Origin of the sequence: Undibacterium sp. Rencai35W (assembly GCF_049340185.1) — a bacterium.
GTDB lineage: Bacteria > Pseudomonadota > Gammaproteobacteria > Burkholderiales > Burkholderiaceae_D > Undibacterium.
The window spans coordinates 1-57,671 of record NZ_JBMPPC010000009.1 but is presented as its reverse complement, the minus strand read 5'-3'; the positions used below and the strand labels follow the sequence as shown (position 1 = coordinate 57,671).

General features: G+C 49.0%; 48 protein-coding genes (1 of these 48 running past the window's edge). 24 read left to right on the top strand and 24 right to left on the bottom strand.

Annotation, left to right across the window (positions count from 1 at the left end):
- The 6 genes from ACO0K3_RS17570 to ACO0K3_RS17545 form a co-directional block, all read right to left on the bottom strand.
- Nucleotides 1–757, bottom strand: the 5' portion of a protein-coding gene (locus ACO0K3_RS17570) for an ABC transporter ATP-binding protein (RefSeq protein ID WP_422986991.1). 56 nt of this gene lie to the left of the window's left edge; 757 of the gene's 813 nt are visible here — the first part of the coding sequence; its start codon is at nucleotides 755–757; its stop codon lies off the left edge, out of view.
- 275 nt (nucleotides 758–1,032) lie between these two features.
- Nucleotides 1,033–2,343: an ABC transporter substrate-binding protein gene (locus ACO0K3_RS17565; protein WP_422986841.1), complete on the bottom strand. Its 1,311-nt coding sequence runs from the start codon at nucleotides 2,341–2,343 to the stop codon at nucleotides 1,033–1,035.
- Between the two features lie 131 nt (nucleotides 2,344–2,474).
- Nucleotides 2,475–3,533: a branched-chain amino acid ABC transporter permease gene (locus tag ACO0K3_RS17560; protein ID WP_422986839.1), complete on the bottom strand. Its 1,059-nt coding sequence runs from the start codon at nucleotides 3,531–3,533 to the stop codon at nucleotides 2,475–2,477.
- 234 nt (nucleotides 3,534–3,767) lie between these two features.
- Complete coding sequence (locus tag ACO0K3_RS17555; protein ID WP_422957945.1) at nucleotides 3,768–4,664, bottom strand: branched-chain amino acid ABC transporter permease; 897 nt, start codon at nucleotides 4,662–4,664, stop codon at nucleotides 3,768–3,770.
- 216 nt (nucleotides 4,665–4,880) lie between these two features.
- Nucleotides 4,881–5,708: an ABC transporter ATP-binding protein gene (locus ACO0K3_RS17550; protein WP_422986837.1), complete on the bottom strand. Its 828-nt coding sequence runs from the start codon at nucleotides 5,706–5,708 to the stop codon at nucleotides 4,881–4,883.
- Nucleotides 5,705–7,708, bottom strand: coding sequence for an AMP-dependent synthetase/ligase (locus ACO0K3_RS17545; RefSeq protein ID WP_422986835.1), 2,004 nt, complete (start codon nucleotides 7,706–7,708; stop codon nucleotides 5,705–5,707). Before ACO0K3_RS17545 ends, ACO0K3_RS17550 begins: the two co-directional genes overlap by 4 nt.
- A 507-nt stretch (nucleotides 7,709–8,215) precedes the next feature.
- Between ACO0K3_RS17545 and ACO0K3_RS17540 the strand changes: the two genes are divergently transcribed.
- Together ACO0K3_RS17540 and ACO0K3_RS17535 are read left to right on the top strand one after the other, a co-directional pair.
- The gene (locus tag ACO0K3_RS17540) at nucleotides 8,216–8,935 is read left to right on the top strand and encodes a Crp/Fnr family transcriptional regulator (protein WP_422957863.1); all 720 of its coding nucleotides are present in this window, start codon (nucleotides 8,216–8,218) and stop codon (nucleotides 8,933–8,935) included.
- 5 nt (nucleotides 8,936–8,940) lie between these two features.
- Complete coding sequence (locus ACO0K3_RS17535) at nucleotides 8,941–9,783, top strand: Rossmann-like and DUF2520 domain-containing protein (protein ID WP_422986833.1); 843 nt, start codon at nucleotides 8,941–8,943, stop codon at nucleotides 9,781–9,783.
- 281 nt (nucleotides 9,784–10,064) lie between these two features.
- Here ACO0K3_RS17535 and ACO0K3_RS17530 read toward each other — a convergent pair whose 3' ends face one another.
- Together ACO0K3_RS17530 and ACO0K3_RS17525 are read right to left on the bottom strand one after the other, a co-directional pair.
- The gene (locus tag ACO0K3_RS17530; RefSeq protein WP_422986831.1) at nucleotides 10,065–11,534 is read right to left on the bottom strand and encodes a sensor domain-containing diguanylate cyclase; all 1,470 of its coding nucleotides are present in this window, start codon (nucleotides 11,532–11,534) and stop codon (nucleotides 10,065–10,067) included.
- Nucleotides 11,535–11,747: 213 nt separating this feature from the next.
- Nucleotides 11,748–12,293, bottom strand: a complete 546-nt coding sequence (locus ACO0K3_RS17525) for a glycine zipper 2TM domain-containing protein (RefSeq protein WP_422958786.1) — start codon at nucleotides 12,291–12,293, stop codon at nucleotides 11,748–11,750.
- A gap of 216 nt (nucleotides 12,294–12,509) precedes the next feature.
- Here ACO0K3_RS17525 and ACO0K3_RS17520 point away from each other — a divergent pair, with 216 nt between their 5' ends.
- From ACO0K3_RS17520 to ACO0K3_RS17450, 15 genes are all read left to right on the top strand, one after another.
- Complete coding sequence (locus tag ACO0K3_RS17520) at nucleotides 12,510–12,890, top strand: MAPEG family protein (protein WP_422986828.1); 381 nt, start codon at nucleotides 12,510–12,512, stop codon at nucleotides 12,888–12,890.
- 85 nt (nucleotides 12,891–12,975) lie between these two features.
- Nucleotides 12,976–13,989 (top strand): AI-2E family transporter, encoded by a 1,014-nt coding sequence (locus tag ACO0K3_RS17515; RefSeq protein WP_422986826.1) that lies wholly within the window; start codon nucleotides 12,976–12,978, stop codon nucleotides 13,987–13,989.
- Nucleotides 13,990–14,054: 65 nt separating this feature from the next.
- A complete protein-coding gene (locus ACO0K3_RS17510) occupies nucleotides 14,055–14,354 on the top strand; it encodes an antibiotic biosynthesis monooxygenase family protein (protein ID WP_422958789.1) in 300 nt (99 codons plus the stop codon).
- A 225-nt stretch (nucleotides 14,355–14,579) separates the two neighbouring features.
- Complete coding sequence (gshA, locus tag ACO0K3_RS17505; RefSeq protein ID WP_422986824.1) at nucleotides 14,580–15,878, top strand: glutamate--cysteine ligase; 1,299 nt, start codon at nucleotides 14,580–14,582, stop codon at nucleotides 15,876–15,878.
- A gap of 21 nt (nucleotides 15,879–15,899) precedes the next feature.
- Nucleotides 15,900–16,136: a hypothetical protein gene (locus ACO0K3_RS17500; RefSeq protein WP_422986822.1), complete on the top strand. Its 237-nt coding sequence runs from the start codon at nucleotides 15,900–15,902 to the stop codon at nucleotides 16,134–16,136.
- An 85-nt stretch (nucleotides 16,137–16,221) separates the two neighbouring features.
- A complete protein-coding gene (gene gshB / locus ACO0K3_RS17495; RefSeq protein WP_422986989.1) occupies nucleotides 16,222–17,169 on the top strand; it encodes a glutathione synthase in 948 nt (315 codons plus the stop codon).
- Between the two features lie 166 nt (nucleotides 17,170–17,335).
- Nucleotides 17,336–17,743 (top strand): PTS sugar transporter subunit IIA, encoded by a 408-nt coding sequence (locus tag ACO0K3_RS17490; protein WP_422957854.1) that lies wholly within the window; start codon nucleotides 17,336–17,338, stop codon nucleotides 17,741–17,743.
- A gap of 44 nt (nucleotides 17,744–17,787) precedes the next feature.
- Nucleotides 17,788–18,057, top strand: coding sequence for an HPr family phosphocarrier protein (locus ACO0K3_RS17485; protein WP_422958792.1), 270 nt, complete (start codon nucleotides 17,788–17,790; stop codon nucleotides 18,055–18,057).
- 92 nt (nucleotides 18,058–18,149) lie between these two features.
- Complete coding sequence (gene ptsP / locus ACO0K3_RS17480) at nucleotides 18,150–19,901, top strand: phosphoenolpyruvate--protein phosphotransferase (RefSeq protein WP_422986820.1); 1,752 nt, start codon at nucleotides 18,150–18,152, stop codon at nucleotides 19,899–19,901.
- Between the two features lie 318 nt (nucleotides 19,902–20,219).
- Complete coding sequence (gene metX, locus ACO0K3_RS17475) at nucleotides 20,220–21,383, top strand: homoserine O-succinyltransferase MetX (RefSeq protein ID WP_422986818.1); 1,164 nt, start codon at nucleotides 20,220–20,222, stop codon at nucleotides 21,381–21,383.
- On the top strand, nucleotides 21,380–21,982 hold the full coding sequence (metW, locus tag ACO0K3_RS17470) for a methionine biosynthesis protein MetW (RefSeq protein WP_422986816.1): 603 nt from the start codon (nucleotides 21,380–21,382) through the stop codon (nucleotides 21,980–21,982). The genes metX and metW overlap by 4 nt, the downstream gene beginning before the upstream one ends.
- 141 nt (nucleotides 21,983–22,123) lie before the next feature.
- Nucleotides 22,124–23,431: an AmpG family muropeptide MFS transporter gene (locus ACO0K3_RS17465; protein WP_422986814.1), complete on the top strand. Its 1,308-nt coding sequence runs from the start codon at nucleotides 22,124–22,126 to the stop codon at nucleotides 23,429–23,431.
- A 75-nt stretch (nucleotides 23,432–23,506) separates the two neighbouring features.
- Nucleotides 23,507–24,388 carry a M48 family metallopeptidase gene (locus ACO0K3_RS17460; protein WP_422986812.1) on the top strand — a complete coding sequence of 294 codons (882 nt, stop codon included), beginning with the start codon at nucleotides 23,507–23,509 and terminating at the stop codon, nucleotides 24,386–24,388.
- Between the two features lie 673 nt (nucleotides 24,389–25,061).
- On the top strand, nucleotides 25,062–27,437 hold the full coding sequence (locus ACO0K3_RS17455) for a TonB-dependent receptor (protein ID WP_422986810.1): 2,376 nt from the start codon (nucleotides 25,062–25,064) through the stop codon (nucleotides 27,435–27,437).
- Nucleotides 27,438–27,565: 128 nt separating this feature from the next.
- A complete protein-coding gene (locus ACO0K3_RS17450; RefSeq protein ID WP_422986808.1) occupies nucleotides 27,566–29,275 on the top strand; it encodes a bifunctional metallophosphatase/5'-nucleotidase in 1,710 nt (569 codons plus the stop codon).
- A gap of 207 nt (nucleotides 29,276–29,482) precedes the next feature.
- Here the strand turns inward: ACO0K3_RS17450 and ACO0K3_RS17445 are convergent, their stop codons facing one another.
- On the bottom strand, nucleotides 29,483–30,256 hold the full coding sequence (locus ACO0K3_RS17445; protein WP_422986806.1) for an exodeoxyribonuclease III: 774 nt from the start codon (nucleotides 30,254–30,256) through the stop codon (nucleotides 29,483–29,485).
- A 245-nt stretch (nucleotides 30,257–30,501) separates the two neighbouring features.
- Here ACO0K3_RS17445 and pyrE point away from each other — a divergent pair, with 245 nt between their 5' ends.
- The 5 genes from pyrE (at nucleotide 30,502) to ACO0K3_RS17420 (ending at nucleotide 35,640) form a co-directional block, all read left to right on the top strand.
- Nucleotides 30,502–31,167 carry an orotate phosphoribosyltransferase gene (pyrE, locus tag ACO0K3_RS17440; protein WP_422986804.1) on the top strand — a complete coding sequence of 222 codons (666 nt, stop codon included), beginning with the start codon at nucleotides 30,502–30,504 and terminating at the stop codon, nucleotides 31,165–31,167.
- Between the two features lie 203 nt (nucleotides 31,168–31,370).
- Nucleotides 31,371–32,408 carry a GDP-mannose 4,6-dehydratase gene (gene gmd / locus ACO0K3_RS17435; protein WP_422986802.1) on the top strand — a complete coding sequence of 346 codons (1,038 nt, stop codon included), beginning with the start codon at nucleotides 31,371–31,373 and terminating at the stop codon, nucleotides 32,406–32,408.
- The gene (locus tag ACO0K3_RS17430; RefSeq protein WP_422986800.1) at nucleotides 32,386–33,318 is read left to right on the top strand and encodes a GDP-mannose 4,6-dehydratase; all 933 of its coding nucleotides are present in this window, start codon (nucleotides 32,386–32,388) and stop codon (nucleotides 33,316–33,318) included. The genes gmd and ACO0K3_RS17430 overlap by 23 nt, the downstream gene beginning before the upstream one ends.
- The gene (locus ACO0K3_RS17425) at nucleotides 33,315–34,511 is read left to right on the top strand and encodes a glycosyltransferase family 4 protein (protein ID WP_422986798.1); all 1,197 of its coding nucleotides are present in this window, start codon (nucleotides 33,315–33,317) and stop codon (nucleotides 34,509–34,511) included. Before ACO0K3_RS17430 ends, ACO0K3_RS17425 begins: the two co-directional genes overlap by 4 nt.
- A 13-nt stretch (nucleotides 34,512–34,524) precedes the next feature.
- Nucleotides 34,525–35,640 (top strand): glycosyltransferase family 4 protein, encoded by a 1,116-nt coding sequence (locus ACO0K3_RS17420; RefSeq protein ID WP_422986796.1) that lies wholly within the window; start codon nucleotides 34,525–34,527, stop codon nucleotides 35,638–35,640.
- Between the two features lie 21 nt (nucleotides 35,641–35,661).
- Here ACO0K3_RS17420 and ACO0K3_RS17415 read toward each other — a convergent pair whose 3' ends face one another.
- From ACO0K3_RS17415 to ACO0K3_RS17345, 15 genes are all read right to left on the bottom strand, one after another.
- Nucleotides 35,662–37,605: a DUF7024 domain-containing protein gene (locus ACO0K3_RS17415; protein WP_422986794.1), complete on the bottom strand. Its 1,944-nt coding sequence runs from the start codon at nucleotides 37,603–37,605 to the stop codon at nucleotides 35,662–35,664.
- 39 nt (nucleotides 37,606–37,644) lie between these two features.
- Complete coding sequence (locus ACO0K3_RS17410) at nucleotides 37,645–38,967, bottom strand: NAD(P)/FAD-dependent oxidoreductase (RefSeq protein WP_422986792.1); 1,323 nt, start codon at nucleotides 38,965–38,967, stop codon at nucleotides 37,645–37,647.
- Nucleotides 38,964–39,377: a GtrA family protein gene (locus ACO0K3_RS17405; RefSeq protein WP_422986790.1), complete on the bottom strand. Its 414-nt coding sequence runs from the start codon at nucleotides 39,375–39,377 to the stop codon at nucleotides 38,964–38,966. Before ACO0K3_RS17405 ends, ACO0K3_RS17410 begins: the two co-directional genes overlap by 4 nt.
- On the bottom strand, nucleotides 39,377–40,372 hold the full coding sequence (locus ACO0K3_RS17400; RefSeq protein WP_422986788.1) for a glycosyltransferase family 2 protein: 996 nt from the start codon (nucleotides 40,370–40,372) through the stop codon (nucleotides 39,377–39,379). Before ACO0K3_RS17400 ends, ACO0K3_RS17405 begins: the two co-directional genes overlap by 1 nt.
- A complete protein-coding gene (locus tag ACO0K3_RS17395) occupies nucleotides 40,365–41,045 on the bottom strand; it encodes an NAD-dependent epimerase/dehydratase family protein (RefSeq protein ID WP_422986786.1) in 681 nt (226 codons plus the stop codon). Before ACO0K3_RS17395 ends, ACO0K3_RS17400 begins: the two co-directional genes overlap by 8 nt.
- 133 nt (nucleotides 41,046–41,178) lie before the next feature.
- Nucleotides 41,179–44,316, bottom strand: a complete 3,138-nt coding sequence (locus ACO0K3_RS17390) for a glycosyltransferase (protein ID WP_422986784.1) — start codon at nucleotides 44,314–44,316, stop codon at nucleotides 41,179–41,181.
- Nucleotides 44,317–44,318: 2 nt separating this feature from the next.
- On the bottom strand, nucleotides 44,319–45,503 hold the full coding sequence (locus tag ACO0K3_RS17385; RefSeq protein ID WP_422986782.1) for an FkbM family methyltransferase: 1,185 nt from the start codon (nucleotides 45,501–45,503) through the stop codon (nucleotides 44,319–44,321).
- A 13-nt stretch (nucleotides 45,504–45,516) separates the two neighbouring features.
- The gene (locus tag ACO0K3_RS17380) at nucleotides 45,517–46,581 is read right to left on the bottom strand and encodes an FkbM family methyltransferase (protein ID WP_422986780.1); all 1,065 of its coding nucleotides are present in this window, start codon (nucleotides 46,579–46,581) and stop codon (nucleotides 45,517–45,519) included.
- Nucleotides 46,582–46,597: 16 nt separating this feature from the next.
- Nucleotides 46,598–47,893 (bottom strand): ABC transporter ATP-binding protein, encoded by a 1,296-nt coding sequence (locus ACO0K3_RS17375; RefSeq protein ID WP_422986778.1) that lies wholly within the window; start codon nucleotides 47,891–47,893, stop codon nucleotides 46,598–46,600.
- The gene (locus ACO0K3_RS17370; protein WP_422986776.1) at nucleotides 47,893–48,693 is read right to left on the bottom strand and encodes an ABC transporter permease; all 801 of its coding nucleotides are present in this window, start codon (nucleotides 48,691–48,693) and stop codon (nucleotides 47,893–47,895) included. The genes ACO0K3_RS17375 and ACO0K3_RS17370 overlap by 1 nt, the downstream gene beginning before the upstream one ends.
- Nucleotides 48,694–48,893: 200 nt before the next feature.
- A complete protein-coding gene (locus ACO0K3_RS17365; RefSeq protein WP_422986774.1) occupies nucleotides 48,894–50,348 on the bottom strand; it encodes a mannose-1-phosphate guanylyltransferase/mannose-6-phosphate isomerase in 1,455 nt (484 codons plus the stop codon).
- 295 nt (nucleotides 50,349–50,643) lie between these two features.
- On the bottom strand, nucleotides 50,644–51,450 hold the full coding sequence (locus ACO0K3_RS17360) for a Crp/Fnr family transcriptional regulator (protein ID WP_422986772.1): 807 nt from the start codon (nucleotides 51,448–51,450) through the stop codon (nucleotides 50,644–50,646).
- A gap of 11 nt (nucleotides 51,451–51,461) precedes the next feature.
- Nucleotides 51,462–51,803: a VanZ family protein gene (locus ACO0K3_RS17355; RefSeq protein WP_422986770.1), complete on the bottom strand. Its 342-nt coding sequence runs from the start codon at nucleotides 51,801–51,803 to the stop codon at nucleotides 51,462–51,464.
- A gap of 81 nt (nucleotides 51,804–51,884) precedes the next feature.
- Nucleotides 51,885–53,138, bottom strand: coding sequence for a tetratricopeptide repeat protein (locus ACO0K3_RS17350; protein WP_422986768.1), 1,254 nt, complete (start codon nucleotides 53,136–53,138; stop codon nucleotides 51,885–51,887).
- Nucleotides 53,135–55,003, bottom strand: coding sequence for a CHASE2 domain-containing protein (locus tag ACO0K3_RS17345; protein WP_422986766.1), 1,869 nt, complete (start codon nucleotides 55,001–55,003; stop codon nucleotides 53,135–53,137). The genes ACO0K3_RS17350 and ACO0K3_RS17345 overlap by 4 nt, the downstream gene beginning before the upstream one ends.
- 516 nt (nucleotides 55,004–55,519) lie before the next feature.
- Here ACO0K3_RS17345 and ACO0K3_RS17340 point away from each other — a divergent pair.
- On the top strand, nucleotides 55,520–55,681 hold the full coding sequence (locus ACO0K3_RS17340; RefSeq protein WP_422986764.1) for a hypothetical protein: 162 nt from the start codon (nucleotides 55,520–55,522) through the stop codon (nucleotides 55,679–55,681).
- A 125-nt stretch (nucleotides 55,682–55,806) separates the two neighbouring features.
- Nucleotides 55,807–57,147, top strand: a complete 1,341-nt coding sequence (locus tag ACO0K3_RS17335; protein WP_422986762.1) for a FecR family protein — start codon at nucleotides 55,807–55,809, stop codon at nucleotides 57,145–57,147.
- Nucleotides 57,148–57,671: the final 524 nt, after the last annotated feature.

Genomic DNA, 57,671 nt, shown 5'->3' with positions numbered 1-57,671 from the left:
GACCGGCACCGGAGACACCGAGATAAAATTCTTTTACGTCTTCGTTGGTGGCCAGATCTTTGGCATCACCTTCCATCACCACCCGCCCGTTTTCCAGGATGTAGCCGAAGTCGGCGTAACGCAAAGCGACATTGGTGTTTTGTTCAGCCAGCAAGAAGGACACATTCTCTTTGGTATTCAGGCTTTTAACGATTTCAAAAATCTCTTCGACCAGTTGCGGTGCGATTCCCATTGATGGTTCGTCGAGCAAAATCATTGATGGCTTTGCCATCAGCGCGCGTCCGATTGCGCACATCTGCTGCTCGCCACCGGAGGTATAGCCCGCCAGTGAACTGCGACGCTGACGTAAGCGCGGGAAGTAGTGATACACCATCTCCAGCGACGCTTTTAATTCGCTGCGCGAGATGCTGCGGGTATAGGCGCCGGTCAGTAAATTTTCTTCTATGCTCAGATGCGCAAAGCAGTGGCGTCCCTCCATGACTTGCGACAGGCCGCGCTTGACAAGCTCGTTTGGGGTCAGGTGATCGACACGCTGTCCTTTAAAGCAAATATCCCCTTTGGTAATATCGCCGCGCTCATTGCGTAGCAGAGTCGAAATGGCTTTTAGCGTGGTCGATTTACCCGCGCCGTTGGCACCGAGCAGGGCGACGATTTTTCCTTGCGGGACTTGCAGCGAAATACCTTTGAGCACCAGGATCACATGGTCGTATATGACCTCAATATTGTTCACACTGAGATAGGCAGGATTTTGATCCATCACACTGGCGTCACTGTTGCCGCTATTGCCATATCCCGCATTGGTATTGCTGATCGTGTGTATCGTCATGGTGTTCTCATTCATCTCAGACAGGTTGTGCCGGGTTGCGCGCGCCTGCGGCAATCACGGTCATTTTGTACTGATGGCAGATCGGACTTCATCTACCCTAATTCATCACACTAAAAGAACCCACTCCTGCTTTGTGTCCCCACGAATGAGGCGGCAGGAGCGGGAAATCCACTAAGGAAGCTGTTGCATCTTGATAGTGCGGCGATTTACTTCAGGCAAGCCGGAGTAATTTTTTTCTCTGCTGCATATTTGTTGGAAGATTCTTCCAGCAATGCGCGTGTCAGTGCCTTATCACCCGTCATCCAGTTTGGTGTGATGGCTTTCCATTTGTCGCCTGTCCATTGCTGGACTTTGACGGCGCCTGAACCTTCATGGTCTTCGCACGAGGTTTTAACTGGCGGGAACATGCCGAGAGCGCCCAACGCTTTCTGACGTGCTTCATCGACATTCAGGTTTTCAAAGCCCCAGCGAATTTGTTCTGACGTGACAGTTTTACCCTTGCCGTATTTGTCCTGCGCTTTCAGAATCGCTTCTGCCCACAGCATCGCAGCGGTTACACCACGCATGTGATACACCGATCCGACCCGGCTCTTGTCGCCCAGATTGCCTTTGCCGGCGGCATACACCTTGCTACGGATTTCATCGAGTACCGGATAGTTGCCTGGTGTATTGAAGGTCATCGTGGTGTAACCTTTGGCCGCATCACCTGCCGGAATCGCATCTTCCTCGGAACCTGCCCACCAGACGCCGAGCATTTTTTCACGCGGGAAACCATTGCGTTGTGCGGTCTTGATCGCGACGGCATTCATGACGCCCCAGCCCCACAGAATCACGTAATCAGGATTGGCCTGACGGATTTGCAGCCACTGTGATTGCTGCTCATTACCCGGATGCGCCACCGGGATCTTAATCAGTTCAAAACCGTATTGTTTGGCCTGCGCCTCCAGTACCGGTAGAGGTTCTTTGCCAAATGCAGAGTCGTGATACAGATGGACGATTTTTTTTCCTTTGAGCTTGTCCATGCCACCGGATTTATCGCCCAGATATTTTGTCATTGCCGCTGCCTGGTTCCAGTAGCTCGTGATCAGGGGAAAAATATACGGAAACACTTTACCGTTCGCGGCGTCAGAGCGACCATATCCCAGTGTCGTCATCGGGATTTTGTCGTCGGCGACCCGGTCCAGGATGCCGTAGGCAATACCGGTAGAGAGTGGCTCGACCAGCGATGCGCCACCATTCGATTTTTTCAGGCGTTCGTAGCATTCAATACCGCGAGAGGCGTTGTATTCGGTTTCGCATTCTTCCCATGAAATCTTGACGCCGTTCAAGCCGCCTTTGGCATTGATCAGATTAAAGTAATCAATCGCACCGCCATAAAACCCGGAGCCACCGGCGGCATAAGGGCCGACCCGGTACGACAGCAAGGGAATGAATTGTTCATCCGCCTGCGCGATGCTGGCAGCGCCGATGGCACTTGCAAAGGCGGTGCCTAACAATATTGATTTGAGTAATTTCATGATGTCTCCTTCGTGGTTGGATAAGGTAAAGCCCGATGCTTGATGTGCACACCTTGAGTACCATCGCATCTTTTATCAGGACTGCCGGGATATTTTTCCGTCAGCTCTATTATTTTCGTTGTTCACAGACCCTAATACGGGAATGGCCACAAGCGTAATTTTTCTTTCGCGATCTGCCACAGTCTTGCCAGACCATGCGGTTCTACAATCAGGAAAAAAATGATCAGTGCGCCGAACACCATCAGCTCCAGATTCGATGCCACATTGGTCGGTAAAGACAGGCTATGCGCAATCAGATTCAAGACAATCGGCAGCAAAATGATGAAAGCAGAACCAAGAAAAGAGCCGAGTATGGAGCCGACGCCACCGATGATGATCATGAATAAGATCCGGAACGATAGATCGAGATTGTAGGCTTCAGGCTCCACCGTACCGAGATAGGCATACGCATATAAAGCGCCTGCCACACCGCAATAGAACGAGGACACGGCAAAGGCCAGCAACTTGGTCCGCATCAGCCGAAAGCCGATCACTTCGGCGGCGACGTCCATGTCCCGCACCGCCATCCATGAACGACCCACATTCGACCGCACCATGTTTTTTGCCAGTAGCGCCAGTACACAAACGATACACAGAGTCAGCAGATATTTTTTGACGGGCGTAGTAAAGCTCACCCCGAGGATCACCATCTCTTGCGCTGTGATGACACCGGAAGAACTGTAATTCGTGAACCACTGTACTTTAGTCAGGCACCAGACCACAAAGAACTGTGTTGCCAGAGTTGCCGCCGCCAGATAGAAGCCGCGGATACGCAGCGACGGCAAGCCAAAGGCGATTCCCACCAGTGCCGCACACAGGCCGCCCAGGATAAAGGCCAGCAATACCGGAATACCAGGAATCCGCAGCACAAAGTTGTATGAGGCAAATGCTCCTACTGCCATAAACGCGGCTGACCCCAGAGACAACTGACCTGCATAGCCGGTCAGAATATTTAGTCCCAGTGCCGCCAGCGAGAAGATCAGAAACGGAATCAAAATCGCAGAAAATGCGTAAGGCGTCGCGATCAGCGGTACGACCACAAAGGCCAGCACCAGAATAATCGCGAACCCTATCCTGTCCTGACGAATAGGAAAAATCTGATTGTCCGCAGCGTAACTGGGTTTGAATTGACCTGCTTCACGGTAGAACATGGAATTTCCTTATTTTCAATTTCAAATGCGTAATATTCATGCGGGTTTTCACGTGTTTATGCTTGGGAAGGCGCATGGATATTGCGCATTCAGTTTCGGTAACGTCCAAAAACCTTTTAATCGACATGTCATAGAACTGCTTACTTCTATCTTTTTTCGTATCTCCGTATCTCCGTGTTCTCATGTCTCTGCGGTAAGAGGTCTGGGTTTGACATCAGTCCTATACGAAGCACATCAGATACGCCGGATAATTTTCTCGCCAAACAAACCTTCAGGCCGCACCAGTAGGAACAGCAGCGCCAGAACATACGGAAACCAGCCTTCGATACCACCACCGACCATAGGGCCGATGTAGACCTCGGCGAGTTTTTCCGACGCGCCGATAATCAGGCCGCCGACAATTGCTCCCGGCACCGAAGTAAAGCCGCCCAGGATCAGTACCGGCAAAGCTTTTAACGCGACAAAGGTCAGCGCAAACTGTACGCCGTTACGGGCGCCCCACAACAGACCCGCAACCAACGCGACGAAACCTGCAACGGCCCACACCACGCCCCAGATCTGTTGTAAGGGAATGCCGACAGCCAGCGCTGCCTGATGATCGTCAGCGACCGCTCGCAGCGCACGGCCTATTTTTGTTTTTGAGAATAACAATGCCAGACCCGTGACCAGCAGGGCGCAAATCAGCGCAGCAATGACGTCGAATTGCGATACGATGATGTTAAATTTTTCCATCAGTATGTCGATAGGTACGTCATCAATCGGCAGGTTCAGGCGGTGTGGTTGAGAGCCCCACAATAACTGGGCCAGACCTTCGATAAAAAACGTCAGGCCAATTGTCGCCATGAACAAGGTGATTTCCGGCTGATTGACCAAAGGACGCAGAACGATGCGTTCAATTGCCAGACCAAGCGCGACCATCACGATCATGGTCAGCGGGATCGCCAGCCAGAGCGAGAGATTGAATTGCTCGGTCAGTCCGACGCAAGTCAGCGCGGCAAAAAATACCATTGCCCCCTGAGCGAAGTTGAACACGCCGGAGGCTTTGTAGATCAGTACAAAGCCCAGGGCAACCAGCGCATACATGACGCCTGAGAGCAGGCCACCGATCAGGACTTCAAAGAAAAAATTGATATTCATTTCTAGCTTTCAGCTTACATGACGCAAATATTAGGCAAACATGCATTGTTGGCAGAAGACCTCTCAACATAGAGACACGGAGATACAGGTGTACGGAGGACAACATGAGAAAGATTGTTCATATTCAGCACCTGATTTTTCTGTGCTTCCTTTGTGCTTTTCTCTGTGTTTCCGTGCCTCTATGTTGAGCGCTTTTAAGATTTTCTATCATCAATGGGCTACGCCAAGATAAGCGTTAATCACTTCCTGATTCGCCAGCACTTCTGCGGGTGTGCCGTCGCCAATTTTTTTGCCATAGTCGAGTACTACCACTCTGTCGGAGATATCCATCACGACGCCCATATCGTGTTCGATCAGCACAATGGTAGTGCCGAGCTGATCGTTGACGTCGAGGATGAAGCGGCTCATGTCTTGTTTTTCTTCGACGTTCATACCGGCCATCGGCTCATCGAGCAAGAGTATCTCCGGCTCTGCCGCCAGTGCCCGGCCAAGTTCGACGCGCTTTTGCAGACCATACGACAAGCGGCCTACCGGGGTTTTGCGAATGTGCTGAATTTCGAGAAAGTCGATAATCTCTTCGACCTTCTGGCGATGGGCGATTTCTTCTCTTTGTGCCGGGCCCCAATACAAGGCCTGCATCAGAAAATTGCTTTTCATCTTCAGGTTACGTCCCGTCATGATGTTGTCGAGCACGCTCATGCCCTTAAACAAGGCAATGTTCTGAAAGGTGCGGGCGATGCCGCTTTTTGCCGCGGCATAGGTATTCATTCCGCGCCGCTGCTGACCCCGGTAGGTGATATTGCCTTCTTGCGGGTGGTATACGCCATTGATGACATTTAGCATGGAACTTTTACCCGCGCCGTTGGGACCGATGATGGCGCGAATCTCGTGTTCTCTGACGTTGAAAGAGATATTCGTCAATGCTTTCACACCACCAAAAGACAGCGAGATGCCTTGTAAATCCAGGATCACTTCACCGATTTTTCTACCCGTGCCTGTCATGTTTGTTGTAGTTGTTACGTCCGTTATCTCCGTCATGCTGTCCTCACGCTGCCTTTTGTTATTTTTGTTGTTTTTGTCGTAGTGGGCTGATTGACAGCGATGACTTTGACATCGCTGATGTGCAGGTCGGCACTGACTTTACCTTGGCGACCGTCTTCAAACTTCACCTGTGTTTCGATATGCTGGGAGCGTTTTCCTGAGTACAGCGCGTCGATCAGCACCGCATATTTTTGCGCGACAAAACCACGGCGCACCTTGCGTGTGCGGGTCAGTTCATCGTCATCGGGATCAAGTTCTTTATGCAGTATCAGGAAGCGATGGATTTGCGTGTTCGCCATCAAGGCTTCGCTGGCGAGGTCGGCGTTAACTTTTTCGACGCAGGACATAATGAGCTGATAGGTCTCCGCCTTGCCCGCCAGATCGGTGTAGCCGGCATACGCGATGCCGCGCCGCTCTGACCAGTTGCCAACGGCTTCCATATCAATATTGATGAAAGCGCAGACGGTATCGCGGTCATGGCCGAAGGCGACGGCTTCTTTGATAAACGGAAAGAACTTGAGTTTGTTCTCGATATAGTTCGGTGCAAAGATATCGCCATTGCTCAGCTTGCCAACGTCGGCAGCGCGGTCAATAATTTTCAGATGACCTTCGCTGTCAAAGATACCCGCATCGCCGGTATGAAAGTAGCCGTCTGCATCCATGACTTCGGCAGTGGCATCGGGGCGTTTGTAATAGCCCTTCAACATTGAGACCGATTTGACCAGCACTTCTCCGTTGTCGTCGAGTTTGACTTCGACTCCCGGTGCGGCAAGTCCGACGCTGTCGAATTTGATGTGACCGTCAGGTTGCAGGCAAACATAAGCGCAGGTCTCGGTTGAGCCGTATAATTGTTTCAGGTTCACACCGATAGAACGGTAAAAGCGGAACAGGTCAGGACCAATCGCTGCACCCGCCGTGTAAGCGACGCGTACGCGAGACAGACCGAGAACGTTTTTTAAGGGGCCATAGACAAAGAAATTGCCCAGGGCATAGTTCAGTTTGTCCCACAGGGAGACGGGTTTGCGGTCGAGAATATCTGATCCGACTTGACGCGCTACTTCCATGTAGTGATGGAACAATGTGCGCTTGATTGCGCCAGCATCTTCCATACGTATCATCACGGTGGTGAGCATATTTTCAAATACGCGCGGCGGTGCAAAATAGTAGGTGGGGCCGACTTCGCGCAGATCGGTGAGTACAGTTTCGCCTGACTCCGGACAATTCACCGTAAAGCCTGCCGCCATTGCCTGTGCATAGGAAAATAAATGATCGCCGACCCATGCCATCGGCAGGTAAGACAAGATGTCTTCACGTTCAGTCAGATGATCGAAACTCGCACCGCCATGTGCAGCATTCATAAATGAGCGATGCGTCTGGCAGACACCTTTCGGCTTGCCCGTGGTGCCAGAGGTGTACAGCATGACGGCAGTGTCATCCGCCTGTCCTGACTCAAGTTGTTGCATGAAAAATTCGGGATGAGCCTGATCAAAGGCACGTCCGATTTCTTGCAGCCGGGCATACGATGTGAGTTCCGGCTGGTGATAATGACGCATGCCGCGATCATCATCGAACGCAATATGCCGGATCCCCGCGTACTGCTGTTTGATTTCCAGCAGTTTATCGACTTGCTCCTGATCTTCGACGATGGCGAATTGAATTTCGGCATTCTCCAGCACATAGGCCATGTCCGCTGCGGGAGCATCCTGATACAGCGGTACTGCGATCCCCCCCAGACACTGCGCTGCTGCCATGGCCCAGTAGAGGCGCGGACGGTTGTCACCGACAATCGCCAGATTCATCCCGCGTTGAAAGCCTTGTGCCGCTAGCCCGCAGGCGAGCGCGCGGACTTCTGCACTGACCTCAGCCCAGCTCCAGGTTTGCCAGATGCCTAAATCTTTTTCGCGGAACGCGGGCCGATCCGCACGCATGTGCGCATTGCGCAGCAAGAGCCTGGGAAAGGTCGTGTCAGTCGTGATTGCAGTATTCGTGTAGGTCATTATCTCCGCCAGCTACTTAATTCGACTTGCACAAAATGGATCGCCATGGATCGTAATCAATCGCCATAGATCACCTTAGTTCTGATGATGTGGGTGAGTTTCCTCACACTCCCTTACGGCATACTTACTGTTCTGTGAGAGTTTTTTCAAAACCTCACAGGCAGATAGAACTTGTGTCATTGGTCCCGATGCAGGAGCAGACATGGTGTAGCAGCGTGGATGTTGCACGAGTGCACAAGATGTTCCTTGTGGCTCTGTTCGCTTATACAATGTCTCCAGATTTTCTCGTTTATATTTGTTAAGAGGATAGTAGACAGGTCAAACGCAACAGGCTGTCATCTGCCCGACAATCTCATTTAAACCACAGACTATCGTTGGTGCGTCGCAGCATTCATCGATAGCCGATATGATCTGACATCATCTAATTCCATCGAGCGCCTTCACATTTATGAATCTTATTGTGTGCCTACCTGTACGCTGCCTCAATCAGGATGCAGACCACTAATCATGTCAGACAATCCGTTGGCGGCAAGCACGCATCAATCTCAAGCGGAGAGCAAATTTGCACGGACGATCTGGGCAAGCATGCTGGCACCCGAACATATGCAAAAAGTGGAGGCCGAAGTCATCGAGCGTTTTGTCCCCGCCGGTGGTTACGTATGTCGTAAAGGCGATACCGTCGATTTTTGGATGGGCGTAATTCAGGGATTTTTAAAAATGAGCAGTATTTCGCCAGAAGGCAAGACAGTGACCTTCAGTTGTATGCTGGCAGGCGGCTGGTTTGGCGAAGGTTCTTTGCTGAAGACAGAGCCGCGTAAATACGATGTCGTTGCTTTGCGCGACACGCGGGTTGCCTACATGCCGCGCAGTACCTTCAACTGGTTGCTGGATAACAGTATTCCGTTTAACCGCTTCTTGCTTCAACAGTTGAATGAGCGATTGGGACTATTTATTTCTTTGGTCGAGTATGACCGCATGCTGGACACCGACACAAGGGTAGCGCGTTGCCTGGCAGCGATGTTTCATCCGTATCTGAATCCCGGTAGTAGCATGCAACTACAAATTTCTCAGGAAGAGATCGGTTATATCTCCAGCGTGTCGCGGCAACGGGCGAATCAGGCTTTGCAGGTTTTAGAAAAGAAAAAATTACTCAGTGTCGATTACGGCGGTATCACGATCCTTGATCTGGATGGTCTGCGCGGATTTATGGGTGAGCCGGGAAAATGAGTGTCATGGATAAGAAAACCCTGAGCATCATCGGTGCGGGTAAGGTCGGTCAAGTATTGGGCCATCAATTTGTACAGCATCAGGTTTTTTCTATCCTCGATGTTTGTAACCGGTCGTTCGATAGCGCAGAGCGTGCGGCAGCCATGATAGGAGCAGGACGGGCTGCTGGTATTGCTAACGATCTTGCCGGGGCGCAGTTACGCATTCCAGATGTGTTGATGCTGACGGTGCAGGACGACCAGATTGCGACGACTTGTCAGGATCTGGTCGACGCCGGAATTATTCACGCTGCCAGCCTCGTGTTTCATTGTAGCGGCGCGAAAGCATCGATAGAGTTGCGGGCGGCGATTGCCGTTGGTGCGAAAGTCGCGAGCGTGCATCCGGTGTGTAGCTTTGCGAATGTCGCGCATCTTGCTGCGCATTTTTCCGGCACGATTTGTAGTCTGGAGGGTGACGATGCTGCACTCGCGGTCCTATTGCCTGCGATGCAGAGCATCGGTGCCCGTACCGTCGAGATCAGTGCCGAGAATAAATTGCTGTATCACGCCGGTTCGGTATTCGCGAGTAATTATCTGGTCAGCCTGATGGAACTGGCACTGGAGGCGTATCAAGCCGCGGGTATTCCGGCGGAGATGGCAATGGCGATGGCACAGCCGCTGGCGCAGCAGAGTTTAAGCAATGTGTTTCAGATGGGGCCAGCACAAGCCCTGACGGGGCCGATTGCACGCGGCGATATGGCAACAGTCCTGAAGCAGCAATTACAAGTAGCGCAATGGAATGAACAGGCGGGAGCTGTGTATCAGGCGTTTATCGCGCCTACCGTCGGTCTGGCAGCGAAAAAGCGATAAATTTTTTGGACTTATTCAAGAGAATAATCAGAAAATAATCAGAAAATAATTAAAAAATTATCTGAAATCCGGCTTTACACAACACGACAAACTATCACTATACAAATTGAACCTGCATGCTAGATGCGGCTTCCAGAGGCATTTTGTGCCAACAGGCGCATGCTGTTTGCGGGTTCATTTTGATATTGATATTTCATGGAACCGTACACTCCTGTTTTTTTCTGTGTTTCCGTGCCTCTGCGGTGAGAGGTTTTAGTTTTTGCGCAAGTCCTACTGAAAAATTACTCAGAGAAATAGACGCTATTACGACCGTTTTCTTTTGCCTGATATAAGGCGACATCCGCACGTTCAAATACGCTGTCTTCGCTTTCATTATCCTTGTATTGGGCAACCCCCATGCTCACGGTAATACTGAGCCTGCCTTTTGCTAAATCGGTAGTGCGCGAAAAATCATTCGCTGCAATAGTGCTGCGCAGGTTTTCGGAAATGGACGTGGCTTTTTCGAGAGTACAGTTTTTTAATAAAATCAAAAACTCTTCACCGCCCCAGCGACAGATGATATCGCTCTCGCGTAACGACCGTTTTGCGATCAGGGCAATTTCTTTGAGTACATGATCACCGACCAGATGACCATGTTTGTCATTCACTTTTTTGAAAAAATCGATATCGACCAGCGCCACGCATAAGGGTTGGCGTGAGCGTTCGCTATCGAGCAGCGCCTGTTGAAATACGAAGTCAAATGCCTGGCGGTTGAGCAGTGAGGTCAGCTGATCGGTTGCGGCAGATTTCTCTATGCGGGCTTGATAGCGTTTTACCGACAGCACCAGCAGGATCAGGACAATCAGCGTGATTGCCGCACTGATCGCGATGTTGATGAAGGCGATATCTTGTAAAGGTTTCAGGTCGCCGTTGAGTTCTTGCTCTACCAGCAGATGCCAGCCCAGTTCGGGGATAAAGCGCGAATTGACGAGAATGTGATCGTTATCGAGCTTGTATTCCAGATGCAGTGAATCACTTTTTTTATTCGCTAGAATCTGCGTGGCGATGTCGCTGATCCCCGGTGTGCTTTGTAGCGAACTACGGGATTTTTTGATATTACTGCCAGCCAGAACAATCGTCCCTTTTTGATCGACGAAATAGATATTCCGGTGGAAGCGAGTCTGATAACTGTCGATCAGGCGTTTCATGGTATCGAGGGTCATGCCGATGCCGGTTGCGCCGATAAATTTGCCGCTGTAATCGAGAATTTTATAGTTGATAAAAATCGTCATGCTGTCACGATTTGCCATGTCCACATCGACATTGGTTTCGTAAGCAGGTTTCATGGCGGCGACCCGGTAAAACCATTGGTCACGTGCTTCGGTCGGGCTGACGGATTTCAGGACGCCGCTGGCGTGATAGTACTGGTGCGTGAGATTAGACACCATGAAACTGGAAATCGCATTGTTCTTGGTTTTGATTTCTTTCAGGTAGCGGACGATTTGCTCCGGCTCTTGTTCACCGTTGATGATCCAGTCGCGCAAGAAGGTGTCATGCGCCATTTGCGATGAGACAAAGACCGGACGCAATATATCTTTCTGGATTTCAGAGTACACATTGTCACTCGTGATCGGCAGCGTCTGCTCGGACAAGCTCTGATGAATCGCATCGCGCGACACCATGAATCCAGCCAGATTGGTGAAAACGAAACCAGCAATCAGAACCAGCGATAGCCAGATCAACAAACCGTATTGTTTTAATATTTTTCGCATGTGATGGTGATCAAAACGCGGTCAATTTTTGATGCCGTGTGGTCGCATGACACGGATCACTGTTTGCAGTGTTGCGGCAAGATCATACTATAAAGATGGCAGATTTCCTGCTAAATTGCGCGAAAATTAATTCCGCATGGAAATATTTTGCATGAAAAAAATGCCGCAATTTGCGGCATTTTTTTCACATGGCAGCCTGCGTTACAGGCTGCATTATGGACGTGGCGTTAATGAGACATGCAGTTTCAAACGTGAACCCGGATCGTACGGCATGACGCTGGTGTAGGTACGGTTGTGATATTCATAGGTCACTGCGTAGCCGTTATTGCGGGTTTCCCAACGGTCGACATTAGCGCAGCGACGTACTGGCTGGCTCTCATACGTGCTTTGCCCACGATTATTGTCGTTGTTACCATTGTCGACGCGATCGCCGACGATCGCACCGGTCAATGCTCCGGCTGCTGCGGCGGCGATACGGCCATTGCCGCCACCGACTTGGCTGCCCAGCAGGCCACCGGCGATACCGCCGATGATAGAGCCGCCAGCACTACGTTCGCGTTGTGGTTGCTGACGTTGGACGTTTTCGTATTCAGTACGGCACTCCTGGCGTGGCACATTAACTTGCTCTACTTGAGGCGTGACGCTGATGACCCGGGCAAAATCTTCAAAATCTGCCGCACTTGCTGCGGACATGCCTGCCAGGCCCAATAAGGCTGTCGTGGCGGAGAGAATGGCTGTTTTTTTCAGATTGATGCGCATTTTGTACCTCGTTTTATTAATCACAGTCCTCATATAACGACGAACACCCCAAAAAGGAAGACACAGGAAGACACGCAAAATGTAAAAGTCTGTATCAATTATTTCCTGATGTGCAATATGATACTTGTCTCATTATTAAAACTCGTTTCTGTTGATGCAACAAGTTGTAGCAAGCGCTCTGGAATTTCCCTTAATCTGTTTGTGATCGGACCGAAGATGCAAATGCAATGGACAAGCTGGGCAACGATAGCGGCACTGGCCGTGTATGTCTGGACTGCTGTCAATGTCAGTCGGGCACGCAGCCGTTATGGCGTCAAAGCCCCCGCCGTTGACGGGCCTCCTGAGTTTTTGCGTGCCATGCGGGTGCAGCTCAATACGGTAGAGCAAATCATCTTGTTTTTACCTTGTCTGTGGCTATGCGCGCTGTGGTTTGGTGATCACGCTGCGGCTATCGGTGGTGCTGTGTGGGTCGTGGGCCGGATCTGGTATGCGCTGGCTTATTATCGGGATGCCAGTAGGCGTGCTAAAGGTTTTGTACTGACAATCACGGCGTCGCTGAGCCTATTGTTGCTCGCAGTGATCGGCTTGTTGCGTTGATGTTGGACCGCTCTTGGTTGTATCTTGACTATGTTTTGATTGCATATGATTGGTGCCACCGACTACTTTTACGGAATGACTCCCTATGACCCAAACCACTAAATTCAATATGCCGCTATGGGCGTCTTATGTATTGGCGATGCTGGCTTTGTTGCTGGTACTGAAGGCCGGTTTGCTGGCGGCTCTGTTCTCCGGCTTACTGGTATATTCGCTGATTCATTTGCTGGCTCCGACGATAGAGAAAAAATTCAGCGGTCAGCGTGCGCGCATGATTGCCGTCATTTTTTTATCGGTACTGATCGTCACCGCGATCACTCTGATGATCTGGGCGCTGTATGCCTATCTTCGCAGTGATGGTGGCAATGTGCATGTGTTACTGCAAAAACTCGCCGATATTATCGAGGCCTCACGTAATCAGATGCCGGAATGGGTCAGCGCTAATTTGCCAGGCGATGTGGACGACTTGAGGGAGATGCTGAGCACTTCTTTGCGTGAACATGCGGGAGAGGCCAAGATCCTGGGCCAGGAAGCTTTTCATGTGATTGTGCATCTCTTGCTGGGGATGGTGATCGGTAGCATGGTTGCTTTGCAGGACACCATAGAGCAGGCGAACTATCGCCCGTTTGCTGCGGCCTTGCATCAGCGCGTTGCTAATCTGGGATTGATGTTTCAGAAAATCGTATTTGCTCAGGTGCGGATTTCGCTGATCAATACTGTATTTACCGCTATTTATCTGATGATTGTATTGCCACTGGCAGGAATCCATTTACCTCTGACCAAGAGCATGATTGCGATTACTTTTATCGCCGGTCTGATTCCGGTCGTCGGAAATATCGTATCTAACGCAGTGATTGTGATCGTTGGCCTGTCGCATTCTCTCAACACTGCCGGTGCATCCCTGATATTCATGATCGTGATCCATAAACTAGAATACTTCTTAAACGCCCGTATCATCGGCGCGCAGGTCAACGCCCGCTCATGGGAATTGCTGACGGCAATCCTGGTGATGGAGACCGTATTTGGTCTGCCCGGCGTGGTTGCCGCCCCCGTGTTTTATGCGTATCTCAAAAAAGAGCTAACCGATCAGGGACTGGTGTGAAGAGGACTGACATAGAATTCAAAAAACTTATTACCGACTGAAATACTGACTAAAAAGGACGCACCATGATTTTAGAACTCGCCGATATCCGGATCCAACCGGGCAAGCAGGCAGAATTTGATCTTGCTATTCAACGTGGTTTGACAGAGGTGATCTCGCACGCAAAGGGTTTTCGCGGATATAAAGTGAACAAAGGCATTGAATCCCCCGAGCGTTATGTGCTCATGATTTTTTGGGATACATTGGAAAATCACACGGTTGATTTTCGTGAGTCGCCTGCGTTCTTGCAGTGGCGCGGGATTGTGGGTTCTTTTTTTGCTGTGCCGCCGACGGTAGAGCACTTCGATTTATTAGCCAAATCATAATTGTCGTTTAATGCCGGTGAATCAGGCTGGCGTCGCCTGAGATTTGCATTCTGTTTTTTCATGCAAATGTAGTGAGGCAAAACGACGACACATCTTGATAATCAGCATTTCATCCCAAGTTAGCGAGACCAGGCACGTCGATTGCTGATTCCCGTTAAAATCGGCTACTAAGTCTCAACGTGTCAGCTAGTAGTATTCGCTAGTATCCGCTATCAAAAGGTCAATATGGTTCCGCATCTCGTCACCGCCCTCAACGGGCCCCTGCATGATCTAGAAAAGAAAATTCTTGAAGCCACACCGGCGATTGAACGCTGGTTCAGGCTCGAATGGCAGGAGCATACGCCGCCATTCTATTGCTCGGTTGATTTGCGTAATTCGGGCTTTAAGCTAGCCCCGGTAGACACTAATCTTTTCCCTGGCGGGTTTAATAATCTTTCGCAAGAAATGCTGCCACTCGCCGTGCAGGCCGCTATGGCCGCGATCGAAAAATATTGCCCCGATGCGAAAAATTTGCTGCTGATCCCTGAGCGCCATACCCGCAATGCTTTTTATTTGCAAAACGTGGCACGACAGATGCAGATTTATCGTCAGACCGGTCTGAACGTGCGTCTCGGTTCTCTATCCGAAGACATCAAGGAGCCAACGCCGGTTGATCTGCCCGATGGTACGCAACTTATTCTGGAGCCGCTGGAGCGCTCGGCCAATGGTCGTCGCCTCGGCCTGAAGAATTTCGATCCTTGTACCATCGTGTTAAACAATGATTTGTCCGCAGGGATTCCGGCGATTCTCGAAAATCTGAACGAGCAAACCTTGTTGCCGCCGCTGCACGCTGGTTGGGCCGTGCGTCGCAAGACCAATCATTTTTCAGCGTATGACGAGGTTGTTAAAAAATTTGCGAAGCTGGTTGATATTGATCCTTGGATGTTGAATCCTTACTTCGCGAAATGTCATGGGATTAACTTCCACGAAGGTACCGGGATTGATACGCTGGCGGCGACGGTCGATACCGTTCTGGCAAAGATACGCAAAAAATACAAAGAATACGGCATCAAAGAAAAACCCTTCGTCATTGTGAAAGCCGATGCTGGTACCTATGGCATGGGCGTTATGACGGTGCATGATTCAAGCGAAGTCCGTGATTTGAACCGTAAGCAGCGCAATAAAATGTCGGTCGTCAAAGATGGGCTGGAAGTCTCGGATGTCATCGTGCAGGAGGGCGTACACACCTTCGAGCAAATTAATGAATCGGTCGCTGAACCTGTTGTCTACATGATTGACCGTTATGTGGTCGGCGGCTTTTATCGCGTCCACGAAGATCGTGGCGTTGATGAAAATCTCAACGCACCTGGCATGCATTTTGTGCCGCTGGCGTTTGCCCAGCAGCACGCAGTGCCTGACATGAGGGCTAAGCCGGGAACTGCTGCACCGAACCGGTTTTATATGTATGGCGTTGTGGCGCGACTGGCGTTACTGGCGGCCTCGCTGGAGCTGGAAAGAACGGATCCGAATCCTGAAGTGTATTGAAGTATATTCATCAGAGCGTGTATGAGCAGCCAGAGCGATATGGAGCCGGATGATTCGGAAAAGCGTGTTCGTTTTGGCTGCGGTGCTCTGCTTGGCGTATTCGTTGGTATAGGTTTAGTGCTCGAGTATGTGGTTTCTTCTTTTGGATTAAAGCTTGGGATGGTTGTTGCCGCCATGCTTGTCTGTGGTTTCCTGGCGATGAAATATGGCGACGAGTTTTGGTATTCACTGAAAGACTGGCTCTGGCGTGAATGGTGAAACGGGTGAGCAGTTTAAGTAATCCTGCAAACTCAAAAAAACTTGTTTTGCTCTCATAAAAAACAGTAGTGTTCAATTAATGACTATGAAAATTGCCTTCCTGACCGACCCTCTCGATCAATTCAAAACCTACAAAGATTCGACCTTTGCGATGATGCGCGAGGCGGCGCAGCGAGGGTATGCCTTATATGCGTTCGGTCCCGAAGATATGGCGCTGGAAAGTGGTGTGGTTGTGGCAAATATTCGCCTCATCACACTCACGGGCGACGCTGATGACTGGTATCGTGCGGAGGCGCCCAAGGCGATGCGCCTGAGTGACTTTGATGCCGTCTTGCAGCGCAAGGATCCGCCATTTGACATGGAGTACATATACGCGACGTATTTGCTGGAGCTGGCTGAGCAGCAGGGTGCACGCGTATTTAATAAGCCGGCAGCGATCCGTAATCACAATGAAAAGCTAAGTATTGCGCAATTTAGCCAGTTCACTACGCCGACGCTGGTGACGCGGGATGAGCAAAGGATTCGCGCTTTCCATCAGACTCACCAGGAAATTATTCTGAAGCCGCTGGATGGCATGGGCGGCGCTGGCGTTTTCCGTATCCGTGCAGATGGCATGAACCTGGGATCGGTGATCGAGACACTGACGGAGAATGGTCGTCGTACCATCATGGTACAGCGCTATATTCCTGAGATCGTGCAGGGCGATAAACGGATTTTATTGATCGGCGGTAAGGTCGTGCCGTTTGCGCTGGCTCGTATTCCGCAGAACGGAGAAGTGCGCGGCAATCTGGCTGCCGGTGGTGTGGGTGTGGCGCAGGAATTGACGGCGCGGGATCTGGAAATTGCACAGACTTTGGCGCCAATACTGTACCAGCGTGGCCTGTTGCTGGTAGGATTAGATGTCATTGGGAATTATTTGACGGAAGTCAATGTCACCAGTCCGACATGCTTCCAAGAGATTACCCAGCAAAAAGGCTTCAATGTGGCGGGTATGTTCATCGACGCATTGGAGGCGGCAGTTAGCGGTAAATGAATTCCTTTTCTGCATTACGAGTATCCGGGTGAGGGTAGTAACAACCTCCGTGCAGCAGTTGTGTGAGATGAAAGAATTCATATACTCCTCTAGAGTATTTTTTAATGTCTAGATAAATAGTGCGGAGTAAGCATGGTTTTTGAGCATACTCCCCAGAAATGTGAAAATGGTCGGGATTCTTTTACTAACCCATGCGCCTTTAGGTTCGGCCTTTATCGAGGCCGCATCGCATGTGTTCCGGGGCAGGCCGGAGCGTCTGGAGGCGATTGATGTGATTGCTGATCAAAATATTGATCAGGTCAATCACCTCGCCCGTGAGGCCGTCAAACGTCTCGACGATGGCTCCGGTGTGCTGGTCATGACCGATATTTTGGGCGGTACGCCTTCGAATTGCTGCCGACAGCTCGGCGAGCCGGATCGGGTCGCCACGATTGCTGGCATTAGCATGCCGATGCTGTTGCGGGCGATCACCTATCGCCACGATACGCTGGATGTGGTGGTCGAAATGGCGCTGGCGGGCGGGCAAAACGGCGCACTGCGTGTCGATAGCCGAGTTCGTCTTTCTCCCCATTAGTTCTCCTTAATGTTGTTCGTTCTGTTCAAAAAAGTGAAAGCACAATGATCCAACAAGAAATCGAAATCGTGAACAAGCTTGGCCTGCACGCACGTGCTTCTGCCAAATTCACTCAGTTAGCGAGCAAATACAAAAGCGAAGTCTGGCTCACCCGCAACAACCGGCGTGTCAACGGCAAATCCATTATGGGCGTCATGATGCTAGCAGCAGGCAAAGGTAGCAAAGTCATGCTAGAGACCGAGGGTGAGGACGAACAAGCCTGTTTCGATGCCATCGTCGCGCTGATTAATGATAAGTTCGGCGAAGGCGAGTAGCGAGGTCAGCGGCCTACCTGCCTCATCAAACCAGTAGCGGGTAAGTTAAAGCAAAAATCACGATCGACATAAAAAGAACGAGGGGACAAAGCGTGGCGTCATTTACATTGCAAGGTATCCCCGTATCACGTGGCATCGCCATCGGCAGAGCGCATTTACTGCGCCCGGCAGCGCTCGATGTTCAGCATTATCTGGTCGCCCAGGAGCAAATCGAGGCGGAGGTCCAGCGCCTCAAGGACGCGCTGGTGCAAGTCCATAAAGAACTGCAAACAATTTGGGCTGATTTGCCACAGGATGCGCCGACCGAGCTGGGCGCCTTCCTCGATGTGCATGCCTTGATCCTGTCTGATCCGATGATTTCCGAAGCGCCGCTGGATATCATTCGTTCCCGCCACTACAACGCCGAGTGGGCGCTGGTCACCCAGATCGACGCCTTGTCAGCGCAGTTCGATGAGATTGAAGACGACTACCTGCGCGAACGCAAAGCCGATATCCAGCAAGTGGCGGAACGGGTACTCAAAGTCTTGACCGGCAGCGCACATGACTTGCCTCGTGAGGCTGGGATCGACGAGCGCAATGCCAATATGATCGTAGTAGCGCGGGATATTTCGCCCGCCGATATGATGCAATTCCGTGACGTCGCATTCGCTGGTTTTGTCACCGATGAAGGTGGTCAGAACTCTCACACCGCCATTGTTTCGCGTAGCCTTGGTATTCCGGCAGTGGTCGGTTTGGGCAATGCGTCCCGCCTGATTCAGCAGGATGACTGGCTGATTATCGACAGCGACGCAGGTGTCGTGATCGTCGCACCGACACCATTGGTGATTGAGGAATACCGTCTTCGCCTGGCAGCTTTGTTAAAAGCGCGTAAAAAATTAGCCAAACTCAAAAAAACTCCGGCGATTACCCAGGACGGGATAGAAATCACCTTGCTGGCGAATATCGAATTGCCGCAAGATGCGATCAGCGCAATGGAGGCGGGCGCCAGCGGTGTCGGGTTATTCCGTTCCGAGTTCCTGTTCATGGGGCGTACCGGTCAGGAGCAGCAATTACCGACCGAGGAAGAACAGTTCGTCGCCTATCGTGATGCCGTACTTGCGATGAAAGGCAAGCCTGTCACGATACGCACGCTGGACGTCGGCGCGGATAAACCGCTGGATACCAGCGATCATAATATTTTGAATCCGGCTCTGGGTTTGCGGGCGATTCGTTATTGTCTCGCCGAGCCGCAATTATTCTTGACGCAATTACGCGCGATTTTGCGCGCCTCAGCATTTGGCCCCGTGCATATCCTGATCCCGATGATGGCCCATGCCTTTGAGATTGATCAGTCTCTGGCCCTGATCGACCAGGCCAAGGAGTCTTTGCGTCACGAATCGCAAAAATTCGATGACACTGTGCCTGTCGGCGCCATGATCGAGGTGCCTGCTGCTGCGTTGAGCTTGCCGATGTTTGTGAAAAAACTGGATTTTCTCTCCATCGGTACCAATGATCTGATTCAATACACGCTCGCCATTGACCGCGCAGATCATGAGGTCGCACATTTATACAGCGATATTCATCCGGCGATTTTGCAGTTGCTGGCAATGACGGTGACCGCCGGACAGCGTGCCGAAATCCCGGTAGCGATTTGCGGCGGTATGGCGGGCGACCTGCGCCTCACGCGTTTGCTGATCGGAATGGGGTTCCGCGAACTTTCGATGCCCGCCGCTTTGTTGCCAGAGATTAAGCAAGAAATTCTGAACACGAACATCGGCAATCTTCAGGCACTGATTAAAAAAATCCTGCATTGCTATGATCCTGATGTGATTCAGGACTACCTGACACAGCTGGCATTGATCTGATGCTGAGCAGACGACACTCGATTCAAGAAATCCCAATGAATTTGGTGGAATTTCGCTGAATCAGATTGAATCTGATGAGGGGCGGTGCTTATCCGGCCTTGGCTGGTCAGGTTTGACGCCCGGCTCAGACTTCGCTATCCTTCTTATGTTGCGCCGATTTGAAATCAGCTTGCGGGCGCAGTTCTGACATTATTTCAGAACAATAAATACGGCTAAAGCGAGCTTGAATGCACGCAGTACCTCTCTCATTCAGCCCCCCTTTTAGCCTTCCTGTATTACAGTAAATCAGTAACCGAGATCAGATCTCTAGGAAGACGCATGACTACTAGTTCGTCAATAACCGATCATCGCGCTGCGAGCAGCGTCGGTATCGTGGAGCCGCAGGCGCTTCATTTTGCCGATGCACTGACTTTGCAAAGCGGTGCGACGATAACCGATTACACCCTGATGGTGGAAACCTATGGCACGTTAAATGCGGATAAATCGAATGCCGTATTGATTTGTCATGCATTGAATGCCTCGCATCACGTGGCTGGTGTGTATGCCGATCAGCCAAAGAATGTGGGCTGGTGGGACAACATGATTGGCCCGGGAAAACCGGTGGATACCAACCGGTTTTTTGTCATCGGTATCAATAATTTAGGCTCTTGTTTCGGTTCGACCGGACCGATGCATTCGAACCCCAGTACAGGGAAACCTTATGGCGCAGATTTCCCCGTTGTGACGGTGGAAGATTGGGTAAAAGCACAGGCATTGGTAGCAGACCGGCTTGGCATTCAGCAATTTGCAGCGGTTATGGGCGGTTCGCTAGGGGGCATGCAGGCACTGGCATGGAGTATGTTGTTCCCGGACCGCTTACGCCACTGTGTCGTGATTGCGTCGACCTCCAAATTGTCAGCGCAAAATATTGCGTTCAACGATGTCGCGCGGCAGGCAATCCTCACGGATCCAGATTTTCATGGCGGCGATTTTTATGCGCATGGTGTAGTACCACGGAGAGGCTTGCGGGTGGCGCGCATGATCGGGCACATCACCTACCTGTCTAACGACGATATGGCGGAAAAATTTGGACGTGATTTGAAGTCAGGCGAATATCAATTTGGCTTTGGCGTCGATTTTGAAATCGAATCGTATCTGCGTTATCAGGGCGATAAATTTTCAGATTATTTTGATGCAAATACGTATCTACTGATCACCAAGGCACTCGACTATTTTGATCCTGCCAGACAATTCGGTGGTGATTTAAGTAAAGCACTTGCGGGAACAAAGGCAAAATTTTTGCTCGCGTCGTTCACGACAGATTGGCGCTTTTCTCCGCAATGCAGCCGCGACATCGTGCAGGCGCTGGTCAGCAACCAGAGTACGGTCAGCTATGCAGAAATCGATGCGCCGCATGGACATGATGCATTCCTGCTCGATGACGCGCGCTATCTGAATCTGGTCGCTGCCTATTTCAACAATATCGCGCAGGAGCTGTCATGAATTTTTCTGAACTCAGTGAACTGCGTCCTGATCTGGCTTTTATCGCGCACTGGATCAAGCCAAAGGCGCGTATTCTCGACGTAGGCTGTGGTGATGGTGTGATGCTGGATTATCTGCAAAGTGATAAACAGTGTGCGGCCTACGGCATAGAAATCGCAGATGACAAAGTCCTCGCCTGCACTCAGCGTCGTGTCAACGTGATTCAGCAGGATATGGAAAATGGTCTCAGCATGTTTCAGGATAATGGTTTTGATACAGTGCTTTGTTTGTCTTCGCTACAGATGATGAAGCATGTCGAGCCCTTGCTGCGCGATATTGCCAGAGTAGGCCAGGAGGCGATTGTCTCGTTTCCGAATTTTGGTTATTGGCCGCATCGCACAGCCCTGTTGCGCGGCAAAATGCCAGTATCTAAATCTTTGCCGTATGAATGGTATGACACGCCAAACTTGCGCTGCGCGACGATTTACGATTTCGCCGATCTGGCGACTGAAGTAGGTCTGGAGGTATTGGAATGTGTCGCGTTGCATGAAGGTCGGCCAGTGACATTTTTACCGAATTTACGCGGTAGCCTTGCCGTATTTCGTTTGCGGAAAAAATAGCATTGCCAGTAGTCAGTCACGCTGGATTTGTACCATATTATTCAGCCTGTCCAGTTACGACTAACTACTACTAATTACAACTGATATCTTGTGTAGCCCGGCAGTGTGACCGGCTGGCATTCTTAACTTAGAAAAATCTGCATGAATAATAAGTACAACGGTCTGAGCAAAGTCTCGTCAGATAAAACGGAATCCGGCGGCTGGCAACAATACCTGAACCGGCGCATGCTGATCCTGGTTTTTTTAGGATTTAGCTCGGGATTGCCCTTATTTATTTTGATCAATCTGGTACAGGCCTGGTTATCCAAGTCAGGTCTGGATGTGAAGGCGATTGGATTATTTACCTTGGTGATGTTTCCTTATCCCTGGAAATTTATCTGGTCACCTTTGATGGATCGCTTCAGTTTTGGCAGTCTGGGCCGTCGACGCGGATGGATGATGCTGACACAAGTCGCCTTGTTCTTCGCTATAGGTAGTCTGGGCTGGCTGGACCCGGTGACGCAGTTGCCCGTCATTGCCGCTTTGGCGACTCTGGTGGCGTTCCTCTCCGCGAGTCAGGATATTGTGATCGACGCATTTGGTCGCGAGATTCTGGACGACAATGAGCAAGGTCTGGGCGCTGCGGTCAAGGTGAATGCGTATAAAGTTGCCGGACTGGTACCGGGTGCTTTGTCGTTGATTCTGGCTGACTTAATCAGCTGGCAGTGGGTGTTCTGGATCACCGCAGCTTTCATGTTGCCCGGATTGATGTGCACATTGCTGGTCAAGGAGCCGCAAGTCTATGGCGATCCTCCGAAGACCATTGAGGATGCGGTTATCTTGCCGTTCCGTGAATTCGTCACACGTGATGGTTGGGCCAATGCGGTCTGGATATTGAGCTTTATTTTCCTGTATCGCCTCGGCGACAGTATGGCCGCGACTCTGGCGACCAAATTTTTTATTGATCTCGGTTTTCAGTTGACGCAGATCGGTGCGATTGCCAAGGTCACATTATTCTGGGGTAGCATTGCCGGTGGCATTGTCGGCGGTATCTGGATGATCAAGCTTGGGATTAACCGTGCCTTGTGGATATTTGGCGTGGTGCAGGCGTTTAGCATTCTCGGTTTTGCTTTGCTGGCACATACTGGTCCGAACATGCTTTTACTCGGACTGACCCTGGCGTTTGAAGCGTTTGGCGTGGGGCTTGGTACTTCAGCCTTTGTCGCATTCATTGCCCGTACGACGGATCCTCGCTATACCGCAACGCAGTTTGCTTTGTTCACGAGCCTGGCCGCAGTACCGCGTACCTTTACCACGTCGCTGATTGGTTATATCGTCGCGCAGACAGGGTGGTTCCAATTCTTTCTCTTGTGTTTTTTGCTGGCGATTCCTGGATTACTGTTACTGTTTAAAGTCGCGCCTTGGAACGAAAAAAAAGTGTCGCCTGCGTTGGCTGGTGACCGCATCTGATTTTTCGATTTGTGACATCTTGATATTCTTTAGTTCGTTATTATGTCGTCGTCAAATGTGTCAGAGGTAGGAATAATGAAACGGATCTTTTGTTCAGTACTGATGCTCGCTCAGATGGCGGGTTTATCTGCGTATGCTCAATCACCTGAGCCGCAAGACGGTGTGAAAGTCGGCGAGATGTCGATTTTTCGTAAATTGGGCGGCGGTCTGGAATCACAGGCGGCGATGCAGTACCAGCAGACCCTGCAGCAGGCTCAGGGGCAGCATGCCTTAGGGCCAGATAATCACCCGCAAGTAATACGGCTGCGTGCGATTGCAGAAAAATTAAAGCCCTTTGCCATGCGCTGGAATCCTAAGGCGCCAGAATGGAAATGGGAAGTTAACCTGATCGCATCAAAACAAATTAATGCCTATTGCATGCCCGGTGGCAAGATTGCTTTTTATACGGGCATTCTTGATACGCTCAAATTAACGGATGATGAAGTGGCGATCGTCATGGGGCATGAGATTGCGCATGCCTTGCGTGAACACGGTGCTGAGCGTGCAGGTAAGGCCAGAGTTGCTAATTTTGGTGTCAAGCTTGCAGAAATTATTGCCGGTGCTAAAGGCTATGACCCGAATCTCGCCGGCTCAGTCGCCGGCGGTGCCGCTAATTTGGGTATGCTGAAATTTTCACGTGATGACGAAACAGAGGCGGACGTTGTTGGTCTCGACATTGCGGCACGTGCTGGTTACGATCCGCGTGCTGGCATTGCATTATGGCAAAAGATGTCCATCGTGAATAAAAGCGCACCACCGCAATGGCTCTCTACACATCCTGCCGGCAAAGACCGGATAGAGGAAATTCGTCGTCACTTACCCGAAGTCATGCCTCTGTATGCACACGCTAAGGGCCTCAACTCTGGCACCATTGCTCCCTACCGCAGTAATGTCAAACAGATCGCTGCGATCGATTGAACGGTGCTTGCCACTCCTATCTCTACCACTGCTTGACTCAAATCTGCACGGTAATGGTGCAAATTGTGCAGGTTTGTCTCATTTGTGACCTTTTTCTGCGAGTTTTTTCTTCATGTCACGAAGCCTTCATAATTGGCTGGCAGACTTTGCTTTTGTAAAAATTTGTTGTTAGACTTTACTTTGACATAGATATATCGGCTAAAAATTGCAAAAAATCCGCTGTTTTTTCTAAAGCATGTAGTGAGAAAAGAACGGTATTTGCGAATGGCATGCTTCCTGCTTTTTTGCTTTAAAGAAGGTATTTCAGTCTTCACGAGACATATTGCACTCTAAAAAATGGTGCGGTAACTGTGAAAATAGATTTTCCCGTTTTTTTTAAAAAATATAGCAATCGTTTGCGCGGTCTTCAGTTTTTTTCTTTTTGACTACAGGCAATCGTTTGCGCAATCCTGATAATAGGCTTATTTTTTTAGCATGTTAAATGCCCTAAAAAAGGGAGATGTTGTGGTACTACAACGCTCAGCCTAAGGATTGGAAGTAATTTTCAAATTTATTTGCAACATGTTTTTGTTTTGACTGAAGTCGATCAGCAATATTTCAAGCAGTGAAGAAATTGGTCCCTGATTTATCGTTTTGTAATGAATTCTAAAAACCCTTGATCCAGGAGTAGTAAATGAAGCAATCAAGAAATACATCAGCATTTCCGTCGCGTTTGTCGATGGTAGCTGTCGCTTGTCAACTGGTGTGTCTGAGTGCCTATGCGCAAACAACGCCGCCAGCAGAAACTAACGAACCAACTGATCCTAACCGTGTGACCATCACCGGTAAGAAAGTCGGTATGGGTTTGATGGTGCAAGAAATCGCGCCAAAAGCACGCAGCACGATCACAGCAGAAGAGTTGGCAAAACAGCGTCCGACCGGCAATGCGTACGAAGCTCTGGAACTGATGCCAGCAGTGAATAGCTACAACTACGATGCAACAGGCTTGTTCGGTGGCGGCTTGACATTGCGCGGCTTTAACAGCGATCAGATCGGTGCAACGATTAACGGCGTGCCGGTCAATGACTCCGGTAGCTTCTCTGTGTTCCCGCAAGAATTCGTGGATCAGGAAAATACTTGTACCCAGTTCGTAACACAAGGTTCAACAGACGTTGACTCTCCGCAGATCGGTGCGACTGGCGGTAACTTCGGTATCACTACTTGCGATCCTTCGAAGACAAAAAATATCCGCCTGATGCAAACGGTCGGTGGTTTGAATTTGTCTAAAACCTACGTACGTTATGACACAGGTATGCTGGATGAGCGCTCACGTTTCTTCATTTCCGTTTCTCATGCGCAAGCGGATAAGTGGAAAGGTGCAGGTGGTGCTAACCGTGATCACGTCGATATGGGATTCCGTGTTGATTTCGATCGTTTTAATTCGATCAACGGTACGATACTGTACAACAAAGCGATCAACCAAAATATCAGCACTTTTAACCTGGCTGATCTGGCTAAAAATGGTTACTACTACGATTACTCTACTCAGTTTATCGGTCACGTAGCGCCAACACCAGGTAAAGCTGGTAATGATCCTACACAAGCCAATGCTGACACTTATTATCAGCTGACAAAAAATCCGTTCCAGAACGTGATTGCATCCGCTGTTGGTAAATTCCGTTTAGGTGAAGATACTGATTTGAAAGTTACTCCATACTTCTGGTACGGATTTGGTACTGGCGGTGTGCAGCAACGTCTGCAAACGGAAGCTGCTTTCCTCAACCAGTCAACTGGAAAATTAACTGGTGCTGTTGACTTGAACGGTGACGGCGATACTTTGGATAAGGTAATTGTTGCTAACAGTAGCGTCACGCGTACGAATCGTCCTGGTATTACTGCATCATTGACACACACTTTCGGCAATCATCAGATTTTGGCTGGTTTTTGGGCTGAGCGCGCTGTGCATGAGCAATTTGGACCTATGGTAGCTGTTGATGCAAACGGCAATTCAAACGACGTCTGGTTGCGTGAAGGCCGTATTTTGCGCCCTGATGGTTCGCCGTTCCAAAGCCGCGATTGGAAAACAATCAGCACTGCTTACCAGTTCTTTGCACAGGACACAATCAGTATGATGGACGATAAACTGAGTATTAATATCGGTTTGCGTGCACCTACAATGAAGCGTGATTTTACTAACTATGCAAATGAAGGCTCTGCAGTCAGCTACAACATCAAGAAAACCTACTCTGAAGTATTGCCTCAGTTAGGTGCTCGTTACCAGATCGATTACAACAACTCCGTGTTCGCAAGCTTAGCTAAGAACATGAAAGTACCACCAAACTTTGTGTACGCCACAACAGGTAACGTTGTCGTAACAAATGGCGTTGCAACGATGCCCGTCGATGTGAAAGCAGAAACTTCGTATAACCTGGATCTGGGATATCGCTTACAAAGCGAAAAACTGACAGGTCAGTTCACGGTGTACTCTGTTGATTTCCGTGACCGTCAGGCCACTGCTTATGATCCGGTAACGAATCTGAGCAGTTTGACTAGCGTAGGTAAAGTTAAAACTCGCGGTTTTGAAGTTGAATTGGGTAATACGCCAGTCAACGGCTGGTCTTTCTACAGCTCTTTGGGTTACGCTAAGAGCGAAATTCAAGACAATCTGATCGTCAGCAAAACAGCAACTTTGCCAACAGCTGGTAAAGAAATGACATTGACACCAACTTGGAAGGCGGGACTGAGCGCGCAATATGAAACAGGTGCCTGGTACACACGTTTGAAAGCTAAATACACTGGTAAACAGTGGGCAACGATGACCAATGATGAATTGGTTCCTGCATATACAGTCGTTGGTTTTGATGCCGGTTATCAATTCCCAAATACGACATATCTGAAGAAGCCAACCATTCGTTTAAGTGTCAGTAATCTCTTGAATGAAGAGTACCGTAATCCATCCAGCTTCAACGTAACGAATGCTCTGGCATACGGCACAGCGGCTGGTAAGTCGGTATTCTATTACTTAGGTGCTCCTCGTTACGCTTCTGTAACGTTCTCAACAGATTTCTAATCTGACAGAGAAAAATGATCGTGATGACATTGAATTACTAACTCAATTCAATGCCATAACAATCTGATTTGTACTAGCCTGCAATATCGCACCGCGTTATTGCAGGCTTTATTTTTTTGGGAACCGATATGTTCAGCACGAAATCTGTCGCATCCATATTCACCGTCTTGTTAGTAACGGCCTGCGCTGCGCCAAAGCAGTCAACGGTTAGTCCCAGCCTTACCACCGAAATCACGATTTTCAGTATTAACGATTTTCACGGCAATCTGCAATCGGACAAGCCTGTTCCTTACCTGGCTCCGACGGAAGGGGCAACGTCGAATGGCAAGGGCGCAACTAAACCTGCAGGCGGTTATGCCTATCTTGCGAGTATTTTAAAAGAGCGTCGCAAGTTAGCACCGGCCAGCATACTCGTTGGCGCCGGTGACCTGATCGGTGCGTCACCGATAGGCTCATCGATACTCAAAGACGAGCCTGTGATTGAAGGCATGAATCAAATTGGACTGGATGTCACGTCGGTTGGTAATCACGAATTTGATGGTGGGCGCCAGGATCTGCAGCGCAAGATCAACGGTGATTGCCCTGCCAAGGGCTGTGAATTTCCAGGATTTAAGGGGGCTAAATTCGACTATATCGCGGCCAATGTGATTGATAAAGCGAGTGCGCAGCCGTGGTTGAAACCCTATGTCATCCGTCAGGTTGGTGATATTAAAGTCGCGTTTATCGGTGCGGTGACATCGGATACGCCTAATCTTGTCTCCGCCGAAGGTATCAAGACTTTGCAGTTCGATGAAGAAGCTGCGGCGATTAATCGCTACATTCCGGAGATTAAGGCGCAAGGCATCTCTGTGATTGTCGTGTTAATACATGAGGGTGCCAATTATGCAGGGGCAGCCAATGATCCTAGCTATCGGTGCGAAGGCCTAAAAGGACCGATTATTGATATCACCCGTCGATTGGATAAGGCTGTCACGATGGTAGTGTCAGGGCACTCGCATCAAGGCTATACCTGCAAAATTGATGGCCGTTTGGTGGTGCAGGCGCGCAGCTATGGCGCTTATCTGACTGAGACTAAGCTCACGATTAATCGTAGTAACAATCAGGTAGTGTCCGCCAATGCGACCAATTATCTGGTCGATCAGGGAGCATTGGTTGCGGATCCGATTGCACAACAACTGGTTGATAAGGTCGCTACGCTGACCTCAGAAATACGTCAACGTGTTGTGACGAAACTGGCTGCACCGTTGACTCGCTCAAGTGGTTCCCATGGATTTGACAGCGCTCTGGGCAATGTCATTTCAGACGCACAATTACAGTTCGGCTTACGCTTTGGTCCGGCTGATGTGTCATTTATGAATGCAGGCGGTATCCGCAGCGATTTACCTTCGGTGACGGATAGCAAAGAAGTCGACGTTACCTTCGGCGATATCTATGCCGTACAGCCATTTGGTAATGAGTTGGTCAGCATGAGTTTGACTGGCGAGCAGATCATCGCTTTACTTCAGCAGCAATGGGCGGGGCGTGATGCAGACGATCCTAAGAAGCTTTTTGTTTCTAACGGTTTTAGCTATCACTGGAACCCGGCGTCGGATATCTCTCAGCGTATTCAGGATCTGCGTGTACACGGTCAGCCTATCCAGCTAGCGCGTTCATACAAAGTGATTGTGAATAAATTCCTGGCCGACGGTGGCGATGGTTTCACCATATTCAAACAAGGCCAGCAGCGCCAGATCATCGGTCACGATCTGGAGGCGCTCGAGGTCTATGTGCAGGAACAGGGAAGCAAATTATCGGGTGTGAAAAAAGACCGGGTAATGCGCAGTGATGCCGTTAAATAATGACTGCCGATACTGACAAATTTCCGTCCGATATTAATAGATAATAAGGGGGAGTATGTCATTTCTTTGCATGATTCCGCAATAAAGATAAGCGGAATCATGCAATGCAATTGCATACTATAGAGGAGTATATAGATTTTCTTCTTTATTTTGTATGCGGCATGTCCGTCTCAGGATGGTAGCGATATCAGTTAGACAGACCTAGACTCAGGCATACTCAATGATCAGTGGCGCATGATCAGAAAAACGTTCTTCTTTATAAATAGAAGCATGCTTCGCCTTGGCCGCGATGCCAGCAGTTGCCACATGATAGTCAATGCGCCAGCCGACATTATTTGCCCAAGCCTGACCACGGTTGCTCCACCAGGTGTATGCGTCACCTGTTGTCTCCGGGTGTAAGCGGCGATACACGTCCACCCAACCCAGTTCATCAAACAAGGTCGTCATCCAGGCGCGTTCTTCAGGTAAAAAACCGGAATTTTTTTGATTACTTTTCCAGTTTTTCAGATCAATCTCTTTGTGAGCGATATTCCAGTCGCCGCAGATGACCAGCTCGCGCCCCTCCGCAATCAACGAGGCGAGATGCGGCATAAACAAATCCATAAAACGGAACTTTGCTTCCTGACGTTCAGGCGAGGAGGAGCCGGACGGGCAATACACCGAAATCACCGATAAGTTACCGAAATCACAGCGCACATAACGCCCCTCCGCATCAAATTCAGGGCTGCCAAAACCGATTGCTACCGCATCAGGTTTTTGCTTGCTATAGACGCCGGTACCCGAGTAACCCTTCTTCTCTGCATAATGAAAATGCCCGTGATAACCATGCGGCGTCAAAAAATCACCGGTCATATCCGGCTCCTGCGCCTTCAGTTCCTGCACACAAACGAAATCAGCCTGCTGTTGATTCATCCACTCAAAAAAGCCTTTTTTCGCTGCGGAACGTATGCCGTTGAGATTGGCGGAGATGATTTTTGTCATAGCAATATGATATCGGTTGAAATATAAGATAAAAAGAATACCAGATGATTCTGCGCTTGGGGTTTGTTGGGATTCAAATCGTATTCTCGCTTTGAAAGTCAGCATATCAACAGCTTGGGTCTGTCATCTAAAAAGAAGCTTGCCTCAGATCATAGTTTATACTTCTGGCTTTGGTGGTTAACCGCAATCTATTATGCTTGCCAGAGAGCCCACTCGACACTTTCTGACAGAAAAAAGAGCTCATTTTGAAAAATTTAAAACAAGAATTTATTCGCTTTTCGGTTGATGCCGGGGTTATTCGTTTTGGTGAATTTGTAACCAAAGCAGGGCGCAATTCCCCGTATTTTTTTAATGCGGGATTGTTCAACGACGGGGCAAATTTAGGACGTATTGCGGATTTTTATGCACAGACTTTACTCGATTCTGGCATTGAATTCGATATGCTGTTTGGCCCAGCATACAAGGGCATCACTCTGGCATCGGCTACCGCAGTTGCGCTCGCGGCAAAAGGTCGCAATGTACCATTTGCCTATAATCGTAAAGAAGCTAAAGACCACGGAGAGGGCGGTACCATCGTTGGTGCCGGATTAAAGGGGAAAGTCGTGATTATTGACGACGTTATTTCTGCGGGAACATCTGTGCGTGAATCGGTAGAAATGATTCGTCATGCTGGCGCAACCCCATCGGCAGTATTAATCGCTCTTGATCGTATGGAACGTTCGGGCAAGGATGGCGCCTTGTCTGCGCACTCGGCTGTTCAAGAGGTCAGTCAGACTTATGGTATGCCGGTCATCTCCATTGCCAACCTGAATGATTTGTTTGATTGTTTGTCCGCCGCAGGCGCAGATATTCAGACAGCCCGATACAAGGATGCGGTAGCTGCATATCGTCAGCGCTATGGCGCGATTTAACTCTTGATCTCGGGTTGAGGTCGCACTTTTACATTCTGTTGCCATTCTGATGCAAGAGTTTGTAAGGAAATCAAGTGACTATTGTATACTGAGCAATTGTGATCAACGTCACAGGTATATCTCGTCACGAGTGCCCACAATTGATTTGGTCGGTTGAAAAATAAGAAAAATTTGAATATTCGCCTCGGCGAAGAGGTTTATGAATGAGTAAAAAAGCATTAATCACTGGCATTACCGGGCAAGATGGCGCCTACCTCGCTGAGTTGTTGTTGGAAAAAGGCTATACGGTGTATGGCACTTATCGTCGTACCAGCTCGGTTAATTTTTGGCGTATTGCAGAATTAGGAATTGAAAACCATCCTGACTTACATCTGGTCGAATACGACTTGACGGATCTTTCAGCCAGTATTCGTCTATTGCAAACCACAGGTGTGACAGAGGTCTATAACCTTGCAGCACAAAGCTTTGTCGGAGTTTCTTTTGATCAGCCTTTGACTACAACAGAAATTACCGGGATCGGTGCACTGAATTTGCTCGAAGCAATCCGTATCGTGAACTCGGAGATCCGTTTTTATCAGGCATCCACCTCGGAGATGTTTGGCAAAGTGCAGGCGGTGCCTCAAATTGAATCTACCCCTTTTTATCCCCGTAGTCCTTACGGTGTAGCCAAGCTATATGCACACTGGATGACGATTAATTATCGTGAGTCCTATGGTATTTTTGGTTGCAGCGGTATTTTATTCAATCACGAGTCGCCGTTACGTGGTCGCGAATTTGTGACCCGTAAAATTACTGACTCTGTAGCCAAAATCAAACTGGGTAAGCTTGACTGTCTTGAGTTGGGCAACATGGATGCCAAGCGTGACTGGGGATTCGCTAAGGAATACGTAGAAGGCATGTGGCGCATGCTACAGGCCGATAAGCCAGATACGTTTGTTCTGGCAACTAACCGGACAGAAACCGTGCGTGACTTTGTCACCATGGCATTTAAGGCCGCAGATATTCAGTTGAAATGGCAAGGTGAAGCGGAAAACGAAACCGCCATTTGTACCAGGACGCATCAAGTGTTAGTCAGAGTCAATCCTAAGTTTTATCGCCCGGCAGAAGTGGAATTGCTAATCGGTAATCCACAAAAAGCGAAAGACGTATTGGGTTGGGAACCAAAAACAAGCTTAGAGCAATTATGCCAAATGATGGTCGAAGCCGACTTGCGCCGCAATGCCAATGGCAACTCCTTCTGATCCTGCCGGTAAGCCACGCGCCCTCATTACGGGACTGAGAGGTTTTACCGGGCACATCCTTTCTCTTGAATTACAAGCAGCCGGATATCAGGTTTTTGGTACGGTTCATGGTACTGATACACACGGCCCTGATGCGTATGCGGTTGATCTTTGTGACCGCCTGCGTCTGAAAGAAGTGATCTCCGAAGTTCAGCCAGATATCGTTGCTCATTTGGCTGCGATCTCGTTTGTGGCGCATGGTGATGCCGAGGCGATCTACCGTGTAAATGTGCTTGGTACCAGACACTTACTCGAGTCTCTTGCCAGCCTGGAGAAGCGACCCCGTGCCGTTTTATTGGCGAGTAGCGCCAATATCTACGGTAACACCAGAACAGAAATTATCAGTGAGCTTGAGCCTGCAATGCCAGCGAATGATTATGGCGTCAGCAAGCTTGCGATGGAGCATGTTGCACGGCTTTGGATGGATCAATTGCCGATTATCATTACGCGCCCGTTTAATTACACTGGGGTAGGACAATCAGAGAATTTTCTTTTACCAAAGATTGTCAGTCATTTTCGCCGCAAAGCCCGGCACATTGAATTAGGTAATCTCGACGTTGCCAGAGATTTTTCTGATGTTCGCATGGTGGCACAAGCGTACGCACGCTTGTTGGAGTTGGCACCTGCCGGCCAGACTTTTAATATCTGCTCCGGTACTTGCTACACGTTGCGTCAGATTATTAGTATGGCAGAGACCTTAGCCGGTTATGAGATCGATGTACGAGTTAATCCGGCGTTTGTCCGGGCGAATGAGGTACATAAACTGATGGGAGATCCATCCAAATTAGAGCAGTACATAGGTGAGTTACCGGCGATCCCTCTGCGAGATACGCTAGCGTGGATGCTGAACGCAGAGAGTGTGCCAGTATGAACATCATCTTATCTACCGAGGCGATTCGTCCGCCGTTGGCGGGTATAGGACGATATGCCTGGGAACTGGCAACACGCTTGCCGTTGCAGGCAGACATTGAGTCAGTCAGATATTTGTCTGATGGCCTCTGGACGGATTTACCTCAAATTAACTCTTCGACGGATCTTGTTAGTAACGCAGATAACAAGGCAGTAGAGCCACCTCCCGCACCAAAGCTCAATTATAAAGGCCGGATGCGTCAGCGCCTCGGACGCTTGCCGTTTGTCGCCAGAGCATACGGTGCACTGATCCCTCTGATGGCCAGTCGCCAGCTAAATAACGTTTCCAAGGGTATTTTTCACGGACCTAATTATTTCGTTCCGAATACTCGTCTGCCGAGCGTCGTGACAATCCATGATCTCTCTGTTTATCGCTATCCTCAATGGCACCCGAAAGCCCGGATTGATCGCATGCATATAGCGATACCTCAAGCGATCAAACGAGCCAGCTTGGTGTTAACCGATTCTCTCGCGACACGTCTGGAAGTTATTCAAGAATTCAGCTTGCAACCTGATCAGGTGCGTGCAATTCCACTTGGCGTTGATGAGGGGTTTTGTCCGCGTTCCGCAACAGAATTAACACCCGTACTGGCAAGATTTGGATTGCAATGTGATGGTTACAGTTTATTTGTATCGACGATAGAGCCGCGCAAAAATTTGCTCAATCTATTAGCGGCTTATCGCATGCTACCGCCTGTTACCCGAAATAACTGGCCTCTGGTGTTGGTTGGCGGCGAGGGGTGGCAAAGCGAAGAAATTCATCACCAGATTGACCGTGCCGTAACTGAGGGGTGGTTGAAATATCTTGGATTCGTAGACGAGCAATTTCTTCCACTTTTGTATGCCGGTTGTCGCTTATTTACTTATCCGTCGTGGTACGAGGGATTTGGCTTACCTATTGCTGAGGCAATGGCAAGTGGTGTACCAGTCCTCACATCGAACTGTTCTTCCATGCCTGAAGTGGCAGCTGGCGCGGCGATGCTGGTGGAGCCAGGTGATGTCACCTCTATTCATTCCGGCTTGAAAAAAGCACTGGAAGATAATCAGTGGCGCGCTATGGCAATTTCCAAGGGCTTGCAACGGGCTGCAGAATTGACGTGGGATGCCTGTGTGAAAAATACCGTGACCGCCTATAAGATGGTACAAAAATCATGATGAGTGTGCGACCATGAAAGTGCTGCATTTTTACCGCACCTATTACCCTGACAGCTTCGGTGGAGTAGAGCAGGTGATACGCCAGATGGTCGTTGGCACGGCACGACTAGGTGTCAGCGCGGAGGTATTAACTTTAACTCGCGATAAAAGCAACTTTGAACTCGAGTTTGAAGGACATCAGGTCCACCGCGCCCCGCTGAATTTTGAGATTGCCTCTACAGGATTCTCATGGACTGCCTTATCCAGGTTTAAAGAGTTAGCTAAAGCCGCAGATGTCGTTCATTATCATTTTCCATGGCCATTTATGGATGTGGCGCATTTTTTTGGCAATATTAAAAAACCGTCTGTGGTGACCTATCACTCAGATATTGTTCGTCAAAAATATTTGCTCAAACTCTACCAGCCATTGAAGCATTGTTTTTTAAACGATGTAGACAGAATTGTTGCTACGTCGCCGAATTATCTTGCTACTAGTCCGATATTGGAGCGTTACAAAGACAAGACAGAGATCATCACTTACGGCCTTGATAAAAGTATTTATCCTGCGCCCTCTATGCAACTGCTTGAGTACTGGCGTCAGCGGGTCGGTGAAAAATTCTTTTTGTTTGTCGGTATGCTTCGTTACTACAAGGGCTTGCACATCTTGCTAGAAGCGGCTGCCGGTAGCGATATTCCAGTAGTTATTGTCGGTGATGGTCCGGTAGAGGCAGATCTGAAGCGTCAGGCGCAAGCATTGGGTCTGAAGAATGTTCATTTTCTTGGTGCTTTACCAGAACCTGATAAGGTTGCCCTGCTGACTTTATGTTATGCGCTTGCATTTCCCTCACACCTGCGGTCAGAGGCATTTGGCATTTCTCTGTTAGAGGGAGCGATGTTTGGTAAGCCGATGATATCCAGCGAGATCGGGACGGGAACGACCTATATTAATATTGCAGATCAAACGGGATTAGTCGTACCGCCGAACGATCCTTTGGCCTTCAGGCAAGCGATGCGCTACTTAGTAGACCACCCGGCAGAGGCTGCTCAGATGGGGATCAAAGCCCAGCAACGTTATGACGAGCTATTTACCGCAGAGCAAATGTCGCGGAATTATCTCGGTCTTTATCAACGGGTACTTAACAAGCGTTAACGCCTGTTATCAACATCGAATTTATTTGAATGTAATAGATTTGATTGCGATACCGAGTTGGCGCACATCGTTACTGACGCCTAATTTTTTGCCCGATACTGCATCAGGTAAGACAAGATCAATCGTAGCGTCTTTACCTGGTTTCTCTGGCAAGTCCAGGACCATCACATGTCTTGAATGACTATCGTCGAACAGGTAGTTCGTCGTTGTTTTTCCATTGATCGTCAATGCTACTCTTTGCGTAATTTTTTGCACAAGGAAGCCACTCGCATCAATTTCTATTTGTTTAATTTGCTGCCCGTTGACCGGTAAAGGGCAGCGAATATGTACTGAATTCGCCTCAGTCCATGTGCCAAAATCTTCTGCAACGCTTAATCCCTGAGCCGTACAGGGATTGTTTTTGTTTAAGCTCGTAAAATTGATGGTATTAGCGATACCTAATTTTTTCGACAGACAGGAACCGTCCAGTACTACCAGCGAGTTCTCCGGTGCCGCACGACGGCAATTAACGTCAATATCGTAAGCAGAACCGGCCGAAGTAAAAATGCTGGCAACATAATTCCAGTCAGCGACATCAGCACTCAGAGCCAATACCCTTGGCGCCTGAAATAACCCGGTAGAAAACATATACGCTAAATGAGCATCTGATTTTGCTATCGCGTACACAAAATCGAATTTCCCCGGTATCTGAGAAGAGAACAATTTTCTACGGTCCAATAACTGGCGCTCTGTCTTTGCCACATCGGACGCACTGAATAAATGATGCGAGGGAAATACACACAAAAATGCAATAGTCGTGAATAAACAGGGCAGCAAAGGGCTGACGTAGTCTAGTATTTTTTTATCGTTATCACGCATCAGCCGAGGATGTAATTGATGTGTAACTAAAAATGCAAAAACGGCAGCTTCGATCAGGCTGACCGTATTCAGGCCAAAAACATATTTTTTGACTGCGTACTCCGAACCTAGACCAAGGTATAGTGCCAATACTTGAGCCATACAGAGTCCGGATACCCCCATTCCATACAGACCAATATATTTGACGGCTTTAAACCGGTCGGCAGATCCGGCTTCACGTAATAAAAACCAGATTCTACATAGCAGGCAAGAGCTGATGAAAATGATGCTGCTATAAATCAGATAGGTACTTGTTGCACTGATGTGCTGTACATGAAGCTCACCGTTATGTAGGCTGATCTGACGCATTCTGGCAAATGCAGGATGTAGAAATAACGCCGCGCTGGCAGCAAGAGTGTACCCGGCTGCATGGCTTCCAGAGAGCCATTTGTTCTTATTGGAATGCCATTGCTGATAAAGCTCAGATCCCAGCAAAGCAATATAAAAACACAATAATTCCAGCGCTGGTAGCAGATGAATGCCAACTGCAATGTAGATCGCCAGAATAAGGAAGCAATTGCGCCAGCCCTTTTTCGTTTCTGTATTGTCGAAGCGCAGAGTCAACGCAAGTACGATCAGGATGAAGGCTTGAGCGACAAGTTGCGCGAAAAAATAATTAACGTCAATCTCACTGGCATGCAGATCAAATTGCAAAAAATAGTGATTGATCAGTAAAAGTAAGCCCGAAGTAATATAGACGACGATCCTTGGCTTCGTCGGTAGGCTCGATAAGATATACGCGATGCTTGACCAGACCAGGAAGACTGAGAGCAATGCCGTTATATGCATCCCCCAAAACGGAGAATGAGTAATTTTACCGATCAGTGCAGCGATCAGGTGACTGCTGCGGGGATAAAAATTCATTTCTGCCAGACTGGCATCTCCGGCATACGGAATAATCCAGGAGTCAGATAGGCGTGCCGTGAGCGCATAGTGGTGCGCCAGATCGACTGAAAGACTGGATAGTGAGTCATACGACCAAATCAAGAGGCCCGCCGCAGTCATCAGTATCAACAGGAATTGAACAGTGATTGATACTTTGTGACTGCGTAGCAGGTGTCGGATCATGTCTGTTTTTGCGGATGGATTGAGAAAGTCGTTTAGCGTTTATTTATTTTGCTGTGCCAGCATCAGATGCGCTACCGCCTTACCTTCACGTATTGCATAGTTGGTGCCGCGATCCTCAGGATAAATCTGTGCCATTGTGCTTATCCACGCATTGCTAAAGGGGGTTTCACGACCAGGTACATAGCTTGAATAGCCGCGCTCCGTGACCGGTTGTGCGTACTCCGCGCGCCAGATCCGGAAATCGCTGATCCATGAGCGATCCAGCGCAGGAAACATGCGTTGTAAATGCTCCAGAGCGAAATTCAGATACTCTTGGTCACCATAACTCCAAAGCGGATCGTCTTTAGCTAAATAGCGCGACAAGAAGACGATGTGTTTTCCGTCATAATTAGCAGGGCTATCAAAATTGGTATGTTCTATGACGCCGACAAAGGGAAAGCCGGGATCGTTCACATTCAGCCAGTAAGTATCTGAAAGGCTACGATCCAGCTCCAGCACCAGGCACGCATTCGCCAGGTATTTGACCCGGCGCATCTGAGCTAACCACTCTGGCTGTCCTATGCCTTCACAGATGTTGGCAATTACGGGGAATGCCGGAGTGAACAGAAATTGCTTTGCGTTGACTACGCCCGCATCAGTCTGCAATCCGCTGATGTGGCCTTCCTGTACGATCACATGTCTTACTGCTTCTGAGAAGCGAATTTCGCCACCAAACCGCACGATTTCATCCACCATTGCTTGTGCCAGTCTGCCGAAACCACCTTTGAAGTAGGCAAGTTGTTCACCGCCCTTGGCATCTCTGGTACTTCCGCGCAACACCAGTTTTTTCCACATCCAGACTGCATTGACTACCTCTGAAAAAACCGAAAATTTGTTTTCTATCAGAGGTTGCCAGACGATTTTATAGACGTTCTTGCCGCATAACGGTTCCAGCCATTCTCGTATCGACAAATGCTCAATGGCTTTCCAGTCCTTGACTCGACGAACCTGTAATACCAATAAGCCAAGGCGTATCCGGTCAAAGAACGACAGGGGTTTAAAGCGTAATAAATCTAGCGGCGTAGATAAGCGCCAGTGACGCCCGTTGAAGTACATGCCAGTTTTGGAGGGCATCGTCACAATTTCCCCCTCTAGGTCCAGCTCCTTGACCAATTGAGGCACATACACATCATTATCAAACCAGTGATGATAGAACTTCTCTATCTTGACGCCATCTTTGAATTCAAATGTGCCGGCCAGCCCACCCGGGGTCGTGTCGGATTCTAGTATCAGTACTCGTTGACCCTGACGCGCTAATTCGAGTGCCGCCGTAAGACCAGTGAAACCCGCGCCGACAATGGCGGTATCAAATTGCTTGTTCATAGCTTGTTCTTTTCATGAAGATCGGTCGTGACATCCGCATTATTGCCAGTTGGATTAAATGTGATTTTTCTGTTCAGGTTGAATTGCAGCACGACCACCATCGGTAAGCTAATGAGCTTGGCAATCCGTGCATCCAGATTCATCACTTGTACTAAGACCCAAAGTAATGCGGCAGAAGCTGAAAAACCGATCAGGGCAATGAGTAAGAACAACACCAGTCTTTGTAATATCTTATCCCGCATACCGAACGTAAAAATTCGGTTCAGGAAGAAACTCATCAAGGTTCCCGCCAGATATCCCATGCCATTGGCTGCCTGATACCAGGTTCCGCTGGTGACGGCGAGATAAAACACCGCATAATCAGTAGAGACGCCAATGCCACCGCAAAGACAGTACAGTAAAAATTGCATTAGGAGGCTTTCACTTGAGACTTTGTATGATCGTGGTCCGGACTGGTAGCAATCCCTACCGTTTCACCAATCACATATTGAGGACGGGAATTGAGCGTCAATAAAACCCGACCGAGATACTCGCCTAGCATTCCCAGTGCCAGTAATTGAACGCCGCCGACGATAAGGATTGTCACGATCAGTGATGACCATCCTATTGGCATACGATCCAGGGTAAATTTTTGTATGATTAACAAGAGGGCCAGCAGGAACCCCAAACCGGAAAAGCAGATACCTGCCAGCGATGTAATACGCAAAGGAACAATAGAGAAACTGGTTGCCATTTTGAGCCAGAGTGAAAGAGATTTTCTGAAGCTATAGCCAGAATCTCCCGCAAACCTGTCATGGTGGTTCACATCTACCGTACCGATGTTACGTGTCACTGACAAAATCAGACCATCGACATACACATACGGCCCCTGGTAACGAAGTATATCGTTGCGGATAGCCGCTTTCATTGCGCGAAATGGCGATAGATATAGCCCTTTTGGTTTTTGCATCAGATAACCGGCAACGAGATCGTTGATACGGCTACCGATAATTTTCCAGCTTGCATGTTGACGCTTTTTGAAGCGTGCATACACGACGTCACGGCCTTTTTTCAGTTCGTCCAGAAGTGCGGGAATATCAGAGGGAGAGTGCTGTAAATCATCATCCATCGTTACGATGATCTTGCCGCGTGTTTGTGCAAAGCCAGCCATTAAGGCATTGTGCTGTCCTGCATTCATCCGTAGTGAGATACCGCGTACCCAAGGGTAATCCGATGCTAATTTTTCGATAGCATGCCAGCTGTGATCAGGTGAGCAGTCACATACAAAAATGACTTCATAGTTGTCGCGCAAGGACTCGATTTCATTGAGCGTTGCATGTAGTCGCGCGACCAGTTCCGGCAGCACTTTTTCGCTGCCATAAACCGGAATGACGAGAGATAGTGCGACGCTTACAGGTTCATGCATAATATTTCCGGATGAGGTTGTTCACGTAAGTGTGATCAAAATAGATGCCCAGGCGGTTCGCCGCATCCATTGCTATAGTCGCCTCGATGTCATAACTGGCACCACTTTCCAGCACTTCGCACAATGCCTGGATATCCAGAGTATTTTCGAAAATCCTGACCAGATCCTGGATCGATGTGGAGAGTGGACTGGCAATGTTGATGATCTGATCGGCAGTATGCTGATGTCGCAGCAGATCAGTGGCGATACTACTGACATCCTGCACGTCAATTAAATTTCTACGGGCATGACGCCAGATCTTAAATGGCAAACGTGAGCTGATCTGCTGATACAAATAATTGGTTAATGTGTACGGATTATTTGTTCGTCCTACCACTTGCGGCAGACGGAACACTGTCATTGCTCCGGCATTCAACACTAATTGTTCCATCTCAATTTTATGCCGGACATACGGAGACTCGGTTAATTTAGGGTCATAGACGGAGCAGGTGCTGAAATAGATCGTTGTTTTGTTTTGTGCCAGCGCAGAGGTCAGTAAATCTTTTTCGCGCGCAAATGCCTCTGCATTTGTTTCCAAAGAATTAGACACACCGGATGCAAAGATCAGATGCTGCGCATCATGGGCAAAAAATGGTGCAAATGCCCGTGCCAGCAATCCGTTTCCAATAATCATATCGACAACTCAGTTGATGCAAAAATAAATGTCTTTCAGTGGCATACTTGTTGCGGGCGTCGCCGCAAAGTTGGTGCCGTATTGCCAGAGTAAATTGAGCGACAGGTCGTGATGAGATTTTTCACCTCTGGTCTTATAGTCCCACACCTGGTTGTGGCGATATTTCGTGATGCCATCCTTTGTGCAATACAGTATTCAGTAGCTGGACTGCACTTTCTTCCCAGGTCAGCCAACGCATTTCAGTTGATTGCGGAACTCGATTTTCTTTCAATAGTTGCAACCATGTCTGAATGGTATCTGCCAGCACAGTAGTTGTCAAACCGTCAAAATAATAAGCATGTTCGCCCATCACTTCTCTGAATACCGGTATCCCGCGTGCGATGATAGGGAGACCATGTTGGGCTGCTTCAATCAAAGGTAAACCAAACCCTTCGCCTTCAGATGCCGCGAGTAAACCTGAGGACCATTTGTATAGCTCCAGCAGCATTTCATCCGATGCATTTTGTAGCCAGATGAGTCGCTTGCCATTTTCCGGATGAGTTTGCAATCGTTCCGCGAGAGCATCAACCTTCCAGCCATGTTTTCCTACAATGACCAGATTGGCATCAATCCCTCGCTCCCATAATTGCTCAAATGCGTCTAGCGCATGAGTATGACCTTTACGCGGTTCCAGGGTTCCAACCATGAGCAAGCTGGGACGTATCTTAAGCAAGCCGAGCAGTAAGTCTGCGTCATCGCTTAATCCATAGCTAGGTTTGCTGGCATCAATATCAGCTCCCAGATGAAAGTAGCCGAGGCGCAATGTATCTGCCCTTGACGGGGAATGCTGGATCAGCCAGCCGGCTAATTCATCGGCAACTGCACGCGATATACACACCAGTCCGTCTGCAATATGGCTGATGGTATGAAGCCATCCTTCAAACTCTGCCTCCGTACCTTCAGGGAAAACGTCAGGACGCAGTACCGGCAATATGTCGTACACCACAAAATATAGGTGTACGCCTTTATTTTTATAGTCCTGTAGCAGGCTGCGGTTTTGTCTGACGCCGCTGATCAGTAAGTCCAGACCCAGGAATATATCGCCGTTATGTATTTCAATCGGAGCATCTTCATTGTCCGGTATTTCACATTCAAGCCAGTCTTGCAGGTAGCGTCTGGCATAACGATAAGGTGCACCACCACCTGGGCTGTATACAGGCTCAATTTTGTATGCCGCAGGAGGGGTGTTGAACAAGGCTGTGACGATACTCCGCACTACCCGCTGAATTCCGGTTTTCAGATCAGATTGCACCAGAGCCGAAATATCAATCAGCAATTGACGTCGGCCAGTGGATGGCTGATTGGCAGCAATTGCGATGGCTACTTGCGTCAGTTGGTCTTCGCTTGCGATACCTGTCTGACCGATGTTCTTGAGAAGATGGCGATATTGACGCCTGACGCTATGCTGTGACAGGTCTTCAATCGCATCGCGGTAGAGTTCACCTGCTTTTTGTGGCGAGTGGTGTGTCGCAATGTACTTGCGGGCAGCGACCGAAAGCTGTTGGCGGAGTACCGGCTTGTGCCAGATATTGAGTAAAGTTGTGCTTAGCTGCTCGATAGAAAACTGATCGTCAATTTTCAATAACACCTCATCCGGTAACTCTGCGGTTGAGCCATGCGCGTTGACGATAGTCGGCAAGCCATGTAATAAGCAGTCGAGTACCGAGGCCGAGGTTTCTCCCCGGGTTTGCGTCCGCAGTTGTACGGCAGTATTCGCGGCAATCAGATACTGGCAATACTCTTCATGAGATACAAAACCTGTGATTCTGACGCTATGACCCGCAGGATGCGCAGCGATTTTATCGGTAATCTGCTGACCATAAATACCGGCATCATTTTCACCGACAAAGATTAACTGGCAATGCGGATCAAGTGCTAGCGGCGAGTTTAGCCAGGCATCCAGCAGTTGCTCATTGCACTTAGTCATGCCCATCAGGCCAAACGAACAAACGATAAAGTCAGTCTCTTTTAATTGCAAAAGACCACGTGCGCTTGTACGGTCAAGATCATGATTGTAATGACCTCGCAACAGGGGGATCGTACGCCAGTTAGCAGCACTCTCTTTACCATACCATTGTTCAGCTAATAGCTTGGGATAGTGCGAGTGAACAATCATTCCTGTTGCGTGATCGAGTACACCTTTATTGCACGGGTATTTCCATATTGATTCGGTAACGCCTATTTTTTTTTGATCCATGACGGCATTTAAGCCATGTGAATATTGCAGCGCCTTACCAAACGCATTATTCATATAAGCGCTATGGTCGAGATAATCGAGCACATTTGCCAGGAAAAAATCATGTAGTACTACAATGCCCGGATGACGTTCGAGCAAACGAAACATATGCTTGTGTGCTGGTGAATTACCAATCTGGTAAAGCACATGATCAAATTCTTCAGCATGTGATTCAAACCACTCGACACTACGTACAGGGAACGCACCCGCTGACCATACTTCGCTTACCACAGGCTGGTCGAGAATGAGTTCTACATCATAGTAGCGGGCTAATTCTGGTATCAATTCAGCACTATAATCGGCTATCCCCGATCGCTCAGGTGGCAAGGGTGAGATGAAAGCAAGCCTTGAACGCCGATGCTGTATAGCGTCCTGCGACTTACGACTCGCTATATCAAGCAGTACAGACAGTATTGTGGCAGGATTACTTTCATCAACGATCAGCGGCGCGGTATCCGGGAGTACTGCGATACTCTTACGTGCTAATTCAGATGTCGTCAGTATCCCTGCAGCACGTTGTAAATTCGACTGCCGTTCTGCGGTTGTTGCATCGTCCTTTGCCATCATAGGAATAATGGCATTCCCTACCAAAAAAACAGTTTGATATGTATCGAAATCTGGCACGACAGTACGTATCACATGAGGATCAATTGCTTCGATGATATGCGGTGCAAACACGATATCAGGGTTCAAACTGGCTAGAAAACCCGCCCGCACTTGTTCCGCAATTTTTTGATTCCAATCGTTGAGTATAAATGCCGTGTCGCCGGAATTTTCCATGCACGGCATCTGAAAGCTAACGATATGATCAATGCTGACGATACCTTCGAAGGCTGTACGAATATGAGTGATTGAATCTGAAAAATACATATTCAAGACCACCCACACCTCATGCTCATTAGCCAGGTGTGCCACCGATTTAGCAACCTGCAGGGTTTGGTCTGTGACTGCAGAAAACCCACTTTGAGCTGCTTGTAAATCAATAACGATACGCATAATTATTTACTGGTTGACATAAGCTGATGTAAATCATCCAGTGTTTTACGAGCAGATACCGTCATCGTATTCATTGCTGGAATATCTTCTGTGGTTGCCGCCAGGGTTACTGGTATTTCCCGCGGAATCGAATATTCTTCAATATTCTCAATTTTTCCAGCGGTAGTATTGCTTGCACGAATCGATGTTAATTTCTGTATATACCAGCGTAAGGGTTTAGTCAGCTTCCAGGAGCGACTTGCATACAATACCGATAGCTGATGTTCTAAATCCTTTGCATGTGCCACAGTCTCCTGAATAGCTAATTTTTCTTCCAATATGTAAGCTTGAAATTCTTGTTCCTTCAATTTCAAAGCCTTGCGTTCCTCCACAAAGTAAGCAAGAGCCTCAAATGACTGTAGTTTAATTTTGTTTGCACTGTCCAGCGCTTCGCGCATCATGCGGTCGGCTTCAATGACTCTTTGATTCGCCGCGTTCGTATTTGCCCAGGCACGATCCAGATGTGTAGAAATGAAATCGTCGAACACATTCGCCTGTACGGAGAGAATGTCACGCAGTTCTATGTGCTCAATAGCGACATAATAACGATTTAAGCCATCGAAATAAGCAAAGTGGTAGTCATGCGCAATAATCAAATGTTCCCAGGTTTCATGATTTGTCACCCGGCTGTTTGGCATCGTTGCTTCGACAACTAAGATCCATGGGCGCCACTTTCTGAGATCTGCGCCGCGTAATACTTCTCCTTCAAAACCCTCAACATCGATTTTAAGAAAATGAATCTCTTGGGTCGCAGCATTCTCTGCACAAATCTGGCTCAATGTACGTTGTGGAACCTTGAGTTCGATGACATCGAAGCCATCTGCCTTGTGTGCACTTGCGACCGTCTCGTCGTTAGATGCCCAGCCATTGACTGCCGGAACATCAAACAGCGTAATTTCCGCTTCAGTTGCGCCCGCAGCGATTGCAAGATTAATATCGCGTGGCCTTTGCTCCTGAAACGCGAGCTGAAACTTGGGGAGCGGTTCTATATTGATGCCGCTCCATCCTGCGTCGTAGAACGCTTTAGTAACGGAGTGTTCTACCGGATCGTTCGCGCCAACATCGATATAAAAACCGTTCTTGATATGGCCAAGTGCGCGCCATAGCAACACATCTTCAAAATTCTGAGAGTAAGAAATAAAAGTCATAATCTTGCCTGGCCTAACGAAGATTGCCGCTGAACGCGGATGTCAATGCCGTACCGGATTGCGCGTCAAAATGGGCAGTGAGAAATTCTGCAAATGAGGACTTACCATATACGAGCTGTGCGATGACTGCCTGTGCCAGCAGATCGCGTGATGCAGGCAGCAGTTCACTGCGTTTGAAGAAAATCGCGTCCCCCCAACCGAGTCTGTCACGGGACGTTTGATGTGAGTCGCTATGGTAGGGATAGTGGCAGGTAGAACTAAAATCGACAAAATAAAATCCCTGTTCGCGGAGTAATGTTTCCACATCAGTGAACAGTGCCTGCCCTTGATAAATTTCGGCAAAAGATACTTCACAATGTACAACATTCGTTCGGCTCAGAGTGGCAGTCGCATGTTTCAATGCCTCAAGCTCAAACCCCTGGATATCCAGTTTTAAAAAATCGACCCGGGCTACCTCTGCCAGAACCTGATCCAATGTACTAGTTGCTACTTGCTCAGTCTGGACTGTGGCGAGATGACTCAGATCAACCAGATCTTTAATCAGGATTGTATTCAGCGGTAACAGAGAAGAGGTCGCATCATAGTTATTGATATGAAACGTATGATTACCGCCATCACCAATAAATGTGGGAAACAGAGTGACTCTGCTGTCAGGATTGCGTTGTTTGCTCTCCGCGATCTTATCCTCTAGCGGCTCGAAGCCGATAGTCTGGTACGGCAAACCATGATTGGCAATCGCCGCGTATACATGTTGTTCGCCCTCCAGCTCTTGCGCACCGACATCGACGATTGTCAGAGGCTCCTGCTCAAGCAATGGCGATGCCAGAGATGCCAGCGTTGTGCAAATTGTTTTTTGTTGCGATTGCAATTGCAGATTTTTTTTAAATTCGTCACTCTCTGCGATGGCATTCAAGATACTGCCTGGATTGCCATGATCTGTGATTGCCTGCGTCCAGTAACCTAGTGCTGCCGGTTCCGGATCGCGTCCCAGCAAGCCGCGATAAATGCTCCGTACCAGGGCTTCATTCCGGAACAGTAAAGTCAAATCAGGTGCGTCTTGCATGGCTAATGGTTTCATCGGTTCAAATCTTATTTCAATATTTTTCAAAGCTGAGTTGCGGCTGTAAATTAGTCAAGCCCGCCCACGTGATCGCTGCAGGATTGGGTAATACGATAAAAGCACTAACCTCATGCAGATACGTAATCACTTCTTTAAATGCACCTTCGCCGTAGCCGCCGTTCGCCAGACCGATAGTAATGGTGTACTCATCAGGAAACAGGCTAAGCGCAAACGAAAATTGCACGGATAGGATCGTATTAGCCTCAGCCTTTCCCAGAGTTTCATGCATACAGTAAGTATTGGTTTCGAACAGAACTACGCCATAACGGTTGCGTATCTTAAACCCTGCATGAGGATCATCAAGAGCTTGTCGGATCCTGAAATCAATACGCAGACTAACGAGTTCGTCCGCGAGCATGCTGTATTGGATACTGCCATCCTGCTGTACAAAGTTCACTGCAACGCAATCCGCCCGTTCGGTTGTAATGCTGCCGGCTTTCCCTTCCAGTGCAGGTGCGTCGGTCAAGAGTGTTTCGTGTTTGATGCGTTGCTGCTGTTCATGGCCTGCATTGACCTGCAGAGGTGTTTTTGCCTGATCCAGGCGGCTTAGCAATTCAGCCTGGTATAAATCAATCGCTTCTTTGGGCGCGCCATCAAATGCCAGTCCGCCTTCTCTTATAAAAATGCAGCGAGTGCAGGTATTCAATACCGTACCGGTGCTATGCGATACAAATAGCAGGGTGGTTCCCGCCTTAGTGAACTGAGTGATGCGTTCAAAGCATTTTTGCTGGAAGAAGACGTCACCGACTGCCAGTGCCTCATCGACAATCAAAATATCAGGCCGAATACAGGTCGCTACGCTAAAGGCAAGACGCATCTGCATACCGCTGGAGTACACTCTCACTGGCGAGTCAATATAGTCACCAATTTCTGCAAATGCCTCAATCTGCGGCATCAACTGACGGATGTCCTCCATCGACAGACCCATCAGCTGGCCCGCCATCAGAACATTGTCGCGTCCGCTGACGTCAGGATGAAAACCCATACCCAGTTCCAGCAAGGCTGCGACTCTGCCATTGCTCTGCACGGTTCCCGTGGTTGCCTGTGTGGTACCTGTAATCAGTTTGAGCAGCGTACTTTTACCTGCACCATTGATACCGATAATGCCAACCGCCTCACCGGCAGCAATATGAAAATTGATGTCCTTCAATACCCATTTCAAGCGATGTTGCACACCGAGAAATGGCAGTACCCACTCGGCCAGACGAGACCAACGGGTCGCATATTGTTTATAGGCTTTGCCCAGATTATTAACGTTGATGCTGCCCATCAGAGTTCATCCACCATTTCACCGACGCGCTTACGGAATAGCTGCATGCCGAGTACGCAGAACAGGAGACTCAGTACCAGTGTTGGTAGCAGACTTTGCCAAGAGGGGAGCTGTGCATTAACCAGAATAGTTTGATATGCCGCTGTCATTTGTGCCATCGGGTTATATATCAGCATTGCCCGGATCGGAGCTGGCAATATGCTAGACGGATAAACAATTGGGGTAAGCCAGAACCAGAATTGAATAAAAATACTGAAGAATTGACCGACATCCCGGAAGAAGACGTTCAGCACACCGATAATCATTGCCAGACCGATGGCAAATACTACCTGCAACAACAATACAGGCAATACAGCTAAAAATACCCATCCGGGAAAATTACCCGATAAGACTAAAAAGCCAGTGAACAACCCAAAAATAATCGAAAAATTCAAACAGGCATTCAACACAACAATGAGGGGTAAGCAGATCCGCGGGAAATTAATTTTTTTAATTAAATTCGCATTATCCAGAAACATGGTTTGTCCGCGCGCGACGATCTCAGCAAACAGACCCCATGTCAGAATCCCTGCGCAAAGGTAGATGCTATAGGCAAACGCCGTATCTACACCGGGCAACCTGCTGTGCATGACTTGAGCGAAGATCACGGTATACACCAGAATCATCGCCAACGGGTTCAGCACAGTCCAAGCGGCACCTAAAATAGCGTTACCATATTTAGCCTGGAATTCGCGTTTGACGCTACCCAGAATAAAGCCGCGATATGCCCACAAGCCGCGTAACATAGCGACCGGAATCATGCCCTTGAGCCCTTATATCGCGGTTGAAAACAGAAGTGGAATGTCATGTCAGAGCTGGGAGAAAATGCAAAAAGTTATAGTAGCTTCCGCCTTGAAATGGAAGCGACCATTATATGTCAGCCATACCAGCCAAAAATGCTGATACGACCCTGTCCGTGAATAAGTAAGGCTCAAGCGCAGTGCGCCATGCAGCCCATTATTTACCCTGCCACTCGTCCGTAAATATCATCGAAGCGGACAATATCATCTTCGCCCAGATAGGCACCGGACTGTACCTCGATCAATTCCAGATCAACCGTGCCATGATTTTCCAGTCTGTGCTTTACACCCAGCGGAATATAGGTCGATTGATTTGCTACCAGCGTCATCGTCTCCTCGCCACGAGTTACCAGCGCGGTACCACTCACGACAATCCAATGTTCCGCGCGGTGATGATGCATCTGCATCGACAAGCGGCCACCAGGTGTCACCACGATACGCTTCACCTGAAAATGTTCACCGCTGTCGATAGAATCATAATGACCCCATGGACGATAAACCTTACGATGATTATCGGTTTGCGGGTAATTGCCCTCTTTCATGCGATTGACAATCCGTTTGATATTCTGCGTATTGTGCTTATTTGTCACGAGGATCGCATCAGGGGTTTCAATCACAATCGCATCATCGAGACCCAGGCACGTAACCAGGCGGCTATCGGATATCACCAGACAATTGCGCGAATCTTCCATCATCACTTCACCATGGACCGAATTGCCTTGAGCGTCCTTATCCGACACTTGCCAGACCGCGTCCCAGGCGCCGACATCAGACCAGCCCGCATCGAAGGGCACCACACATCCCGGGATACCTAAATCCGGTGATGCCGGTAGTTTCTCCATGACGGCATAATCGATCGAATCCGACGGGCATGACAGAAATAACTCTTTATCGACACGCACAAAATCACAATCCACTTTTGCTTCCTGCATAGAGCGTTTGCACGCGTCATACATTGCCGGATTGAGGTGGGCAATAGCTTTCAGCCATACGCTCGCACGCAGCATAAAGATACCGCTGTTCCAGAGATAATTACCTTCTTGCAGATATTGCTGTGCTGTTTCTAATGCGGGCTTTTCAACAAAAGCGCGTAAGCTTCTAGCGTCAGAACCTGGCAAAGCATCACCGACCTGTATATAGCCGTAGCCCGTCTCCGGACGGTTTGGCACGATGCCGAACGTGACCATCGCCCCTGCGATCGCCTGTGGTAAACCGCTTTGTATTGCCGCATGAAACTCAGGCACATCGGCAATCACATGATCTGCCGGCATAATCAGTAACACCGCATCGGCATCATTCTTCGCTGCTTCAATTGCTGCCAGCGTCAATGCCGGAGCGGTATTGCGACCAGCTGGTTCCAGCAGCAAGGTCGGTTTGGCAAAGCCGATAGCGCGCAATTGTTCTGCGGTGATAAATCGATACTCCTCATTGCACACCACGATCATGGTGTGCGCCACCGCGAGTTCGCCGTCGAAGTCCCGTATGCGTGTCGCAGTAGCTTGCAGCATGGTTTCTTCACCGATCAGGGCAAGTAGCTGCTTCGGATGTTTTTCACGTGACAAGGGCCACAAACGAGTGCCAGAGCCACCCGATAAAATCACTGGTTGGAGTACCATCAAATTCTTTCAAAATCGGTATAAAAAATGTTTGCTACCTCATGCCGGACGCGTTTCCAGAATCCGGTTAGCCGTTCGTTCTTACAGTTCGTTCTGATACGCACTCTCATACTATGAGGTTCGCAGCAGGAGACGCAGACCGTAATTCTCAAGCACATCCGGCTTAGTCGCAATAGTTTTGTAAAAATACTATCAATTTGAATGCCGCGCGGCAAGATTACTTACAAATAGAAATGAATTTTTATATTTTCCAGCTTAATTAGAGGCGATAGGAATGATTAATCAATGACAGATATCAGTTCCCTAGAGCCAATTTCTGCAATTCTTCCGGTTTGCGGATGATCAGCCGGTGCAGATCTTTTTCAACGATTCCTTGTTGTGCCAAATGCAGCAGGGCACGTGTCACCGTCTCACGGCTGGTATTGATCATCATTGCAATATCCTGATGGGTCGGCAGGTTTTCTACAATCTCCAGATTGCCTGGTACCAGTTTCTTCGATAACTCAATAAATGCGTAAATTCTTCGTGAGGTATTGTTGATACTCAGCAAGGCACGGAATTCAGAGTCGCGCTGGATTTTGCCTGCAAGATGTCGCAAGATCATATTCGCCACATTCGGTGAGTGTGCGAACAAATGTAAGGCCGTTGCACTCGGTAAAAAAGCCACCAGTACATTGCTCAGAGCAACCACTGAGGCAGAGCGGGTAGAGCCGTTAATAATCGCAATTTCACCGAAAAAATCACCCTCATTCAGCATTCGCAAGCCAATTGCCCTACCGTCCTCTGTCACGTCGACGACCTGTAACTGACCTGAGAGCAAAAATAGCAAACTGTCGCCCAGCCCCCCTTTTTGCAGCACAACGTCACGGCGATTGAATTGTTTGACGCGCAAATCCGTCTTGACCCTTTGCATTTCCTCTTCAGTCAGGTTCGCAAACAGAGGGATCTTCCTCAGATGCACGGTGATCTGATTGACCTTGAGCTGCACCTTGGTCTGTATCTGTATCTTGACCTGAATTTGTTCAGGCGTGTTGATCACTGCCGTAGTCTCTGCGGCAGCAGCTTTATCAGTAACAACAGCGATATTATTTGAGGCAGTCATTAACGAAAAATTTACCCGACGTGATCTACAAAACTATAAAAAAACAATAATGACGCAATTGTCCCCACACCTGCCGTATTGGCCGCCATATCCCGCCAGCAGAATTGTCTTCCCGGTACCCAATGCTGGAGAATTTCAATCAACAACCCGGCAAGCAGCAATCCGGCAAACCAATAAACCAGTTCCTCATTACTATGGACTACCAGCCGCGCCAACACCGACAATCCGGCAAACGCGATAAAGTGCATCCACTTATCGTTGCGTATAGGCGGCAACCAGCTTGCAGGCACCAGGCAGCCTACGCAGATCACAGCAGATGCAAAAACAAATAACGCAATTTCGGGAAACATCATCAATTCACAAAAAATTACAAAGTAATAACGACTATCGTATGTCTTAAATCTTTCTTAAATTTCTTCAAAAAAGGTCACGCCCTAAAAACCTTGCCACAGCCAGCTAGCTTGCAACACCTTACTGTTGTACTCAAACAGAGAGATATTTTCACGATTTTTGACCTGGCGAACCTCAAATAGCACACTGTGATTCTCCCTAACCGGAAAACTCAATGCCGCTCTGATCGTTTGCGTGCGTTGATTTCTTGCGACATCAATCAGACCGGGTGAATAGACCTGCTCGCTTTGCCAGCGCTGAAAAGTCCATCCAAGCTCACCAAATACCTGATCGTTGATTTTGCCCCTGCCTTGCAAGCTCGCAAGCTCGCCTGAACGGTGTCCGCCAATCCTGTTACTGTTAGCACGGTCAGACAAATACGCAATACTCGCTTGTGCCCGGTAAGCATTTTTTTGATAGCTGAACAGGCTGCGTAATTCCCACGTATTCGCGTCATAACCAAGCAAGGTCGGATATTGAGTCCGTGTCACACCGCCGATAAGACTCCATTGCATAGAGTCAGGTAATTTAATTGGCGGCACCACGCGGGTTTGCAATAGCTGCTGTGTCTGATACAGGTGAGAATCCAGCGTTAATCCTCCCAGCATCGCCATCTGACTCACGTTCCAGTTCCCTAGTTTCCATGGGTGCTCAACCCCGACACCAATTGCCAGCGTATTGAATTGCGATAAATCGTCGTATTTTCTAACCCGCAATTGCGCAAAACCGATGGTGCTACCCGGTGTTAATTCGCGCAAATAGTCTGCCGATATCGTACTGAATGTATCTTTTTTTGGTAAATATTCGGGAAGCAATTGCAAGTCAATATGGTTAGCACCGCTACCCAATCCAAAATTGGGGTTGCTCGCCCCTTGATTCACATTGCTATCGATGCCCCGTTCCAGCAATATCGAGAATCGGCTATTCGCACGAGGACTCTGACAACCCTGAGCACGATGCTTTGCAATCACCTCAAGAATCGCTGGTGCCGGAGCAAATCGGGTGACGATATCCGCGAATAAGTTTTCTGCCTCTTTCGCATTACCCAATTCGCATTGGATAATCGCCAGATCTAATAATGCACCGGCATGCTGCGGCTCAATGGTGATGAGCTTGCTTAAAATATCTTTCGCATCCTGACTGCGATGCTCGTGGATAGCGCGCAGCGCGTCGAGATACAAGTCTTCGCTCGATCCCGGATCTGCGTGTGCCATCGTGCACACACACACGCTGAACGCCAGAGCAAGGACTCGTCCTGCCAGCGTTGCCCATGGGCGGATTCTAAAGGCGCTGATCACTGGTTCAGCTCCAGCGTAAATAACTTGCTCGGATGTTCCCTGCCTTTTAATATCCGTTCCCCTAAAAACTTAAACTGATGGCGTGTTGCACACGTCACCGTACCTTGCCCGATGATGATGTCATAAGGAAAATCCCGCGCCACATCCTCCAGACGCGATGCCACGTTCACGCTATCGCCGACGGCAGTATAAATACTGCGGAACGATGTCCCAAAATCGCCTGCCATCGCAATACCGCTCTCGACGCCGATGCGCGCTCTGATGGGCGACAACCCTGCGCGTTTACGTTGCATATTGAATGAACGTAAATTCATCATGATTTGAATCCCGGCGTCCAGCGCAAGATCTGCATGATTATCGACTGGTAACGGCGCGCCCCAAAAAGCGACCAGGCCATCGCCCGTATATTTGTCCAGAGTCCCGCCCATCGCCAGCACCGGACCTGTCAGACATTCCAAAAAATCCCTCGTCAGTCTGGCCGCATCCTGAACCGGCAAGCTTGCTACATGGCTGGTATAAGCCTCCATATCCGCAATCAATGTTGTCACATGCAATTGACGGGGTGCCAGCGGATCTTTTAAATCACTGCGCAACAACTCATCGACCACCGCTTTTGCAACGTACTGCTGTAGGGTTCCCAACAGACGTTGTGATTTACCTTGCGATACCTGCCAGCCATACGGAACGGCAATCGTCAGCAAAAATAGATTCGACAGCAAAGGCCCGGTCGGCGCAAAAAAATCATCGTGCGGATGAATAACATAAGCACACATCACCCAGATAACCGACGCCCCGGCCAATATCGCAATATTGCTCAAGGCCGACAAACGTGGAAAGGTATACATCGCCACCATCGCCACAGCGATTGAAAATAGCAGCGCCAGCCACCGACCTTGCCAGGCCTGTGGTGCAATGCCCTCCTGCGTATCCAGCAGGTCAGACAAGGCAGATGTATGCACCAGAAAACCGCTGGTTGACGGTGACAACGGCGTACTGACACGATCAGATAGATTCAGTGATGACGAACCCAATATGACCAGCTTCCCTTTCAGAAATTCTGCAGGTGCAGTTAAGTGCAATATGTCTGACGCTTTAATAATCGTAAAAGCAGAAAGGCTATGCCGGTAAGGAACCCGGACAAATCCACTCTTATTCACTTTGGCACCAGACATTCCGGCTTGCGACAGCGCACTGCTTCCCCTCGCTATTGCACAACAATCGAATAAGGCACGTGACAGTGTTGGATAGACACGTCCTTCAAATAACGTCTGCGGTGGCAGGTGCCGCAGCACACCGTCAGCATCGGGTACAAAGCCAATATTACCCACTGATTTTGCGCTGCTCAGCCCGGCATGATTACCGATATACCCGCTGGCTCTGGCTGCCAGACTTAACGGTATCGCTGCCTCGCCGCCCATTAGCTTACCAATCCGCAGAGGCGCATGGTCGTAATCAAATACCTGTGCCATTACCACCGGACCATGCTGCGCCAGCATCGCCAGCCGCATATCGCCCTCAGCATCCGCCGGCTCAGAAAAAAACAAATCCAGCGCAACTCCCCGCACGCCATAAGTACCGACAAGATGCTCAATCAGATCTGCTATACGCGCCCTTGGCCAAGGCCATGGACCAATGGCAGCCAGACTGGTCTCATCAATATCCACCATCGTAATGCGAGTTTCAGGAGCATCGCTGGTATGCGCCACGATGTAGCGGTCACGCAACCATTCATCGCCGGGGTAGACGCTCACCGGCAGCGTCGCCCACTCTGCCGCAACCGTAATACACACAGCACAAATTCCGATCAGCCACCACACGGTAGCAGCAGAAATCGACATCAGGCGGGATCGCAATGAACGCATCATTGTCAAAACCCAGCGAGTCTGGCTACGCACATGCGCAACTGCTTGAGTGAAAAAATAGCGATAAGATGCAAAATGCAGAGTTCCGGTCTGATGTGATGATAAATGTTGGCAATCTTGACGTGATCTGCCAGGTCTTTCTTTATGCGACTCGTATGACAATCAACGCGCCACAAGTTTCGTACGCAGGCAATTCATCCTTAAAAAAATCCAGCTAATATCGAGCGAATAATGACTAGCATGACTAGCAGTTTCTCTCAGGATAAATTAATTAGTAAATAAACAAATATTTTACAGGCAACAGTAAGGTATGTCCAAAGTCAATAAGCACCTGAAAATTCTGTAGGAATTCCGTGCTATATTACGACAAAATCGCCAAAAATGTGACGTGCATCACATAAACATTTGCATTAAAGAGGATAATTCGGTAAATAAGCGTTCTCTTGTGCAAAAAATTGGCAAGCCTGCGAGCAAAACTTAGGTAGGTCTCAGGCGACAGCTCTGAGTCGGCGACACAACGTGCCGCCACCCAAGGCAGTCGCAGCGAATGCGGATAAAGAAGCAGAATCAAACCTCTTCCCCCGCGAGCGGGAGAAGAGGGCAAGACATAGCCAGAACCTGAGTGCGGGTGTTCTGCAATATAGCGGTGAAGTACTAGGAACGAAGCAGCAAACTAATTAAAGCAGTAAACCAAAGCAATAAACCAAAGCAACAAATCAAAGCAACAAATCAAAGCAACAAATCAAAGCAACAACCAGGCAGTAAATCTGTAACACCAGCAAGTCATGCAATACAAAGGAAGCGCCATGAAACGCCATATCACTACTCTGATTCACTCGATTATCCTGCTCGCAGCAACTGCCGCAGCATCTGCCTATGCCGATGATGCAGGACGTATTGTATTTGTCTCGGGTAAGGCAGAGCTCGGTGGTCAGCCCGTTGCGCTCAACAGCACGGTTAGCGAAGGTGCCGAGCTCAGTACCGGAGCCGATGGCTATCTCTACCTCAAAACAGTTGATAACGGCTTCTTCATCCTGCGTCCGAACAGTCGCGCCCGTATTGTTGCCTACCACATCGATGCCAAAGACCCTGCCAATACCCGCATCAAGTTAGAACTCGTCAACGGCGTTGCGCGCAGTATCTCGGGCGATGCAGTCAAACAGGCGCGTCAAAATTTTCGCTTTAATACACCCGTAGCAGCAATAGGCGTACGCGGTACGGACTTCACCGTCTACACCACCCAGGACACATCGCGTGTTGCCGTGATCTCCGGCGGTATTGTTGTCAGCGGTTTTGTCTCTGGTTGCGCCCCTCAGGGCAATGGCCCATGCGAAGGTAGTGCCAGCGCCGAACTCTTCGCGCGTCAACAAGGACAACTGCTGCAAATCACCAAAGGTCAGGTCAAGCCCCAGCTGCTCCAGAGCAATGGCGCAGCTCCCGACATTATCGCGCCACCGCGTCCAGACGAGCCTAACGGTAAAAACGCCAGTGCCACCGGCCCTGCTCCGGCAGTGCCAGGCGCGAATGAACTGAATCTCGACCCCAAAAAAGGGGATGAACTCAAACAGGCAATTACCAGCGCAAACAACACATCACCCGTCGTGACGCCCCCAGTGGTGGTGCCACCTGTTGTCCCGCCGGTTGTCAATCAGATTATCTGGGGACGCTGGACCGAAGTCCTTGGGCAGCCTGCCAAGCTGGATTTTGTTAAATTGAGCGGAGAAGCCAAAACCATCGCCATTGTTGATAATTTCGCCCTGTTCCAGGTCAAAGGCACAGAATGGCAGATCCCCAACACCGGCAGCATGGGCTTTGCCCTCAAAGATAGCGAAGCCTACGTCAAAGACGAGGCAAAAGGCGTCATGAGCGCCGCCCAAGTCCAGAACGCCAGCCTCAATGTCAATTTTGCCAAAGCAACTTTCGTCACCAATTTTGATTTGCAGACCAACATCGGCACCTACAAACTCAATAGCAACGGCAGCGTTGATAGTAAAGGGCAATTCAGCAACGATAACATCTTCACGTCGAACGCCTCGGTACAAGGCGTGCTGACCTCCGAAAACGGTGGCTCAGCCGCCTACCTGTTCCGCGCCAGACTGGACGATACGCATCTTGCTACGGGTGCAACACTGTGGGCGAAGAAATAATTCGTCATACAATTAGTCAACTAATCAACCAGTTGAAACTAGCTACTACCTAGCCCAAAACGGATGCCGCATTGAGCGGCATCATCAATATCCACTCTTTTTATTAAGATCTTTGACGCTGCGTCCGGATACTTATTCATCAGAGGTCCAGCTAATTATTTGATAAATCCCCTCATATCTCCTAATGTAGACTATTCGCTAATAGATGTTTTGAGCTTATTTTGAACTTATAGCGAATTTACTTACCCAAATGCAAAAATAGAGTTAGCAATCTCCTAAAGCCTATCCAATTTCGATAGCTTCTTTTGGTATACTAAAGTTAACAGTGGATTGGATGACACAGAGGGAGGATGGTCGTAATGCATTCTTACAAAATCTTCGTCAATATTATTGTTTATGTGATGCATGTCACATAAAGTTGTAAGGTCTTCTGCCATCATCCGCTACGCTGTGATGCAGACTACAAGTAGTAATGCTGCAAATTAACTTAACTCTGAAATTTTTTAGGAGCTTTAAATGGGTAT

Coding starts and splice junctions, on each gene's coding strand:
- ACO0K3_RS17565 (WP_422986841.1), bottom strand. CDS start 2,343: ATGAAATTACTCAAATCAATATTGTTAGGCACCGCCTTTGCAAGTGCC.
- ACO0K3_RS17560 (WP_422986839.1), bottom strand. CDS start 3,533: ATGTTCTACCGTGAAGCAGGTCAATTCAAACCCAGTTACGCTGCGGAC.
- ACO0K3_RS17550 (WP_422986837.1), bottom strand. CDS start 5,708: ATGACGGAGATAACGGACGTAACAACTACAACAAACATGACAGGCACG.
- ACO0K3_RS17545 (WP_422986835.1), bottom strand. CDS start 7,708: ATGACCTACACGAATACTGCAATCACGACTGACACGACCTTTCCCAGG.
- ACO0K3_RS17540 (WP_422957863.1), top strand. CDS start 8,216: ATGTCAGACAATCCGTTGGCGGCAAGCACGCATCAATCTCAAGCGGAG.
- ACO0K3_RS17535 (WP_422986833.1), top strand. CDS start 8,941: ATGGATAAGAAAACCCTGAGCATCATCGGTGCGGGTAAGGTCGGTCAA.
- ACO0K3_RS17530 (WP_422986831.1), bottom strand. CDS start 11,534: ATGCGAAAAATATTAAAACAATACGGTTTGTTGATCTGGCTATCGCTG.
- ACO0K3_RS17525 (WP_422958786.1), bottom strand. CDS start 12,293: ATGCGCATCAATCTGAAAAAAACAGCCATTCTCTCCGCCACGACAGCC.
- ACO0K3_RS17520 (WP_422986828.1), top strand. CDS start 12,510: ATGCAAATGCAATGGACAAGCTGGGCAACGATAGCGGCACTGGCCGTG.
- ACO0K3_RS17515 (WP_422986826.1), top strand. CDS start 12,976: ATGACCCAAACCACTAAATTCAATATGCCGCTATGGGCGTCTTATGTA.
- ACO0K3_RS17510 (WP_422958789.1), top strand. CDS start 14,055: ATGATTTTAGAACTCGCCGATATCCGGATCCAACCGGGCAAGCAGGCA.
- gshA (WP_422986824.1), top strand. CDS start 14,580: ATGGTTCCGCATCTCGTCACCGCCCTCAACGGGCCCCTGCATGATCTA.
- ACO0K3_RS17500 (WP_422986822.1), top strand. CDS start 15,900: ATGAGCAGCCAGAGCGATATGGAGCCGGATGATTCGGAAAAGCGTGTT.
- gshB (WP_422986989.1), top strand. CDS start 16,222: ATGAAAATTGCCTTCCTGACCGACCCTCTCGATCAATTCAAAACCTAC.
- ACO0K3_RS17490 (WP_422957854.1), top strand. CDS start 17,336: ATGGTCGGGATTCTTTTACTAACCCATGCGCCTTTAGGTTCGGCCTTT.
- ACO0K3_RS17485 (WP_422958792.1), top strand. CDS start 17,788: ATGATCCAACAAGAAATCGAAATCGTGAACAAGCTTGGCCTGCACGCA.
- metX (WP_422986818.1), top strand. CDS start 20,220: ATGACTACTAGTTCGTCAATAACCGATCATCGCGCTGCGAGCAGCGTC.
- metW (WP_422986816.1), top strand. CDS start 21,380: ATGAATTTTTCTGAACTCAGTGAACTGCGTCCTGATCTGGCTTTTATC.
- ACO0K3_RS17465 (WP_422986814.1), top strand. CDS start 22,124: ATGAATAATAAGTACAACGGTCTGAGCAAAGTCTCGTCAGATAAAACG.
- ACO0K3_RS17460 (WP_422986812.1), top strand. CDS start 23,507: ATGAAACGGATCTTTTGTTCAGTACTGATGCTCGCTCAGATGGCGGGT.
- ACO0K3_RS17455 (WP_422986810.1), top strand. CDS start 25,062: ATGAAGCAATCAAGAAATACATCAGCATTTCCGTCGCGTTTGTCGATG.
- ACO0K3_RS17450 (WP_422986808.1), top strand. CDS start 27,566: ATGTTCAGCACGAAATCTGTCGCATCCATATTCACCGTCTTGTTAGTA.
- ACO0K3_RS17445 (WP_422986806.1), bottom strand. CDS start 30,256: ATGACAAAAATCATCTCCGCCAATCTCAACGGCATACGTTCCGCAGCG.
- gmd (WP_422986802.1), top strand. CDS start 31,371: ATGAGTAAAAAAGCATTAATCACTGGCATTACCGGGCAAGATGGCGCC.
- ACO0K3_RS17430 (WP_422986800.1), top strand. CDS start 32,386: ATGCCAATGGCAACTCCTTCTGATCCTGCCGGTAAGCCACGCGCCCTC.
- ACO0K3_RS17425 (WP_422986798.1), top strand. CDS start 33,315: ATGAACATCATCTTATCTACCGAGGCGATTCGTCCGCCGTTGGCGGGT.
- ACO0K3_RS17420 (WP_422986796.1), top strand. CDS start 34,525: ATGAAAGTGCTGCATTTTTACCGCACCTATTACCCTGACAGCTTCGGT.
- ACO0K3_RS17415 (WP_422986794.1), bottom strand. CDS start 37,605: ATGATCCGACACCTGCTACGCAGTCACAAAGTATCAATCACTGTTCAA.
- ACO0K3_RS17410 (WP_422986792.1), bottom strand. CDS start 38,967: ATGAACAAGCAATTTGATACCGCCATTGTCGGCGCGGGTTTCACTGGT.
- ACO0K3_RS17405 (WP_422986790.1), bottom strand. CDS start 39,377: ATGCAATTTTTACTGTACTGTCTTTGCGGTGGCATTGGCGTCTCTACT.
- ACO0K3_RS17400 (WP_422986788.1), bottom strand. CDS start 40,372: ATGCATGAACCTGTAAGCGTCGCACTATCTCTCGTCATTCCGGTTTAT.
- ACO0K3_RS17395 (WP_422986786.1), bottom strand. CDS start 41,045: ATGATTATTGGAAACGGATTGCTGGCACGGGCATTTGCACCATTTTTT.
- ACO0K3_RS17390 (WP_422986784.1), bottom strand. CDS start 44,316: ATGCGTATCGTTATTGATTTACAAGCAGCTCAAAGTGGGTTTTCTGCA.
- ACO0K3_RS17385 (WP_422986782.1), bottom strand. CDS start 45,503: ATGACTTTTATTTCTTACTCTCAGAATTTTGAAGATGTGTTGCTATGG.
- ACO0K3_RS17380 (WP_422986780.1), bottom strand. CDS start 46,581: ATGAAACCATTAGCCATGCAAGACGCACCTGATTTGACTTTACTGTTC.
- ACO0K3_RS17375 (WP_422986778.1), bottom strand. CDS start 47,893: ATGGGCAGCATCAACGTTAATAATCTGGGCAAAGCCTATAAACAATAT.
- ACO0K3_RS17370 (WP_422986776.1), bottom strand. CDS start 48,693: ATGATTCCGGTCGCTATGTTACGCGGCTTGTGGGCATATCGCGGCTTT.
- ACO0K3_RS17365 (WP_422986774.1), bottom strand. CDS start 50,348: ATGGTACTCCAACCAGTGATTTTATCGGGTGGCTCTGGCACTCGTTTG.
- ACO0K3_RS17360 (WP_422986772.1), bottom strand. CDS start 51,450: ATGACTGCCTCAAATAATATCGCTGTTGTTACTGATAAAGCTGCTGCC.
- ACO0K3_RS17355 (WP_422986770.1), bottom strand. CDS start 51,803: ATGATGTTTCCCGAAATTGCGTTATTTGTTTTTGCATCTGCTGTGATC.
- ACO0K3_RS17345 (WP_422986766.1), bottom strand. CDS start 55,003: ATGATGCGTTCATTGCGATCCCGCCTGATGTCGATTTCTGCTGCTACC.
- ACO0K3_RS17335 (WP_422986762.1), top strand. CDS start 55,807: ATGAAACGCCATATCACTACTCTGATTCACTCGATTATCCTGCTCGCA.